The organism is Vogesella facilis, assembly GCF_042648525.1.
Classification (GTDB): domain Bacteria; phylum Pseudomonadota; class Gammaproteobacteria; order Burkholderiales; family Chromobacteriaceae; genus Vogesella; species Vogesella facilis.
Genome location: NZ_JBHRXN010000030.1, coordinates 184,926 through 231,880 on the forward strand (window position 1 = coordinate 184,926; position 46,955 = coordinate 231,880).

Consider the following 46,955-nt stretch of genomic DNA (forward strand, 5'->3'; position numbering starts at 1 on the left):
CCGCTTTTCTCGATGATCAGCTTGCTGTTCACCATCCAGTCTTTCAGCACGAAGGCACCGTTGCCGACGAACTTGCCCGGCTTGGTCCAGTCCTTGCCGAACTTGTCGATCGCCTGCTTCGGCGCCGGGCCCAGCTGGGTGTTGGACACCAGTTCCGGCATGAAGGCTACCGGGTACGGGGTCTTGATTTCCAGGGTGTACTTGTCGACCGCTTTCACGCCCACGTCGATCAGCGGTTTCTTGCCTTCGGCGGCTTCCTGGCCGTTAACCAGGAAAATGCCGTAGGTGGTGGCATAAGGAGAGGCAGTTTTCGGATCCAGGAAGCGGCGGATACCGTAAACGAAGTCATCAGCGGTCACATTGCTGCCGTCGGACCATTTGGCGTTCTTGCGCAGCTTGAATACCCAGGTGGTCGGGTCGGTCTGTTTCCAGGACTCGGCCACGCCCGGTACGACCTTGCCGTCGGCGTCGGTCGCGGTCAGACCTTCGAACAGGTCGCGGGCAATGTTGTTGGCACCAACGGACTCGGCCAGCGCCGGGTCGAGGGATTCGGCTTCGGAACCGTTGTTACGGGTCAGTTCCTGCTTGGCGGCCAGTTGGACACCAGCCGGCACCTTGGCGGCCAGGGCGCTCGGGGCGGCCAGGGCCAGGGCAACGGAAGCGGCTACTACGCTGATAGTCATCGCTTTTTTCATATTCTCCTGCTCTCCTTGAACAAGAAACGACCTGCGGCGTGCAGGTCGTTCTGAAAAACAAACTGTGTGGATACAGTACGCAAAGGCGAGGCCATTATGCACAGCAGACATAGCTGCTACAAGAGTGAAAAACCGCTTTCCGCGCTAAACCCCCATCTAGGCGTAGCATTTCTTTCATAGAAATGTTGTAGAAACACTAATTTCATGCCAAGCCATGAGTCAGGCTCATGGCAGGCATCGCCAGTGCACATGCTCGCCGGCGCGCAGCGGTACCAGTTCCTCTTCACCATAGGTGAGCGCGCTCGGAACCTGCCAGCTTTCTTTCAGCAAAGTGATGGTATCGGCATTGCGTGGCAGGCCATAAAATGCCGGGCCGTTGAAACTGGCGAAGGCCTCCAGCTTGTCCAGCGCGCCGGCCTGTTCGAAGGCTTCGGCATACAGCTCGATGGCAGCATTGGCGGTGTACATGCCGGCACAGCCGCAGGCGGCTTCCTTGGCGTGGCGCGCGTGCGGTGCACTGTCGGTACCGAGGAAGAACTTGGCGCTGCCGCTGGTGGCGGCCTTGACCAGCGCTTCGCGGTGCAGTTCGCGCTTCAGCACCGGCAGACAGTAGTGATGCGGGCGGATGCCGCCGGTGAACAGCGCATTGCGGTTCATCAGCAAATGGTGGGCGGTGATGGTGGCCGCCACGTTGGCCGGGGCGGCGGCAACATACTCGGCGGCCTGGCGGGTGGTGATGTGCTCGAACACCACGCGCAGCTGCGGCAGGCGCTGCATCAGCGGCTCGAACACGGTGTCGATGAACACCGCCTCGCGGTCGAACACGTCCACATTCGGATCGGTCACCTCGCCGTGCACCAGCAGCGGCATGCCCACTTCCGCCATCGCTTCCAGCGCCGTCATGGCATTGGCCACGTCGCGCACGCCGGCGTCGGAGTTGGTGGTGGCGCCGGCCGGGTACAGCTTGATGCCGTGCACGAAACCGCTGGCCTTGGCCTTGCGCACTTCCTCGGCGCTGGTGGTTTCGGTCAGGTACAGCGTCATCAGCGGCTCGAACTGGCTGCCGGTCGGACGCGCCGCCAGAATGCGCTCGCGGTAGGCGGCGGCGGCCTCGACGGTGGTCACCGGCGGCTTGAGGTTGGGCATCACGATGGCGCGGCCCATCTGGCGGCAGGTATCCGGCAGCACCGCCTGCATGGCGACGCCGTCGCGCAGGTGCAGGTGCCAGTCGTCCGGGCGGGTAAGGGTGAGTTTCATGTCGGGCCTTTCAGTTTCTAATGGGCGAATCCGGTAATACGTTGGCCGCAAGCCTTACTTGCGGCGGACAACCAGCAGGAACTTGCCTTCTGCTGTGACCGACGATTCCAGCAGCTGGTTGCCGGTCTGGCGGCAGAACGCTTCGAAGTCCTTGGGTGCTCCCGGGTCGGTGGCCAGCACCGACAGCACCTGGCCGCTGTCCATGGTGGCCAGCGCTTTTTTCGAGCGCAAAATCGGTAATGGGCAATTCAGACCGGAGAGGTCCAGCTGTTGATCTGGCTGCATAGTCGCTCCCTGCACGCTTAGTCGCTACAATAAACCGGTCATTTTAAATGAGCTTGCCCGCAAAGCCCCAACCATGTGCGTGATTGCCCTGGCTTACAAGACACCGGCCCTTGGCCCGCTGGTGCTGCTCGCCAATCGTGACGAGTACTATCGCCGTCCCAGCGCCGCGCTGGAGTTCTGGCAGGATGCACCGCAGACGCTGGGCGGGCGCGACCTGCAGGCCGGCGGCAGCTGGCTGGCGATCGATACCCGCGGCAGGTTGGCCGCGGTTACCCATATCCGCGATGGCCGCCCGCCAGGCGGCACGCGCTCGCGTGGCGAACTGGTACAGCGCTTTGTCACCGGCGACGAGGAGCCGCTGGCGTTTGCCGCCTGGCTGCGCGAACATCGCCACGAGTTCGGCGCCTTCAACCTGCTGTTCGGCCCCAGCAACGACCTGCTGCACTTCAACAGCCGCAGCGGCATGCTCAACCGCGTCAGCCCCGGCATCCACGTGCTGGCCAATGCTGACATGGACACGCCGTGGTTCAAGAGCCAACGCCTGCGCGCGCAGCTGGCCACGCTGCGCCGCCCGCCGCAGGAAGCGGAGGTACTGCCCTGGCTCAGCGACGCCACTGCGGCCAACGTGGCGGAACTGCCGAATACCGGCGTCGGTCTGGCGCTGGAAAAAATGCTGTCCCCTGTTTTCATCGTAGGCCGTGACTACGGTACGCGAGCCTCTTCCCTGCTGACCGTCAACGCCCGTGGCGACGTCGGCTTTTCCGAGATCAGCTGGGGCATGGGCGGCCGAGAAACAGGCCGCCGCCGTTACCAGCTGCGCATTGGACAACCCAGGACCTTATCTTGAACAAATTCTCGCAACAGCTGCCCCTCGCCCTTGCCCTGCTGCTGGCAGCCAACCTGGCGCATGCCGACCTGTCGGGCAAGAACCGCCCGCGTCAAATACCGCTGAATCCTTATGTGGAAGATTTTGTCTGGCAGGAAAAACCGCAGGCCGTCCCGGCGTACGCCAGCACGCCGCAATGGCTGGAGCTGCCGATGCCGGCCAGCGTGCGCCCCAAGGTATTTGTCGACATATCGGATATGCAGCTGGGCGAGGACGAAGTGATTCGTTACACCCTGCGCCAGCTCAGCAGCAGCGGTATCGAGAACATCAGCCGCGAAGGACTCTACTGCATCAAGCGCCAGCTGCGCAGCTACGCCTATGGCGATACGGTCAACAAGCGCTGGATCGAGGCGCAGAACAACAGCTGGCGCGGCGTAGCCGCCAATGACTGGGTGCGCCGCGAACTGATCGACGCCATGTGCCCGAAGGGCTGGGCGCCGCCGACGCTGGAGGAAATCCACAGTAACCTGAACAAGGCCGCGCATCTCGACCGCACGCCGCAGCTGGAAAAAGAACGCAAGCTGTAACAACCTCCACCCAGCAAAAAAGCCGCGAACTGCTTCGCGGCTTTTTTGTTGCGGCCAACCTTGTTTACAGCACTTCCGGCAGGCGGTGGAAGCTGGACGGCACCTCTTCCGGCTGCGAGAAGGACACGAACTCCCAGGCCTCCGGCGTATCCAGCAGCACGCGCAGCAGCTTGTTGTTCAGCGCGTGACCGGACTTGAAGCCGCTGAAGGCGGCGATCAGCGGATGGCCGACGATGTACAGGTCGCCGATGGCGTCTAGGATCTTGTGGCGCACGAACTCGTCCGGAAAGCGCAGCCCCTCCGGGTTGAGCACGTATTCGTCGTCGATCACGATGGCGTTGTTGAGGTTGCCGCCGCGGCCCAGGCCGTGCTGGCGCATGTATTCCACTTCGTGCATAAAGCCGAAGGTGCGCGCGCGGCTGATCTCGTCGATATACGAGCGCGAGGCGAAGTCGATGTGCACCGTCTGCGGTGCGCGGTTGAACGCCGGGTGGTTGAATTCGATCGACAGCTCCACGCTGAAACCGTCGTGCGGGGTGAGCTTCACCCACTTGTCGCCTTCCACCACTTCCACCGGCTGTTTCACCCGGATGAATTTCTTCGGTCTGGCCTGTTCCTCGATGCCAGCCGTCTGCAACAGAAAGATGAACGGTGCGGCAGAGCCATCCATGATGGGAATCTCTGCCGCCGTTACATCCACAACCACGTTATCGATGCCCAGCCCTGCAAAAGCCGACATCAAATGCTCGATCGTGCCGACACGCACGCCGGTGTCTGTCACCAGCGTCGAGGAGAGGCGCGTGTCGTTCACGAGCGACGGTTGTGCCGCCACCTCGACCGGCGCGGGCAGGTCGGTGCGGCGAAAGACGATGCCGGTGTCGGGCGCGGCCGGGTGCAGGGTGAGTTTCACCCGCTCGCCGGAGTGCAAACCAACGCCGGTTGCGCTGATCGTCTGTTTCAGCGTGCGCTGCAGGATCATGAATACATCCCTGACTTGATTGATGGCGGCAATGTTATCACAGGCCATTTTCGGCCCTGATTGATTCATCCACCGCGCTCAATAAGCCGGGACTATCAGTCCGCCTGTTTGCGCAGGAAGGCCGGAATGTCGTAGGACTCGCTTACTTCCGGATCGGAGAAGTCCGCCGACATCGGTGCGCGACGGCCGCGGCCACCGCGAATCACCGCCGGGGTTTCCAGATCGGCAAAGTTCACTTCCATGGCGACATTGTCGGTACCGGTTTTCAGCACCTTGATGTAATCCGGGCGCTCGGTACGGCCGGACTGCGGCTTCTGCCCCAGGCCGGTGGCGATCAGCGTCACGCGGATGGTGTCTTCCGGCATGTCTTCCACTTCAGCGGTACCGAATTTCACCTGTGCATCGTCGTCGGCGTACTGACGGATGATGCTCATGATCTCGCGGTATTCGCTCATCTTCAGGCAGCCCGGCGCGGTGGAGATGTTCACCAGCACGCCACGCGCACCTTCCAGCGTGATGTTGTCCAGCAGCGGGCTGGCCACGGCCTGCTCGGCGGCCACGCGGGCGCGGTCGATGCCGGAAGCGTAGGCGGAACCCATCATTGCCAGACCCATTTCACCCATCACCGCGCGCACGTCGGCAAAGTCGACGTTGATCAGGCCCGGGCAGGTGATCACTTCCGAGATACCGGCCACCGCGCCCTTGAGCACGTCGTCGGCGGCGCGGAAGGCTTCGCGCATGGTGACGTCTTCACCCAGCACCGCCATCAGCTTCTCGTTGGGGATCACGATCAGCGAATCGACATGCTTTTTCAGCAGGTCGATACCGTCGCCGGCCACGCGCAGGCGGCGGCCTTCATGCTCGAACGGACGAGTCACCACTCCCACGGTGAGGATGCCCAGTTCCTTGGCCACCTCGGCCACCACCGGAGCGGCGCCGGTACCGGTACCACCACCCATCCCGGCGGTAACGAACACCATGTTGGCACCGCGCAGCATCTCGGCGATGCGCTCGCGGTCTTCCAGCGCGGCGCTGCGGCCAACCTCCGGGTTGGCACCGGCACCCAGACCACGGGTCAGGTTGTTGCCCAGTTGCAGTTTCAGGCCGGCCTTGTTGCGTTGCAGCGCCTGGGCATCGGTGTTGGCGCAGATGAATTCCACACCAGCCACTTTGCTGTCGATCATGTTGTCGATGGCGTTGCAGCCGCCACCACCAACACCGATCACCTTGATGACTGCCGCGTTGGCAGTCTCTTGCATTACTTCGAATACCATGCCGCTCATTTTTCCTCTCCTGTAAAAAGATGAGCTGTTGACGGACGAATCGCTTACCTGCTTAGAAGTTGCCGGCGAACCACGCCTTCATCTTCTGGAACATCTGCCCCACACCGGCGCCATCAGACTTGTGGCCGATACGAGGCTGCATCTGGTCCTTGCCGTACAGCAGCAAGCCCACGCCGGTCGAGAAGCGCGGGTTCTTCACCACTTCCGACAGGCCACCCACATACTTCGGAACGCCGATGCGCACCGGCATGTGGAACACTTCTTCGGCCAGTTCCACCATGCCCGGCATCAGGCTGGCACCACCGGTCAATACCATGCCCGAGGACAACACTTCCTCGAAGCCGCTGCGGCGCAGCTCCTGCTGCACCAGCTGGAACAATTCCTCCACCCGCGGCTCGATCACTTCGGCCAGGGTGGCGCGCGACATCTGGCGCGGGCCGCGTTCGCCCACCCCCGGCACCTCGATCATCTGCGACGGATCGGCCAGGCCGACCAGCGACACGCCGTGCTGGATCTTGATGTCCTCGGCTTCCTTGGTCGGGGTGCGCAGCGCCATGGCGATATCGTTGGTGATCTGGTCGCCGGCAATCGGAATCACCGCGGTATGGCGGATGGCGCCGTTGGCATACACCGCGATATCGGTGGTGCCACCGCCGATGTCGATCAGGCACACCCCCAATTCGCGCTCGTCTTCCGACAGCACCGCGTTAGCCGACGCCATCGGCTGCAGCACCAGGTCGGACACTTCCAGCCCGCAACGGCGCACGCACTTGGCCACGTTCTGCGCGGCGGACACCGCGCCGGTGACGATATGCACCTTGGCCTCCAGCCGCACGCCGCTCATGCCCAGCGGCTCGCGCACGCCTTCCTGGCCGTCGATGCTGTATTCCTGGGTCAGGATGTGCAGCACCTGGTGATCCGGCGGAATCGACACCGCGCGCGCGGTCTCGATCACGCGGTCGATATCCATCTGCGTCACTTCGCGGTCCTTGATCGCCACCATGCCGTGCGAGTTGACGCTCTTGATGTGGCTGCCGGCGATGCCGGTAAACACCTCGTTGATCTTGCAATCGGCCATCAGCTCGGCCTCTTCCAGCGCGCGCTGGATCGCCTGCACGGTGGATTCGATGTTCACCACCATGCCGCGTTTCAGGCCGCGCGAAGGCACCTGGCCCATGCCGACGATATTGATCTGGCCTTCTTCCAGCACCTCGGCAACGATCGCCACGATCTTCGAGGTGCCGATATCCAGGCCGACCAGCATGTTCTTGCTTTCCTTAGGTTTGCTCACCTGTCGCTCCAAGCTCAAAGCTTCTTTCCTGCCACCGCCGGCGCCTTGTAATCGGGCATCCGCACGGCGAATCCGTTGGGGTAACGCAAATCCACATACGTGATGTGGTAGGGCAGCGTGGCCAGGCTCTTCGGCCAGTGCAGCGCAAAGCGCGCCAGCCGCTCCAGCACCGCACCATGTCCCAGTTCCAGCGTGATCCCGTTATCCAGTTCCATCCGCCACGCCTCGCGCTCCGACAACCACAGTCGGGCCGGCTGCAGGCGCACCGGCATCAGCTGCTGCCTGGCGGCCTGCAGCATCTTCACCATTTCCTTCTCGCTCGCCGCCGGGCCGAACAGCACCGGCAGCGGCTGGTCGCTGGCGGCATCGAACCAGCGCGCCTCGGTACTGATCAGCCCCGAATCGCCCCAGCGCGCCAGCGCCACATGCTCGCTGACCGCGATGTCCAGCCGGTCCGGCCAGGTGCGGCGCACCTGCACTTCACGCACCCACGGCAGCTTCTCGAACGCGCCGCGGGTCTTGTCGATGTCCAGCGTGAAGAACGTGCCGGTCAGCTCGTTCTGCGCGATGTACTTCAACTGCACCGGCGTCACCTTGTTCACTTCTCCACTGATGTGGATCCGCTTCACCGGAAACAGCGGCGCATGTGTCAGCCAGAAGCCCCCGGCATACAGCAACATCAATAACGACGCGGTCAGCAGCAGGTTGGCCACCGCCCGCAGTACGGCATGGTTATCCCACATGAGCTGCCGCCAGCACCTTCACGCACAGGTCCTCGTACGACAAGCCTTCTGCCCGCGCCGCCATCGGCACTAGGCTGTGGCTGGTCATCCCCGGGTTGGTATTCACTTCCAGCAGGTAGATGCCGCCCTGCTCGTCCATCAGGAAATCCACCCGCGCCCAGCCACGGCAACCCAGTACGCGGAACGCCTGCAGCGCCAGCTCGCGCGCCCGCTGCTCCACCGCCGGCGCCAGCCCGGACGGACAGCGGTACACGGTGTCGTCGCGGAAATACTTGGCCTGGTAGTCGTAGAACTCGGTGGCCGGCTCGATCTTGATGGTCGGGTAGGCCTTGTCGTCGATCACCGCACAGGTGTACTCGCCGCCGCCGATGAACTGCTCGGCGATCACGATGCTGTCGTACTTACGTGCTTCCTCGTAGGCGGCCTGCAGCCCACCCGGATTCTTCACCTTGGTCACACCGATGCTGGAGCCCTCGGTGGACGGCTTGACGAAGATCGGCAGCCCCAGTTGCTGCTCGATGGCGGCGAAGTCGCTGTCGTCGTTCAGCAGCTCGAAAGCCGGAATCGGCAGGCCGGCGCCCTTCCACAGCAGCTTGGTGCGCCACTTGTCCATGCAGATCGCCGACGCCAGCACGCCGCAGCCGGTGTACGGCATGCCCATCGCTTCCAGCGCACCCTGCAGCGTGCCATCCTCGCCGAACGGGCCGTGCAGGATGTTGAACACGCGGGCAAAGCCCTCTGCCTGCAGCGCCGCCAACGGTTTTTCCGCCGGGTCGAAGGCATGCGCATCCACGCCTTTGCTCTGCAGCGCCGCCAGCACGCCGCCGCCGCTCATCAGCGACACTTCGCGCTCTGCCGAGCTGCCGCCCATCACTACTGCCACTTTGCCAAACTGCTTCATCTTGCTTCCTTGCTGCCGCATGTAGCGCATGCGGCCAACCTTGTGTCTGTGTCAGGCCTTGACGGCGGCCACCAGCTTGGCCGGGATGCCGCCGATGGAACCGGCGCCCATGGTGATCACCACGTCGCCGTCGCGCGCCATGTCGCTGATGGTCTGCTGCATGTCGGTAATCTGTTCGACGAACAGCGGCTCCACCTTGCCCCCCACCCGCACCGCCCGCGCCAGCGCGCGGCCGTCGGCGGCCACGATCGGCGCCTCGCCAGCGGCGTACACCTCGGCCAGCAGCAGCGCGTCGACGGTGGACAGCACCTTGACGAAATCCTCGAACAGGTCGCGGGTGCGGCTGTAACGGTGCGGCTGGAACGCCAGCACCAGGCGCTTTTCCGGGAAGGCACCACGCACCGCGGCCAGGGTGGCGGCCATTTCCACCGGGTGGTGGCCGTAATCGTCGATCAGGGTGTAGCTGCCGCCGTCCTTGGCCGGCACCTCGCCGTAGCGCTGGAAGCGACGACCGACACCGGCGAACTCGGCCAGGCCCTGCTGGATGGCGGCCACGTCGGCACCGCACTCCAGGCCGATGGCGGTGGCGGCCAGCGCGTTCAGCACGTTGTGGCGGCCCGGCATGTTCAGTGTCAGCGGGAAGCGCAGTCCCTCGCCTTTCACCACCACGTCGAAATGCATGCGGCCGGCATCGGCCACCACGTTCTCGGCGTAGATGTCGGCGCTGTCGTCCAGGCCGTAGGTGGTCACCGGCTTTTTCAGCGCCGGCACGATGCTGCGTACATGCTCGTCGTCCACGCACAGCACGGCGCGGCCGTAGAACGGCAGGCGGTGGATGAAGTCGATGAACGCCTGCTTCAGCTTGTCGAAGCTGTGGTCGTAGGTGTCCATGTGGTCGGCGTCGATATTGGTGATCACCGCCATTACCGGCTGCAGGTGCAGGAAGGAGGCGTCGGATTCGTCGGCCTCGGCCACCAGGTATTCGCCGCTGCCCAGGCGGGCATTGGTGCCGGCGGCGGTGAGCTTGCCGCCGATCACGAAAGTCGGGTCCAGCTTGGCCGCGCCCAGCACCGAGGCGGAGAGGCTGGTGGTGGTGGTCTTGCCGTGGGTGCCGGCGATGGCGATGCCCTGCTTGAAGCGCATCAGCTCGGCCAGCATCATCGCGCGCGGAATCACCGGGATATGGCGCGCCTGCGCTTCCATCACCTCCGGGTTGTCCGCCTTCACCGCGGTGGAGGTCACCACCACGTCGGCGCCCTGGATATAAGTGGCGTCATGGCCGAAGTGGATGCGCGCCCCCTGCTCGGTCAGGCGCTTGGTAGCGGCGTTGTCGGCCATGTCGGAACCGGACACGGTATAGCCCAGGTTCAGCAGCACCTCGGCGATGCCGCACATGCCGACGCCGCCGATGCCGACAAAGTGAATGTGTTTGACTCGATGTTTCATTGTGTCTTCTCTTGCTCGGGACCCGTCGGGGCCCTGTCCTATTCGCTATCCGCCAGTGCCTGGCACAAGTCGGCCACGCGGGCCGCCGCCGCCGGCTTGGCCAGCGCGCGGGCTTTTTCTGCCATCTGCTGCAACTGCGGCCGGCTGAGGTCTGCCAGCAAACCGGCCAGTTGCTGCGGGTTCATCTCCTGCTGCGGCAGATGGATGGCGGCGCCGCCGGCGGCCATCCATGCTGCGTTGTCGCGCTGGTGCGAAGTGGTGGACACCACCAGCGGCACCAGGATGCTGGGCACGCCGGCGGCACACAGTTCGCTGACAGTGATTGCACCGGCACGGCACAGGATCACGTCGCACTCGGCCAGCAGCGCGGCCATATTGTCGATGAAGGGCAGCAGCGTCACATCGCGGCCAACCTTCAGTCCGGCGGCGGCATATGCCTGCTCCACCGCCGTAAAATTCTTCTCGCCGGTCTGATGCGTCAGCAGCGGCCGCGCCGCCGCCGGCATCGCCGCCAGCGCCTGTGGCAGGGTGTCGTTCAGCACCTTGGCACCCAGGCTGCCGCCCACCACCAGCACGCGCAGCGGGCCAGTACGGCCAGCGAAGCGCTGCGCCGGTGCCGGCATGTCGGCGATCTCGGCGCGTACCGGGTTGCCGGTCACCACCGCCTTCTTCAACCGCGCGGCATCGCCGTCGAAACCGCAGGCCAGGTGATCGGCAAACGGCAGCAACGCCTTGTTGCTCAGCAGCAGGCCGGCATCGGCATTCACCATCACCAGCGGCTTCCACAGCAGCGCGGCGGCTAGGCCGGTGGGTAGGCAGACATAGCCGCCCATGCCCAGCACCACGTCCGGGCGGTGGCGGAACAGCAGCTGCAGGCTCTGCACGAAGGCCACGCCCAGTTGCAGCACGCCCTTCAGCGAGCCGAACAGCCCCTTGCCGCGCACGCCGTGGAACGGCAGCCGCACCAGCGGGAAGCCGGTGGGCGGCACTAGTTTGTTTTCCATGCCGCGCTCGGTGCCGATCCACAGCACGTCCCAGCCACGGCTTTGCAGCTCGCGCGCCACCGCGATGCCGGGGACGATGTGTCCGCCCGTGCCTGCTGCCATCACCATGACCGTACGCTTTGCCATCTTTGCTTTCTCTATCGTGGGCCTTGCCCGTTAATCCGTTTGCCTGCGGCCAACGTTGGCCGCGGGGTACTACGTTTACTGTTCACTGGTGGGCACGGCCTGCGGCCTTAACCCACCCTACAAATCGCGCATCAGCCGGCGGTTTTTCCTTCGCCGCTACGCGGCTCGGACAAATCAACGCCTGTCGCTTCGCTTCACTCGCCTTACGGCTCGTTCATGCGGGGTTTCAAACCTTGAAACCCCGCATGAGGCGTCGATTTTCATAATCCACTCGCAGCAGCACCGCCAGCGAGGCGAGGTTGCACAGCATGGCCGAGCCGCCGAACGACATCAGCGGCAGCGTCAGGCCCTTGGTCGGCAGCAGACCCATGTTCACGCCGACGTTGAAAAAGGTCTGGATGCCCAGCCAGATGCCGATGCCCTGCGCCACCAGCGCCGGGTAGTAACGCTCCAGCTTTTTCGCTTCCACACCGATGTGGAAGGCGCGGCGCACGATCCAGGCATACAGCCCCAGCACCGCGCAGATGCCGATGAAACCGAATTCTTCCGAGATCACCGCCATGATGAAGTCGGTATGCGCCTCCGGCAGGTAGAACAGCTTCTCCACGCTGCCGCCCAGCCCCACGCCCCACCACTCGCCGCGACCGATGGCGATCAGCGAGTGGCTGAGCTGGTAGCCCTTGCCGTACGGGTCATCCCACGGGTCGAGGAAGCCCAGCACCCGCTTCAGCCGGTACGGCGAGGTGATGATCAGCAGCGCGATCGCCACCACCGCCATCGCCGCCAGCCCGGCGAAGATGCGCAGGTTGATGCCGCCCAAAAACACGATGCCCATGGTGATGCTCATCACCACCATCAGCGCGCCGAAGTCCGGCTCCAGCAGCAGCAGCATGGCCACGAACACGATGGCCACCAGGATCGGCAAAAAGCCCTGGCGGAAGCTATGCAGCTTGGCCGCCTTGCGCACGGTGTAATCGGCGGCGTAGATCGCCGCGGCCAACTTCATCACTTCCGACGGCTGCAGGTTCAGTACCAGCAGGTTGATCCAGCGCCGCGAACCGTTCACCACCTTGCCGATGCCCGGAATCAGCACCAGCACCAGCAGGAAGCCGGCGAACAGGAAAAACTTGCCCGCATACTGCTGCCAGAAGGTCGTCGGCACCTGAAAGGTGATGTAGGCGCCTACCAGGCCAATGGTCATGAAGATCATGTGGCGGAACAGGTAGAAGTAGCGGTTGTTGGTAGCCGGATCGGCCTCGGCATAGGCAATCGACGCCGAGTACACCATCACCAGGCTGATCGACAGCAGCAGCGCAATCGCCCACATCAGCGCTTCGTCGAGCGCGGTGATGGCGGTTACGGTGCTGCGCTGGCCGAGGCTGACCATCAGCGTGGCTCCCCTGCCTGGATCGCTGCCACGGTGTCGATGAACACCTGGGCGCGATGCGCGTAGTTCTTGAACATGTCCAGGCTGGCGCAGGCCGGCGACAGCAGCACCACGTCGCCGGCTTGCGCCAGTTTGGCGGCGGCGCGGGTGGCGTCTTGCAGCGTGGCGCAGTCGGACAGCGGTACGCCGCTATCGGCCAGCGCGGCGCGGATGGCCGGCGCATCGCGGCCGATCAGCACCACGGCGCGGGCGATGCGCGCGCAGGCCGCTGCCAGCGGTGCGAAGTCCTGGCCCTTGCCGTCGCCGCCGGCGATCAGCACCACCTTGCGGGTCATGCCATTCAAGGCCGCCTCGGTGGCGCCGACATTGGTGCCCTTGGAGTCGTCAATGAACATCACGCCGCCGAACTCGGCGACGAATTCCACCCGGTGCGCCAGGCCACGGAAAGTTTTCAGCGCCGGCAGCAACTGCGCGCGGTCGATGCCGATGGCCTCGCACAGCGCCAGCGCCGCCAGTGCGTTGGCCGCATTGTGCAGGCCCTGCAGCTGCATCTCGACGCTGTCGAATACCGATTGGCCGGCGATGGTAAGCAGGTAGCGGCCGTCCGTCTGTTGCAATGCGTAATCGACGTCCTCGCGCAGCGAGAACCAGCGTACCTCGCGCCCGGCGCGCACCATGGCGCGGCAGAACACGTCGTCGCGGTTCAGCACCTGCACGCCGCTGCCGCTGAAGATCGCAGTCTTGCTGTGCGCGTAATCGAGCAGATCGTGGTAACGGTCGAGGTGATCCTCGGAAATGTTCAGCACCGTGGCGGCGTCGGCACGCAGGCTGCTGGTGGTGTCCAGCTGGAAGCTGGACAGCTCGATCACGTAGACGTCCGGCTGCTGGCCGGCGGCTTCGCGCTCGGCCAGTGCGCTCAGCACCGGCAGGCCGATATTGCCGCACACCACGGTGTCCAGCCCGGCGCTCTGGCACAGGTGGCCCACCAGGCTGGTAACGGTGCTCTTGCCGTTGGAACCGGTGATGGCGATGACCTTGCTGCCGTTGCCTGTAATGGCGCGGCAGAACAGCTCCACATCGCCCACCACTTCGCCGCCGCGGGCGGCGAAGGCGGCGATGGCCGGGGTGCGAATGCTCACCCCCGGACTGACCATCAGCATGTCGGCATCGGCGAAAGTGGCGTCGGCAAAGGCGCCCAGGCGCAGCGACACGCCCAGCTCGGCGGCAAGGTTGGCCGCATTGGCCGGGTTGTCGCGGCTGTCGGCAATGGTGACGCGCGCACCATGCGCCAGCAGCCAGCGCGCGGCGGAAACGCCGGTGTCGCCCAGGCCGATGACGATGATGTGGCGGTTGTCGAAGCGCATCACGGAGTCCTCAACGCAGTTTCAGGGTGGCGAGGCCGGCCAGCACCAGCATCATGGTGACGATCCAGAAGCGCACCACTACCTGGGTTTCCTTCCAGCCTTTCAGCTCGTAGTGGTGATGCAGCGGCGCCATGCGGAACACGCGCTTGCCGGTGAGCTTGAACGAGCCGACCTGGATCATCACCGACAGCGCTTCCATCACGAACAGGCCACCCATGATCAGCAGCACGATTTCCTGGCGCACGATCACCGCCACGGTGCCCAGTGCGGCGCCCAGCGCCAGCGCGCCGACGTCACCCATGAACACCTGCGCCGGGTAGGCGTTGAACCACAGAAAACCGAGGCAGGCGCCGCAGATGGCGGCACAGAACACCACCACCTCGTGTGCGCCCGGCACAAACGGCATGCCCAGGTATTTGGAGAACACCGCGTGGCCGGCCACGTAGGCAAAGATCGACAGACCGGCAGCCACCAGCACCACCGGCAGCGCCGCCAGGCCGTCCAGACCGTCGGTGAGGTTCACCGAGTTGGAGGTGCCGACGATGACGAAGTAGGTCAGCACGCAGAAGCCGATGCCGCCCAGCGGGTACACGATGTTCTTGAAGAACGGCACGATGAATTCGGTGGAGGCCGGCAGCTTGGCGCTGGTGAGCAGGAACACGCCGGCGGCAATGGCGATGGTGGATTGCCACGCCATCTTGAAGCGGGCAGACACGCCGTTCGGGTCCTTGTACACCACCTTGCGCCAGTCGTCGTAGAAGCCCAGCGCGCCGGTGCCCAGCGTCACCAGCAGCAGGATCCACACGTACAGGTTGGACAGGTCGGCCCACAGCAGGGTGGTCACCGTCATCGCCAGCAGGATCAGCGTGCCACCCATGGTCGGGGTGCCGGTTTTCACCAGGTGGGTCTGCGGACCGTCCTTGCGCACCGCCTGGCCCACCTTCAGCTCGGTGAGCTTGGCGATCACCCACGGCCCCAGCCACAGCGAGATGGCCAGCGAGGTCAGCGCCGCCATCACCGCGCGCAGGGTGACGTAGTTGAGTACATTGAAGGCGCGAATGTGTTCGCGCAGCAGATCGGCCAGCAGTAGCAGCACGTTTAATCCTTCCCGTGTTCTTGTTGTGTTTGCAGGTGGTCCACCACCCGCTCCATGCGCATGAAGCGCGACCCTTTTACCAGCACGGTGCTGCCGGCGGTGACTTGCTGATCCAGCGCGGCGAGCAGCGCCGGCAGATCGTCGAAATACTGTGCGCCGGCGCCGTAGGCATTGGCCGCATGCCGGCTCAGCTCGCCCAGGCACAGCAGCTGCTCGATGCCGCGGGCGCGGGCATGCGCGCCGACTTCGGCGTGCAGTGCCCGCGCGGTATCGCCCAGTTCGCCGATCTGCCCCATCACGAACACGCGCGGCGCCGGGTAGGCGGCCAGCACGTCGATGCCGGCCTTCATCGAATCCGGGTTGGCGTTGTAGCTGTCGTCGATCACGGTGGCACCGCAGACGGCGCGCTTGAGCTGCAGCCGGCCCTTGACGCCGCCAAAGGCGGCCAGGCCGGCGGCGATGGCGGCCAGCGGCACGTCCAGTGCCAACGCCACCGCGGCAGCAGCCAGCGCATTGCGCACGTTGTGCTTGCCGGCGGCCGGCAATTCGATGGCCTGCTCGCCTTGCGGGCAAAGCAGGGTGAAACGGTTGCCGGTCGCGCTGGCGATGATGTCGCGGGCACTAACGTTGGCCGCAGCATCCAAGCCGAAGCGCAGCTGGCGATGCGCGCCAGCGGCGGCGGCAAAGACCGGCAGCTGCGCGTCGTCGGCATTGATGATGGCGACGCCGTCGGCGCTAAGGCCTTCGAAAATCTCGCTCTTGGCGCGGGCGATGTCGGCGGTGCTGTCGAAGCCACCGCCCAGATGCGCGCGCATGGCGTTGTTGACCAGCGCCACCTGCGGCCGGGTGAGGCCGCTGAGGTAGCGGATCTCGCCGAAATGGTTCATGCCCATTTCGATCACCGCGTAGCGATGCGCCGGGGTCAGCGCCAGCAGCGTCAGCGGCAGGCCGATGTCGTTGTTGAAGTTGCCGGCGGTGGCATGCACCGCGGCGTCGCCGGCGTGGGCGCGCAGGATGGCGGCCACCATTTCCTTGACCGTGGTCTTGCCGTTGGAGCCGGTGATGCCGATGCGTTGCACGCTCAGGCGCGCGCACCAGTCTGCGGCCAACGTGCCCAGCGCCAGGCGCGGGTCGTCGACGCGGATCACGCTGCCGCCAGCCGGCGCAAAGTCGCGGCGCACCAGTGCAAACGCACCCTTGGCCAGCACCTCCGGCACGAAGTCATGGGCGTCGAAGTTGTCGCCCTTCAGCGCCACGAACAGGTCGCCGGCCTGCGCCGCGCGGCTATCGGTGACCACGCGCTGGAAGCGGGCGTCGCTGCCGAGCAGTTCGCCGGACAGGATGCCGGCGGCCTCAGTCAGCGTCAGCATGTGCGGCCCCCCAGGCGGTCAGCGCGTCTTCGGCAACGCGGAAATCGGAGAACGGGTGCTTCACCCCGGCGATGTCCTGGTATTCCTCGTGGCCCTTGCCGGCGATCAGCACCACGTCGCCGACGCGCGCCTGCAGCACCGCCCAGTGAATGGCGGCGGCGCGGTCGATCTCGACCTGGCCCGGCGCCTGCATGCCGGTCACGATGTCGTCGATGATGGCCTGCGGGTCTTCGCTGCGCGGGTTGTCGCTGGTCACCACCGCCACGTCGGCGATGCGCTCGGCGATACCGCCCATGAGCGGACGCTTGCCCTTGTCGCGGTCGCCGCCGCAGCCGAACACGCAGTACAGCTTGCTGCCGGCCGGGCGGATATCCGCCAGCGTGGCCAGCGCCTTGTCCAGCGCGTCCGGGGTGTGGGCGTAGTCCACCACCACCAGCGGCTCCAGGCTGCTGCCGATGCGCTGCATGCGGCCGCGCGCCGGCTGGATCTTGCCCAGCACGCGGGCGGCGTCGTCCAGCGCCACGCCGTTGGCGCACAACACCGCCAGGCAGGCCAGCATATTGGCCGCATTGAAACGGCCCAACAGCGGGCTCTTGATGTCGGCATCGCCCCACGGCGTGGTAACGGTGAGCTGCAGGCCGTCCAGGTTGGCCGCCAGGCTCAGCGGGCGCACGTCGCCCTGCTCCAGGCCGTAAGTGATGACGCGGGTACGGCTGGCGTCGATGCCGGCGGCCAGGGTGCGGCCGAAGGCGTCGTCGGCGTTGATTACCGCGTGCTGCAGGCCCTGCCAGTGGAACAGCTTGGCCTTGGAGGCACCGTACTGTTCCATGCTGCCGTGGTAGTCGAGGTGATCGCGGGTCAGGTTGGTGAACACCGCGCTGCGGAACGCCACGCCATTGACGCGGAACTGGTCCAGGCCATGGCTGGACACTTCCATGCTCACCACGCTAGCGCCCTGGCGGCGGTATTCGGCCAGTTTCTGCTGCACGGTGATCGGGTCCGGCGTGGTGTGAGTGGTCTGCGTCAGTTCGCCGTAGAAGCCGTTGCCCACGGTGCCGATCAGCGCCGCCTTCTCGCCCAGCAACGCATAGGCCTGTGCCAGCCAGTGCGAGATCGAGGTCTTGCCATTGGTGCCGGTGATGCCGACTACCGCCATGTCGCGGCTGGGATGGCCATAGACATGGGCGGCGACGATGCCGGCATTGGCGCGCAGATTGGCTACCGGCAGGTTGGGCACCTGCCAGGCCGGGTTCCAGGCAAAACCGTCGGCGTCGTCCCACAGCACCGCGGCGGCACCCTTTTCCAGCGCGGCGGCGATGAAGTCGCGGCCGTCGCTGTATTCGCCGCGACAGGCCAGGAACAGGTCACCCGGCAGCACGCGGCGGCTGTCGGTTTCGACGCGGCTCACGGCAACGCCAAGACCCTGCAGTACCGCAGGGTCCCAGTCCGGCAAGTTGATCAGGCTGCTTTTCATGTTTCTTCCCGCACTTCCGAAATCTGTTGTTCCGGAATCAGTGTGTTATTGGAGGGAGCGTCGGGCTCTACCCCCAGGATGCGCAGGCTACCGGCCATGATGTTGGAGAAGGCCGGGCCGGATACGGTGCCACCGTAGTAGCCGCCGATGGAGGGTTCGTCGATCATCACCGCCACGATCAGCCGCGGGTTGGTGGCCGGGGCGAAGCCGACGAACAGGCCGATGTGCTTGTCCGAGGCGTAACGGCCGCCCACCAGCTTGCGGGCGGTGCCGGACTTGCCGGCCACGTGGTAGCCCAGCACCTGTGCGCGCACCGCGGTGCCGCCTTCTTCGGTCACAGCGATCATCATCTGGCGCATCTTGCGCGCGGTGTCTTCCTTCACCACCTGGCGCCCCGGATTGGGTACTGCCAGCTTGGTGAACGACAGCGGCAGCAGCGCGCCGGCGTGGGTGAAGATGGTGTAGGCGCGTGCCAGCTGCAGCAGGCTGACGGTGACACCGTAGCCGAACGACATGGTGGCCTGCTCGATCGGGCGCCAGCCCTGCCAGTCGCGCAGGCGACCGGAGCTTTCACCGGGGAAGCCGGACTGCGGGCTGATGCCGAAACCACTCTGACGGTAGAAAGTCCACATCTGTTCCGGGCTGAACATCGCCGCGATCTTGGAAGAGCCGACGTTGGACGATTTCTGGATGATGCCGGACACGGTCAGCGACGGGTTGGGGTGCGAATCGCGCACCGTGGCCGGGCCGATCATGTAGGGACGGGTATCGAACCAGGTATCCGGCGTGATGCGGCCGGCATCGATGCCCATCGCCACGGTGAACGGCTTCATGGTGGAGCCGGGTTCGAACATGTCCACCACCGCGCGGTTGCGGCGCATTTCCGGCTCCAGCACCGCACGGTTGTTCGGGTTGTACGACGGGGTGTTGGCCAGTGCCAGCACTTCGCCAGTCTGCGCGTCCAGCACCACCACGCCGCCGGCCTTGGCCTTGAACGCCTCGGTGGCGGCCGACAGCTCGCGGAACGCCAGGTACTGGATGCGCTTGTCGATGGACAGCGCCAGCGTCTGGCCGTCGCGCGGCGGCTCGATGGCGGCGACATCTTCAATGATGTGACCGCGACGGTCCTTCAGCACGGTACGGCTGCCGGCCTTGCCGGCCAGCATCTTCTCGCGGGTCAGCTCCAGCCCTTCCTGGCCCTTGCCGTCCACGCCGGTAAAGCCGATCACGTGCGACAGCATCTCGCCGGCCGGGTAGTAGCGGCGGTATTCCTGCTGTTTGGCAATGCCGGGAATGCCCAGCGCCATTACCTGCTGTGCCAGCTGCGGACTGATCTGGCGCTTGAGATAGACGAATTCGCGCTTCTTGTCGGCGAATTTCTGCTGCAGTTCGGCCTGCGGCAGCTCCAGCAGCCGCGACAATGCGGCCAACTTGGCGGTCGGCACCGGGTTCATGTCCACCGGGCTGGCCCAGATCGACTGCACCGGGGTGCTGATCGCCAGCGGCTCGCCGTTGCGGTCGGTAATCACGCCGCGGTTGGCTTCCAGCACCAGCGCGCGGCGGAAACGCGCCTCGCCCTGGTTTAGCAGGAAGTCCTGTTGCACCACCTGCAGGTAGATCGCCCGCGACAGCAGCGCCAGCAGCAGCAGACCCAGCAATACCTGCACCACCGCCACGCGGCCCGGTGCCAGCCGCATATGCGGCTTGACGGTGTTGCGGATCGGCGGCGAGTAGACGCGGCTCATCGCACCCCCTCCGGCGTAATCACGTACACCTGGCGCTGGCTGGGCGTCAGCATGCCCAGGCGGCTGGAGGCGGATTTCTCGATCAGCGCGTGCGCGCCCCAGGTGCTTTGTTCCAGCAACAGCTGGCCGTACTCGACATCCAGCTGGCGCGACAGCTTCTGCTGTTTCTCCAGCTCGTTGTACAGGCGGCGCGACAAGTGCTGCGAGGTCACCACCGACATCGCGCACCCGATCACAGCCACCAACAAGGCGGCATTGAGCTTGTTAATGCTCACGCCGTCCCCTTCCATTCACCGGCGGTGCGCTCGGCCACGCGCATGATGGCGCTGCGCGCGCGCGGGTTGGCCGCGATCTCTTCCTCGCTGCCGCGAATGGCCTTGCCCACCGGTTTGATCGCCGCCTCGGCGATGTCGGCGGCGCGCACCGGCACCCACGACGGCAGGGTGTCGGTGGTGCTGGCGTCGCGGATGAAGTTCTTGACGATGCGGTCTTCCAGCGAGTGGAAGCTGATCACCGCCAGACGCCCGCCCTGTGCCAGATGTGACACCACCTGCGGTAGCACCGCCTTGAGTTCATCCAGCTCGCGGTTGATGAAAATCCTTATCGCCTGGAAGGTTCGCGTCGCGGGGTCCTGACCTGGTTCCCGAGTGCGGACGTTCTTCCCAACGAGCAAGGCGAGCTCACGCGTCGTTTCGAGGGGACGCTCAGCCCTTTGCGCAACAATGGCTGCTGCGATCTTGCGAGCAAACCGCTCTTCACCATAAGTCTTGATTACCTCTGCAATGTCGGCCTCGTCGGCAGTGGCCAGCCAGTCGGCTGCGGTCATGCCGCGAGTGGTGTCCATGCGCATGTCCAGCGGCGCATCGAAACGGAAACTGAAGCCGCGGCGACCATCGTCGATCTGCGGCGAGGAAATGCCCAGGTCCATCAGCACGCCGTCCACCTGCGCCACGCCCAATGCGGCCAACTCGCTGGCGAAGGTTTCGAAACCGTTGTGCACGATGCTGAAGCGCGGATCTTCCGCCGCCAGCGCGGTGGCGACGGCGATGGCTTCCAGGTCTTTGTCGAAGGCGATCAGGCGACCCTGCGGCCCCAGCTGGGACAGGATCAACCGGCTGTGGCCGCCGCGCCCGAAGGTGCAATCGACGTAAACGCCATCCGGACGAATGGCGAGGGCCGCAACGGCCTCATCGAGTAGCACCGTGCGGTGAACAAAAACGGCGTCGGTCAAAGCGTGAAATCTCCAAGGTGCTGCGCAAGGTCAGCGGGGTCAATGTCGAGTGCCACGCTGGTCTGGTTGTCCCAGCCGGCGGCATCCCACAGTTCAAAGCGGTTGCCCATCCCCACCAGCGCCACATCCTTGTCCAGCTGGGTCAACTCGCGCAGGCGGGCGGGCAGCAGGATGCGACCGGCAGCGTCCATTTCCAGCGTCTCGGCGTGTCCAAGCACCAGGCGCTGATAGCTTTTGAGCGTGGGGTTGCCGCTGGGCAAGGCCAGCAAACGCTGCTCGACGGGCTTCCAGTTGGGTTCGGGGTAGATCAGCAGGTGATCGGAGGATTCGAGGGTAACAACCAGCTTGTGGCCGAAAGCGGACAGCAGTGTCTCGCGGTGCCTAGCCGGAATGGCCAGACGCCCCTTGGCATCAAGAGAGACAAGACTTACGCCGCCGATCATTTGCTTTGGACAGTTCGCCGAAAAGTTAGGGGCCGTCGCCCCACAATTACCCACTTCACCCCACTTTTCGCCACTATAGGGAAACGATTTTACCCGGTCAACATCGAAAATTGGCAATTAGCCTTTGGCGACAATGACTTACCAGATTGTTTCAAATGAGAAATCGAGGCAAATCAGCGGCTTACGAAAACAACCCGAGAACGGGTGTCAAATCATGCCGTTGACAAGACTGGCCACAGCCAAAAAACGCAGCGGCGCACCCCTGGGTGCGCCGCCGGATGGCACTGCAGAACCGCGTCAGGCCAGTTTCTGCTTCAGGATCTCCTGCACCTGCGCCGGGTTGGCCTTGCCCTTGGACGCCTTCATCACCTGGCCGGCCAGCGCGTTGAGCGCCTTTTCCTTGCCGGCACGGAACTCCTCCACCGCCTTGGGGTTGGCCGCAATCGCCTCTTCCACCATCTTTTCGATGGCGCCGGCATCGGACACCTGCTTCAGGCCGTCGCGCTCGATGATGGCGTCGGCGGACAGCTCGCTGTCCCACAAGGCATCAAACACCTGCTTGGCCAGCTTGTTGGACAGCGTGCCATCGGCCACGCGCAGCACCAACCCAGCCAGACGCTCGGCCGAGATCGGGCAGGCACTGATGTCCAACCCGTCGCGGTTCAAGCGCGCCGCCACTTCGCCGCCCAGCCAGTTGGCCGCCAGCTTGCCCTGACCGGTGGCGGTAGCTACCGCCTCGAAGTACTGCGCCTGCGCCAAGCTGGAGGTCAGCAGCGCGGCATCGTAGGCCGACACGCCGTATTGCTCGGCGAAGCGTGCCTTCATCTGCCCCGGCAGTTCCGGCATCTCGCCGCGGATGCGGGCGATCTGTTCGTCGGCGATGCGCACCGGCAGCAGGTCCGGGTCCGGGAAATAGCGGTAGTCGTGCGCGTCTTCCTTGCTGCGCATCATGCGGGTCTCGCCGCTGTCCGGGTCGAACAGCACGGTGGCCTGCTGGATCTTGCCGCCGTCTTCGATGGTGTCGATCTGCCACTGGATCTCGTACTTGATCGCCTGCTCCAGAAAGCGGAAGGAGTTCAGGTTCTTGATCTCGCGGCGGGTGCCGAACTCGGCCTGGCCGAACGGGCGCACCGACACGTTGGCATCCACGCGGAAGCTGCCTTCCTGCATATTGCCGTCGCAGATGCCCAGCCAGGTCACCAGCGTGTGCAGCGTCTTGGCATAGGCCACCGCTTCTTCCGGCGAGCGCATGTCCGGCTCGGACACCACCTCCAGCAGCGGGGTGCCGGCACGGTTCAGGTCGATGCCGGTCATGCCGTGGAAGTCTTCGTGCAGGCTCTTGCCGGCATCTTCTTCCATATGCGCACGGGTAACGCGGATCACCTTTTCCTCGTCGCCAACCTGGATCGTCAGCTTGCCGTGCTCGACGATCGGCAGCTCCATCTGACTGATCTGATAGCCCTTGGGCAGATCCGGATAGAAGTAGTTTTTGCGCGCGAACACGTTCTTCTGGTTAATGCCGGCGTCCAGCGCCAGCCCCAGGCGGATGGCCTTGTCCACCACCGCCTTATTCATCACCGGCAGCACGCCCGGCAGCGCCAGCTCCACCAGCGAGGCCTGGGTGTTCGGCTCGGCACCAAAGGCGGTGCTGGCACCGGAGAAAATCTTGGAAGCGGTGTTGAGCTGCACGTGCACCTCAAGACCGATAACGACTTCCCATTTCATGATTGGAAAATCCTTTTTCTGTTCAGAAGGTTGGCCGCATGCGGCCAACCTTGATAATTGCAATTACAGCGCCGGGGCGCGGGTATGCCAGTCGGTAGCCTGCTGGAACTGGTGTGCCACGTTCAGCATGCGCGCCTCGCCGAAGTAGTTGCCGATGATCTGCAGCCCCACCGGGCGACCGTTGTCGCTGAAGCCGGCCGGTACGCTCATCGCCGGCAGGCCGGCCAAATTCACCGACAGCGTGTAGATGTCCGACAGGTACATCTGTACCGGGTCGCCGGATTTCTCGCCCAGGTTGAAGGCGGCGGTCGGCGCCACCGGCCCCAGGATCACGTCGCAGCCGGCGAAGGCGGCCTTGAAGTCGTCGGCGATCAGGCGGCGGATCTTCTGCGCCTTGATGTAGTACGCATCGTAGTAGCCGTGGCTGAGCACATAGGTGCCCACCATGATGCGGCGCTTCACCTCGCTGCCGAAACCTTCGGCGCGGGTCTTCTCGTACATGTCGACCAGGTCCTTGTACTCGCTGGCGCGATGACCGTAGCGCACGCCGTCGAAGCGCGACAGGTTGGCGGAGGCTTCCGCCGGGGCGATCACGTAGTAGGCCGGGATCGACAGCTGGGTGTTGGGCAGGCTCACTTCCACCACCTCGGCGCCCAGCTTCTTCAGCTCGCTCACCGCGTTGTCGATGATGCGGCCAACGTCAGCAGCCAGACCGGCGGCAAAGTATTCGCGCGGCAGGCCGACGCGCAGGCCGGCCAGCGGCTGCGCCAGGTCACGGCTGTAGTCCTCCTTGACACGCTCCAGACTGGTGGAGTCGCGCTCGTCGAAGCCGGCGATCACGTTCAGCATCAGCGCGCAGTCCTCGGCGGTCTGCGCCATCACCCCGCCCTGGTCCAGCGAACTGGCGTAGGCCACCATGCCGAAGCGCGACACCACGCCGTAGGTGGGCTTGATGCCGGTCACGCCGCAGTGGCTGGCCGGCTGGCGGATGGAACCGCCGGTATCGGTGGCAGTGGCCACCGGCGCCAGGCGCGCGGCCACCGCCGCGGCGGAACCGCCGGAGGAGCCACCGGGAATGGCCAGCGCATCCCACGGGTTTTTCACCGCGCCGTAGAAGCTGTTCTCGTTGGAGGAGCCCATGGCGAACTCGTCCATATTGGCGCGGCCCAGCGTCACCAGGCCGGCGGCCTGGCACTGCTCGATCACGTGCGCGCTGTACGGCGCGATGAAGTTGTCCAACATCTTCGAGCCGCAGCTGGTCTTCCAGCCCTGCTGGCAGAAAATATCCTTGTGCGCGATCGGCACGCCGGTCAGCGCGCCGGCAGTGCCGGCGGCGCGGCGCGCATCGGCGGCGGCGGCCTCGGCCAGCGTTTTGGCGCGGTCGACGGTGATGAAGGCGTTCAGTTGCGGGTTCAGCGCGTCGATGCGGTCGAGATAGGCGGTAGCCAGCTCGACGGCGCTCAGCTGGCCGGCGGCCAGTTGCGCGGAAAGCTGTTTCAGCGTGGCGTTAATCATTGCGTGTTGATTTCCGTCCGGAATGACATAAGCGCATGGCTGGCGCCATGCGGAACGGCCAGGGTTGGCCGCATTACTCGATGACCTTGGGCACCAGGAACAGGCCCTTTTCCACCTGCGGCGCCACCGCCTGGCAGGCGTCGCGGCGATCCGGCTCGGTGACCGCGTCTTCGCGCAGGCGCAGGCTGACATCCTGCGGATGCGCCATCGGCTCGATGCCGTCGGTGTTGACGGCCTGCATCTGTTCGATCAGGCCCAGAATATTGTTCAGCTGCTTGCCGACAGCCTCGATTTCGGCGTCGGTTACGGCGATGCGGGACAGGCGCGCGATTCGCGCAACATCCTCATGAGTCAGCGACATGACACCCTCGTCAAAACCTTTAATAATTCAAGCGTTGTAGGGTATCATAACTGGTTTGATTCACCCAAGAACACATGGTCATTGCGCAGGCCTGCCGCGCGGATTTCCCGGCTGTCACACCGGTTGAACCTTTCGCCTGCAACATGACCAAACCGCCACCGGTCTGCCTGGCGCCAGTTGTGCCGGCACCCACCCAAATTCACCCAGGATCGCCACATGTTTCGTTCGCTCACCGGCTACTTTTCCAATGATCTGGCCATCGACCTCGGCACGGCCAACACCCTGATCTACATGCGCGGCAAAGGCATCGTGCTCGACGAGCCGTCGGTAGTGGCCATCCACAGCGATGCGCCCACCAACAAGAAATCCATCCTGGCCGTGGGCCTGGAAGCCAAGAAGATGCTGGGCCGTACCCCGGGCAGCATCCAGGCCATCCGCCCGATGAAGGACGGCGTGATCGCCGACTTCACCGTGACCGAACAGATGCTCAAGCAGTTCATCAAGAAGGTCACCCCGAACCGCTTCTTCGCCGCCAGCCCGCGCATCGTGATCTGCGTACCGTGCGGCTCCACCCAGGTGGAACGCCGCGCGATCAAGGACTCCGCGCTGGCCGCCGGCGCACGCCGTGTCGAGCTGATCGAAGAACCGATGGCAGCCGCCATCGGCGCCGGCCTGCCGGTGGAAGACCCGACCGGCTCCATGGTGGTGGACATCGGTGGCGGCACCACCGAAGTGGGTGTGATCTCGCTGGGCGGCGTGGTGTATTCCAATTCGGTGCGCGTGGGTGGCGACAAGTTTGATGAAGCCATCATCAACTACATTCGTCGCAACTACGGCATGCTTATCGGCGAAACCACCGCCGAGGAAATCAAGAAGACCATCGGCTCCGCCTTCCCGGGTACCGAGGTGAAGGAAATGGAAGTCAAGGGCCGCAACCTGGCCGAAGGCATCCCGCGCGCCTTCACCGTGTCCAGCAACGAGATTCTGGAAGCACTGACCGAACCCTTGAACCAGATCGTGTCCGCGGTGAAGATCGCACTGGAACAGACCCCACCGGAACTGGGCGCCGACATCGCCGACAAGGGCATGGTACTGACCGGCGGCGGCGCGTTGCTGAAAGACATCGACCGCTTGCTGGCCGAAGAGACCGGCCTGCCGGTATTTGTGGCCGAAGAACCGCTGACCTGCGTGGTGCGCGGCTCCGGCAAGGCGCTGGACAAGATGGACAAGGTTGGCACCATCTTCACCAACGTTCCCTAACCGCTACTCCTGAGGCACCGCCCGGTCACGGGCGGTGCGCGGTCGCATGAACTTCGCCAATTCCCCGAGCTTCGCCAACCAGGGCCTGAGTCCCGGCGCGCGCCTGATCCTGTGCGTGCTCGCCTCGCTGGCCCTGCTAGTGGGCGACAGCCATTTCGGCCTGATGGATCGCGCCCGCGATGCCATCTCGGTGTTGCTGTACCCGGTGCAGCGTGCCGTTAACCTGCCGCTTAGCGCCGGCCGCCATATCGGCGACTTTTTCGTGACCCAGGCCGAACTGAAGGCGGAGAACGACCGCCTGCGCAGCCTGGAGCTGGCGCAGTCCGGCCGCCTGATGCGGCTGCAGACGCTGGAACGCGAACTGACGCAGCTGAAGGCGCTGAACCAGCTGAAAGCCGGCCGCAGCGACGGCGGCCAACTGGCCGAGGTGCTGTACACCGCGCGCGACCCGTTCAGCTACAAGATCATCATCGACAAGGGCCTCGATGCCGGCGTCAAGGCCGGGCTGCCGGTGATCGACGAGCAGGGACTGATCGGCCAGATCACCCGCGTGCAGCCGCTGACCTCCGAGATCACGCTGATCATCAACAAGAACCAGATGGTGCCGGTGGTGAACCTGCGTACCGGCCAGCGCACGCTGCTGTACGGCTACGGCGGCGGCGTGGAAGTGCGCTACCTGTCGTCCGGCTCCGACATCCGCCCCGGCGACCAGCTGGTCACCTCCGGCATCGACGGCCTGTACCAGGACGGCATCCCGGTGGCGCGTGTCACCCATGTCGACCGCCCGGCCGGCGCCGCCTTCGCCCGCGTGCTGTGCCAGAGCGTGGCCGGCGTGCAGTCCAGCCGCTATGTGCTGGTGCTGCCGGCACGCTCGGCGGTGCCGCCGGCTCCGGCGCCAGAAGCGGAACCAGCCGTCAAAAAGAAAAAAACCACCGACGAGGATGCTGGCTAGACCATGAGCTACGAACGCCCGCAGGAACTGCTCAAGCCGGTACGCCGCCGCTTCATCACCCTGACCTTCACCATCGCCCTGCTGCTGGAACTGCTGCCGCTGCCGGTGGGCTCCACCCGCTGGCTGCCGGACGTGGTGGCCATCCTGATCCTGCACTGGGCGATCAACCAGCCGCGCCGCATCGGCGTCGGCATGGCGTTCCTGATCGGCCTGATCACCGACGTGGCCACCGCCGGCCTGTTCGGCCAGCACGCGCTGGCCTACAGCATCACCGCCTACCTGGTGCAGCTGCGCCAGCGCCAGCTGGTGATGTTCAACCTCGGGCAGCAGGCGCTGGTGATTCTGGCGCTGCTGCAGGCCAACCAAGTGATCATGGTGCTGGTGCGTCTTGCCAGCGGTGCCGCCTTTATCGGCTGGGGCTATTTCCTGCCGCCGCTGGTGGGCGCGCTGCTGTGGCCGCTGCTCAACAAGCTGCTGCTGTTGCCCTATCGCCACCACAGCGTGTAAGCCGCAATGTCACGTCATGCCCGTCTGAAAGACCCGCAAACCGAAGAAAGCCAGTTCCAGCTGCGGCTGCTGATCGCCTTCGGCTTCATGGTGCTGATGTTGCTGCTGTTGGCCGTCCGCTTCGTCTGGCTACAGGTGCTGCAGTACGACCACTTTTCCACGCTGGCCCAGAACAACAGCATCTCGCTGGTGCCGGTGCAGCCCAACCGCGGCCTGATCCTCGACCGCAACGGCATCGTGCTGGCGCAGAACCATGCCGCCTACACGCTGGAACTGATCCCGGACAAGATCGCCGACCTCGACGCCACGGTGAAGGCGCTGGGCGCGCTGGTGGAAATCACCCCGCGCGACGAGCGCCGCTTCCGCAAGTTTCTCGCCGAGAGCAAGGAATTCGAGCCGGTACCGCTCAAGCTCAAGCTGAAGGAAGAGGAAGCCGCGCGGCTGGCGGCCAACATCTGGCGCTACCCCGGCGTGGAAGTGCGCGCCTGGCTGTTCCGCGACTACCCGTACAAGGAACTGACCAGCCATGTGCTGGGCTACATCGGCCGCATCAACCAGCGCGACCAGCAGCAGATGGAAGAGAACGGCACGCTGGCCAACTACCGCGGCGCCACCCACATCGGCAAGCTGGGGCTGGAAGCCACCTACGAGAAAGAGCTGCACGGCCAGAACGGCTTTGAAGAGGTGGAAACCGATGCCGGCGGCCGCGCGGTGCGCAGCCTGCGCCGCACCCCGCCGGTACACGGCAACAACCTGCAGTTGGCGCTGGACATCCGCCTGCAGGAAATCGCCGACAAGCTGTTCGGCATGCGCCGCGGCGCGCTGGTAGCCATCAACCCGCAGACCGGCGGCGTGCTCGCCTTCGTCTCCAAGCCCGGCTTCGACCCCAACCTGTTCATCGACGGCATCGACGCCGCCACCTGGAAGGGCCTGAACGAGGACTGGCAGAAGCCGCTGGTGAACCGCGCGCTGCGCGGGCTGTACCCGCCGGGCTCCACTTTCAAGCCGTTCTTCGCCATGGCCGGGCTGGAAGCCGGCGCGCTCAACCCGAACGAGCTGCGCCCGGCACCCGGCTACTTCACCCTGCCCGGCTCCAGCCACCAGTTCCGCGACTCGGTGCCCAGCGGCCACGGCATGGTGAACCTGGCCAAGGCCATCGCCGTGTCGTCCGATACCTATTTCTACCGCCTGGCGTGGGAGATGGGCATCGACCGCATCCACCCGCTGGTGGCGCAGTTCGGCCTCGGCAGCAAGACCGGCATCGACCTGGACAACGAATCCACCGGCGTGCTGCCGAGCAAGGAATGGAAGGCCAAGCGCTTTGCCAAGGCGCGGCCGGAGGTTGGCCGCTGGTATCCGGCCGACGTGGTCAGCGTCGGCATCGGCCAGGGCTTCAATGCCTACACCCCGCTGCAGATGGCCAATGCCACCGCCATCCTCGCCAACGACGGCCAGGTGTTCCGGCCGCACCTGGTGCAGAAGATCGTCGACGCGCGCAGCAACCTGGAAAAGCCGATCGACCCGCAGCCGCTGCGCGCGCTGGCGTTCAAGCCGCAGCATTTCGCCACCGTGAAGGAAGGCATGCGCCAGGTGCTGCAGCCGGGCGGCACAGCCTTCCGCATCAGCGGCGGGCTGACCTACAGCATGGCCGGCAAGACCGGTACCGCGCAGGTGGTGCAGATCAAGCAGGGCGCCAAGTACAACGCAGGCGCGCTGGCCGAGCAGTACCGCGACCACTCCTGGTTCATCTCCTTCGCGCCGGTGGAAAAGCCCACCATCGCCATCGCGGTGATCGTGGAAAACGCCGGCTTCGGCGCCACCAGCGCCGCGCCGATCGCCCGCGCGGTGACCGACTTCGCGCTCACCGGCAAGGTGCCGGCCGAGCTGGAAGGCCAGTTGCTGACCATGCCCGCCACCAAGAAACCGGACCAAGGAGCCCGCGATGCATCAGCCGCTCGCTAAGCGCATCTGGGATGCCATCGCCGAGCCGTTCGACGGCTGGCTGATGGCGTTTCTGGGCGGCGTGTTCATGCTCAGCCTGCTGGTGCTGTACTCCGCCTCCAACCAGAGCTGGTACAAGATCGACAACAAGCTGGTCTACACCCTGCTGTCGCTGGTGGTGATGTGGGTGCTGGCCAAGGCGCGGCCGCAGGCGGTGATGAACTTCGCACCGCCGCTGTACGCGGTGGGGGTACTGCTGCTGATCGGCGTGGAGCTGTTCGGGGTGATCGTCAACGGCTCGCAGCGCTGGCTGAGCCTGGGCATCGTGCGCATCCAGCCGTCGGAAATCATGAAGATCGCACTGCCGATGATGCTGGCGTGGTACTTCCAGAAATACGAGACCACCCTCAACTGGCGGCACTACATCGTGGCGGCGGCGCTGATCGCCGTGCCCGGCGTGCTGGTGCTGAAGCAGCCGGACCTGGGCACCGCGGTGCTGATCATGGGCGCCGGCTTCTTCGTGCTGTTCTTCGCCGGACTGTCGTGGAAGGTGATCATCGGCGGCCTGGTGGCGTTTGCCGCCAGCCTGCCGGTGGTGTGGAACATGATGCACGACTACCAGCGCCGCCGGGTGCTGACGCTGCTGGACCCGATGCAGGACCCGCTGGGCGACGGCTACCACATCATCCAGTCGATGATCGCCATCGGCTCCGGCGGGCCGTGGGGCAAGGGCTGGCTCAACGGCAGCCAGACCCACCTCGATTACATCCCCGAGCGCACCACCGACTTCATCTTCGCGGTGTACTCCGAGGAGTTCGGCCTGCTCGGCAACCTGACGCTGCTGGTGCTGTACCTGTGCATCATCAGCCGCGGCATGCTGATCACCGCCCGTGCGCAGACGCTGTACGGCCGCTTGCTGGCCGGCGCCATCACGCTGTCGTTCTTCGTGTACGCCTTCGTCAACATGGGCATGGTGGCCGGCATCCTGCCGGTGGTGGGTGTGCCGTTGCCGTTCATGTCCTACGGCGGCACCGCCACCGTGTCGCTGGCGGTGGCGCTGGGCATGCTGATGAGCATCGGCAACCGCAAGCGCTGAGCCACGCGGTTCCCCTGCCTACGGCCAACCTTACACGTTGGCCGCATCGCCGTTCGGCCTAGTCCACCCGGCCAATAGGCCGGCGCGCGCGCTGGCGCTAGGCTTGCCCGCATGAAGCCCGATCCCGCCCTGCCCCTGGTCTACTCCTGCTCCGGCTGCTCCAGCGCCGCGCAGCTGGCCAACCACTTTGCGCTGCGCCTGACCCGCGCCGGCCTGGCCGAGATGTCCTGCATCGCCGGCGTCGGCGGCCAGGTGCCGGCGCTGCTGCGCGCCGCGCGCAGCGGGCGCCGCATCCTGGCGCTGGACGGCTGTCCGCTGGCCTGCGTGCAGGGCTGCCTGCGCCAGGCCGGCCTGCACCCCGACCGCAGCATCGAGCTATCCAGCCACGGCGTGAAAAAACGCAAGCACGCCGACTTCGACCCGGCCGACGCCGAGCGGCTGTGGCCGCTGCTCAGCGCCGCCGCCACCGCGCTGCATCAGTAGCGCTTCTGTACCGGCGCCGCGATCTCCTCCACCTGCCAGCCCTCGTTGCGCGCCATGAAGAACTGGATGATGGAATCCACCGACACGGTGCGGATGCGGTCGCTGTAGCGCAGCTCGTTCGGGTGGTCGTCGAAGGCGACATTGGCCTTGAACATGCGGCCGCCGAGGCGGGTCAGCGCCCCCAGCTGCAGCTCGGTGGGCTGGTAGCCGTTTTTCTGCAGCCACTGCTGGCTCTGCTCGCGGCTGTACAGGCGGTTGCCGCTGCTGGCCGCGGCCAACGTTTCCAGCACCCAGGCATTGGAATTCTGGTAGCGGGTGGCAAACGGGTAGGCAGTCAGGCTGTAGCGGGCGGAAAACATGGTGCGCAGCAGCGGGCCGTCCTGCAGCCGCTCGCCCAGGCTCTTGGCCACCGCCGGCGGCGGCAGCAGCAGCACGGTGTCGAAGGCGAACATATCGTCGAGGAAGAAAGTGCCCAGCCCGTCGTGCCACAGCTCGGCGCGATCGCTGCCGCATTCGTTCAGCAGTTCCGTTACCCGCCAGCGCCCGTCGCCGGCACGGTAGACGATGCCGGCATGGGTGTAGCGTAAACCGTACTTGCTGAGGTCCTGCCCCACCCGGCCGATGATGGCCACCGGCACCGCCAGCGCCTCCAGCCGCTGCTGCGTCTGCTGCGCGGTAGCCAGCGCCAGGCGGAAGGTGTCCGGCGACAGCGCTTTCTCCTCGCAGGAGCGCCCGGCCTGCGCCGGTGCCGCCAGGCAGGCCAGCAGCAGCGCGGCGGCGGCGGCGGCGGCCAGCGGCTTACGACGGTACATGGCCATGCTCCAGCAGCGCCTCGCCCAGCGTGTTGGGAATGAAGGCCAGCACCTTGCCGGATGCCACCAGCAGCGTGCCGCTGGCAGTGGCCGAGGCCTGCACCGTGGCGCCGATGGCGGTGCCGGAGGCCTGGAACGCCGCCTTAGACATGTCCAGCGCCAGCTTGCTGCCATCCTTGGCGCCATCGAGCAGCAGGCGCACGCTGTCGCCGCTGGCCTCCACCACGCCTTGCACCACGAACACCGTACCCACCACCGGCAGCATCAGCCCGGTAAGCGGCTTGCCTTGCACGCTGCCCATCACCAGCCCGGCCGGGGTGGCAATGATGGACAGCATCCCGAGCGCCACTTTCTCCGACGGATTGAAATCCAGCGAGCCGGCCCAGCCCTGCACGCTGGCCAGCAGCAACGCCGCGGCACACCATTTTCTTGCGTTCATCGTCACCTCCATGAAAACGGCATGATACGACAACAGCATTGGCAATGTGAAAATCAAACGCTTGTTGCAATGCTGGCGATCGCACCGCAGTATAGAGCCAGAACTCTAAACAAGACCGCGCCACGCCGTGCGGCCAACACGAGGAGATGGGCATGCAAGTGGAGTTGCTGCTGCTGGCGCTGGCGCCGGTGTTTCTGGCCTGCGTGGCCGGGGAGATGCTGTACTGGCGCCGCCGCGGCCGCGCCGAGGTCTACAGCTGGCCGGACACGCTGTGCAATGCCGGCCTGGCGCTGCTGCACCAGGGCGCCGACAAGCTGGCCTGGCTGCTGGTGATCCCGCTGTACCAGTATGCCTACCAGCACTACCGGCTGTGGCAACCGCCCGGCGGCTGGGGCGGCACGCTGCTGCTGTTCCTGGCGCAGGACTTCCTCTACTACTGGTTCCACCGTGCCAGCCACCGCGTGCGCTGGCTGTGGGCGGCGCACAGCGTGCACCACAGCTCCACGCGCCTGAACCTGTCCACCGCCTTCCGCCAGAGCCTGCTGTACCCGCTGGCCGGCATGTGGGCGTTCTGGTTGCCGCTGGCCTGGCTGGGCTTCACCCCGCAGCAGGTGGTGGCGGTGGTGCTGCTCAACCTCGCCTTCCAGTTCTTTGTGCACACCCAGGCCGTGCCGCGGCTGGGCTGGCTGGAATACCTGTTCAACACCCCGTCCATCCACCGCAGCCACCACGCGCTGAACCCGCGCTACATCGACCACAACTACGCCGGGGTGCTGGTGCTCTGGGACCGGCTGTTCGGCAGCTACGTGGTGGAAAGCGCCGACGAGCCATGCCGCTACGGCACGGTGAAGCCGGTAAACAGCGTCAACCCGCTGTGGGTGAACGTGGTGGAGTGGCGCGACATGCTGCGCGAAACGTTGGCCGCACGCGGCTGGCGCGCCCGGCTGACGCTGCTGTTCGGTGCACCGGAGGCGGCCGAGCGCGTTGCCACGCAGCAGGCTGCCGACAAGCTTACCGCGGCCGCGAAAAACCCAGGTTGCCAAGCGAGCTAAGCCGCGGCGAGACCAGGCGCGCACGCACAATTCCGCCACCGTATAGCGTTGCGATGTCAGGCGGGATTGTTCGTACGCAACGCAGTCGCGCAACGCCAGCCGGCGTTTTTCGAACGACCCTTACATCAGCCAGCGCCACAGCCCGTACACCACGAAGCCGCCGATGATGGCCAGCAGCGTGCGGCGGGTGAAGAACGCCAGCGCGCCGGCGGCCAGCGTACCCGGCAGGTAGGCGTTGCCCAGCGTCAATGCGATGTCGCCCTGCGGCGCCAGCGCCATCGGCACGATCAGCGCGGTGAGCACCGCAGCCGGCACGTAGCGCAGGCTGCGCTCCAGCCAGTGCGGAAACGCCAGCCGGTGGCCGAACACCAGGAAGCTCAGGCGGATGCCGTAGGTCACCACCACCATGCCGGCAATGGCCAGCAGCAATTGCTGTGTCGTCATGTTCATGCTTGTTCCTCCTGCGGCGCGCCGGCGGCCAACCTTTCCGCCAGCAGGCCGCCGGCTACACCGGCCAGCGCCGCCAGCATCAGCCCCAGCTTGTATGGCAGGTGGCGCGCCAGCAGCGCCACCGTGCCGGCCAGCAGGGCGGCGATCAACACCGGGCGCTTTTTCAATTGCGGCGCCACGATGGCGGCGAAGGTGGCCACCATGGCGAAATCCAGCCCCAGCTCGGCGAGGCCGGGCACGCTCTTGCCCAGCAGCACGCCGGCGGTGGTCCACAGCAGCCAGTTCAGATACATCGCCAGCGACGAGCCCAGCCAGTACCAGGCGCCGGCCATGTCGTCGCCGTGCGCGCGCAGGCGGTGCTCCACCACGGCGAAGGTTTCGTCGGTGAGCCAGAACGCCAGCGGCCAGCGCCAGCGCGCCGGCAGATGGCGCGCGTGCGGCAGCAAGGTAGCGCTGTACAGCGCATGGCGCAGGTTGACCACGAAGGTGGTCAGCCACAGCACCGGCAGCGCCACGCCGCCGCCGATCAGCCCGACGGCGACGAATTGCGACGAGCCGGCGAACACCAGCGCCGACAGCGCCAGCGTGGCCCACACCGGAATGCCGCTGGCAATGGCCAGGGTGCCGAAGATCACGCCGAACGGCGCGGCGCCCACCAGCATGGGAATGGTGTCGCGGCTGCCGGCCAGCAGCGCGGTAATACGGTCGGTCATGGAAAATCTCCTAAACGTTGGCCGCAGCCTACCCGGCGGCAGCCAAGCTTGTCTTGCACCAGCTTGCGCCTCAGCCGCGGCAAGCATCCGGCGCCGCCTGCCAGGCGGCCAGCAGCGCGGCGAAGTCGTCCGGGTTGCCCGGCAAGCCCGGCACATCCACCGGCAACGGCAGCCAGGGCTGGGCACTGTCGGTCCAGATGTGCGCCGCCGGTCGCAGCCAGGAGGTGTCGTCCAGCGAGCCGGGCTTGATGCTGAGGAACTGCGGCGTGGCGCGGTTGTGGTGGAACAGCCGGCTGCCGCACTGCGGGCAGAAGTGGCAGTCGGTCACCTTGCCGCCGGGGGTATGCCGCGCCCACTGCGCGCTGCGGCCCTGCAGCAGCGTCAGCTGGTAATCGCGCAGCCACAGCGCCATGCCGAAGGCGCTGGCGCTGTGCCGCTGGCAATCGCGGCAATGGCAGGCGAACAACGCCGCCACGCGCCCGCTCACCCGGTAACGCAGCTGGCCACACTGGCAACCGCCATCCAATACCTGCATCCGCGCGCTCCGGCTGGCAAAAGCGCAATTCTGGCATAGCCGCCGCCGGCGCCGAACAAACACACTGTTCCGCCGCCAGCAGCGCGCCAGCCATCGGTGCGCACCAGCCTCGCCTGCGACATTTTGTCACTACTCCGCACCGGCGAGGCGTGATAGCGTGGTGGCCAAATGACCGACTCACCTGCTGTCCAAGGATTGTCCATGCGTACCCTGCTTGCCATCGCCGTTGCCGGCCTGATCGCCCTGCCCGCCGCCGCCCACGAATACACTCTGGGCGCGCTGAAAATCGGCCACCCGTACAGCCGCGCCATGCCGCCGGCCGCGCCGAGCAGCGCCGCCTTCCTGTCGATCAGCAATGGCGGCAAGACCGCCGACAAACTGCTGGGCGCCAGCAGCCCACTGGCGGACGCGGTCGAGCTGCACAGCCACCAGAACGACAACGGCGTGATGCGCATGCGCGCATTGGCCGCCGGCGTCGGCGTGGCGCCGGGCGAAACCCTGCAGCTGGCGCCGGGCAGCCTGCACCTGATGCTGCTGGGGGTGAAACAGCAGCCACATGCCGGCGACAAGTTCCCGCTGACGCTGAAGTTCGAGAAAGCCGGCGATATCCGCGTCGAGGTCCGGGTGGAGGACGGCGGCGCCATGCCGATGCCACACTGACCCCGGCAGCACACCGCCAGGCCACCCGCGGTAGCCTTTTTTCTGGCGCGAGCACCTGGCCGCGGCGGCAGAATTTCCGCTTCCCGCGACAACCGACGGCCCGGCAGCGCCAAATACCATGCCACGATGTCGGGTTCGTTACAAAGCACGCCGGGGCAGCGCGCGGTGCTGCTATGCTTATGGCCTTATCGAACCTGCCGCGATGCCGACGCCTCTGCATGCTGAACAAACGCTTTCGCCCACTGCTGTTGCTGTTGCTGCTGTTGCTGCTTGGCCTGGCCGGCATCTGGCAGATTGCGCGCAGTGCCGCCCGCGAGCTGGACAGTGCCACCCACAACCTGGTGCAGCAGGGTCTGGAGCAGGAGCTGCTGCGCCAGCGCCGCCAGCTGGCCACCAACCTGGCCGACTACGCGCTGTGGAACGACATGGCCATCCATGTCAACGCGCTGCAGCCGGACCTGGCCTGGCTGAACGACAACCTCACGCCGTCCATCTACCACAACCTGGGCGTGCAGCTGGCCCTGCTGATCGACAAGGAGCGCGGCGTGCTGCTGGGGCGCCAGCATGGCGTGCTGGCCGGCGATCCCGGCCGGCTGCTGCCGCTGTCGCCGGCGCAATGGCAACTGCTGCTGCGCAATGCCGACCGCTACGCCGCTGCCAACCAGTACGGCCAACCTTTCAGCCAGCTGCTGCAATACAACGCGCTCAACCCGCAAAGCGGCCAGCCGGAAACGCGGCTGCTGATGCTGTCGCTGCAGCGCATCTCGCCGGAAGACCCGCAGCAGCTGCCGGGGCCGGTGCCGCGCTACCTGCTGTTTGCCCGCCACCTGGACAGCAACCTGCTGCAACAGATCGCCACCTCCTACGGCCTGCCCAGCCTGACGCTCAATTTCGGCGCCAGCAACCCGGCGGTGGAAGAGGTGCTGCCGCTGAAAAACAACAGCGGCCAGAACCTGGCCTACCTGAGCTGGCCGACCCAGAGCCCGGGGCAGGCGCTGCTGCAGCGCGTGCTGCCGCAAAGCCTGATCCTGCTCAGCACCGTGCTGCTGCTGGGGCTGCTGGTGCTGCGCACCGCCCGCCGCCTGCAGCAGCGCCAGCAGCAGCAGGCGGAACGGCAGCGGCAGCAGGGCCAGGTGCTGCAGCAGCTGGTAAGCCTGCGGCACGACGACCAGCAGGAGCTGGACGACTACCTGGCCGAGATGCTACCGCTGCTGGCGCAGACACTGGCCATCTCGCGCGTCAGCGTGTGGCAGTTCAGCAATGACCGCAAGGAACTGCAGTGCCTGGCCGGCATCAACACCCTGACCGGCGAGCGCCTCGGCGGCGAGGTGCTGGACGAAAGCCAGCATGGCGACTATCTGCAGGCGCTGCAGGCCGACCGCTACCTGGCCAGCAGCCAGACCCAGGACGACCCGCGCCTGCTGTCGCTGCGACACTACCTGTACAGCCGCGGCGTCACCGCGCTGCTCGACGCCAGCATCATGGTGGGCGGCATGCACCAGGGCGTGCTGTGCGCCGAATCGCAGACGCCGCGTCGCGAATGGCAGCCGGACGAGATCGACTTCATGTGCGCTGCGGCCAACGTTATCGCGCTGGTGATGGAATCGCGCGCGCGGCTGCACGCCGAGGGCGAGCTGTACCGCCAGTTCTACTACGACCGCTTCACCGGCCTGCCCAACCGCACCCGCCTGCAGATGCAGCTGGACGAGCTGGTGCAGCAGCGCCAGCACAGCGGCCAGCGCGAGGCGCAGCCGGTGGGCTGCATGATGCTGGCGGTGGAAGGGCTGGCCAACATCAACGAGCTGTTCGGCCGCGACAATGGCGACCTGGTGATCCGCGAACTGGGGCGCCGGCTGGAAGGCAGCATCGGCAACGGCGAAATGGTGGCGCGCAGCGCCGACAACCGCTTTGCGCTGCAGCTGCTGGGACAGGACGAAGAGCAGCTGTCGCGGCGGGTGGACGACATCACCACCCTGCTGGCCAAGCCGCTGGAAGTGCAGGGCCAGCCGCTGTTTCTGCGCCTCAGCGTCGGGCTGGCGATCTACCCGCACGATTGCGACGAGGCGGAGGCGATCCTAGAAAACGCCGAGGCGGCGCTGCTGCTGTCGCGCGAAAGCCCGGGCAGCTGGGTGCGCTTCCACCCGGACATCAACAGCAACTGGCGCCGTCGCAACCGGCTGCAGGCCGACCTGCGCCAGGCGGTGGCCCGCGGCGAACTGCTGCTGAACTACCAGCCCTATGTGTCGCTGAAGAGCGGCAAGGTGGCCGGCGCCGAGGCGCTGGTGCGCTGGCTACACCCGGAACTGGGGCTGATCTCGCCGGTGGACTTCATCCCGCTGGCGGAAGAAAGCGGCGTGATCCATGCGCTGGGCGAATGGGTGCTGCAGGAAGGCATCCGCCATGCCGCGCAGTGGCGCCAGCAATACCTGAGCAGCTTCGTCATCTCCATCAACGTGTCGCTGCTGCAGCTGGAGGACGCGCGCTTCGCCGAAGTGGTGGCCGCCATCCTCGCCACCCACCACCTGCCGGGCGAAGCGCTGGAACTGGAAGTGACCGAAGGCCTGGCGCTGCGCAACACCCCGGCCATCGACAGCAACCTGCAATTGCTGCGCGCGCTGGGCATCGCCATCGCCATTGACGACTTCGGCACCGGCTACGCCTCGTTCAGCTACCTGCGCCGCTTCCCGGTGGAAAAGCTCAAGATCGACAAGCAGTTCCTCGACCACGTGCCGGAAAACGACAGCAGCAGCAACCTGGTGCGCATGATCGTGGCCATGGGCCACACCCTGGGCGCCTCGGTCACCGGCGAGGGCATCGAAAACATCCAGCAGGCGCGCTTCCTGGCGCAGCACGGCTGCGACTACGCGCAGGGCTATCTGATCAGCAAACCGCTGCCGGCCAATGCACTGGAACAGTTCCTGGCCGCGGCAAGACCGTTGCAGCTGCAGCCCTGAGCGCGGCATTTCCCCATAGTTGCTTGTAAAAAATGCAACGAATTGTTGCAACGATGTCACATCGTGCAGCGCAACATTGTCCGACACTTGGCGCTTGTGCTTCCCCGCTGCGCCAACATGATGCACACTGCCCCTCACGTTGCACCGCCGCCTCCAGCACTGCGCCAGGTTTACCAAAGACCGGGTGATGGAGGAGAGACAAGCTCAGCATGGGCCACAACAGACACAATACAGACATCAAGCGGAACAAGGCGACGGTGCAACGTCCCTCCGCGGGGTTCTCCCCCAAGCAGCCTTACCCCCGTTAGCACATCACGGTTTTCACTGCCGCCCCGGCCCAGTACCATCAGGTTTTTCCTGCGGCCAAGCTGTCATGACTGATCTCGCCCCCACTGCCCTGCCCCGTATCGCCATTCGCTATTGCACCGGCTGCCGCTGGCTGCTGCGCGCCGCCTGGATGGCGCAGGAGCTGCTTACCACCTTCGAAAAAGACCTCGACGAAGTGGCGCTGCAACCCGGCAGCGGCGGCGTGTTCCAGATCAGCATCGACGGCGAACTGGTCTGGGACCGCGCCCGCGACGGCGGCTTTCCCGACATCAAGGAGCTGAAGCAGCGCGTGCGCGACCGCGTGGCGCCGGACAAGGCGCTGGGCCACAGCGACAAGCCCGCCGGCTAACGCCCACGTTGGCCGCAACATGTCCGCGCAACGCAAGATCATCCACATCGACTGCGACTGCTTCTTCGCCGCGGTGGAGATGCGCGACAATCCGGCCTGGCGCGACATCCCGCTGGCGGTGGGCGGCCAGCCCGGCCAGCGCGGGGTGATTTCCACCTGCAACTACCTGGCGCGCCGCTTCGGCGTGAAAAGCGCCATGCCGTCGTCGCTGGCGCTGCGGCTATGCCCGCAGCTGTTGATCGTGCCGTCCGACTTTGCCCGCTACCGCGCCGCCAGCCAGGCGGTGCATACCGTCTTCCAGCGCTACACCAGCCTGATCGAACCGCTGTCGCTGGACGAAGCCTACCTGGACGTCAGCGGCCAGCCGCACTGCCAGGGCAGCGCCAGCCTGATGGCGGCCGAGATCCGCGCCGCCATCCGCAACGAGGTCGGCATCACCGCCTCCGCCGGCATCGCCCCCAACAAGTTCCTGGCCAAGATCGCCAGCGACTGGCACAAGCCGGACGGCCAGTTCCTGGTGCGGCCGCAGGACGTGGCCGATTTCGTGCGCGTGCTGCCGGTGGAAAAAATCTGGGGCGTGGGCGAAGTCACCGCCGGCAAGCTCAAGCTGCAGGGTTTCCACACCTGTGGCGATCTGCAGCGGCTGGAGCTGCTGGAGATGCTGCGCCGCTTCGGCAAGTTCGGCAAAAACCTGTACGAGCTGGCGCGCGGCATCGACCACCGCGCGGTGCATAACGACCACGAGCGCAAATCGGTGAGCGTGGAAGAAACCTACAACCGTGACCTGCCGAATCTCGCCGCCTGCCGCGCCGAGCTGCCGGAGCTGATCACGCGGCTGCGGGACAGGCTGCGCCGCGCCGGCGACCCGCCGTTCCGCGGCGTGAACATCAAGATCAAGTTCGCCGACTTCAGCCAGACCACGGTGGAAACCGTGGCGCAGCTACTGGACGAGAACGTGATCGACAGCCTGCTGGCCACCGGCTTTGCCCGCGGCAACCGCCCGGTGCGGCTGCTGGGGGTGGGGGTGCGGCTGCAGGAAGCACAGCGCGTGCCGCAGCAGCTGCAGCTGTTCGATATCTCCGCACATGACAACGCCGCCGGCTAAGCGGCGGCGTTCGGCGGTGTAACGCAGGATCAGGGGATTTGTGCGTGCCGCTCAGCGGCTGGCCAGCTGCGCGCGCTGCTGCCAGGCCGCCACGATGCGGCGGATCACCGGCAGCGCCTCGCGGCCAACCTTTTCGCCTTCGCGTATCGCGCGGCGACGCTGGTCGAAGTCGGCGGCACCCAGGCTCAGCACCCGCGGCCGCAGGATCACGTCCGCCTGCTTCAATTCCAGCGCCAGCGCCGCCTGGTTCATGATCGCCAGGCTCTGGTCGAGGTTGCCGAACAGCCCGCTCTTGCGCTGCACCGGCTTGGCGGAGATGTCCACCGCGATCACGATGTCGGCCCCCAGTTCGCGCGCGGCCAGCACCGGCACCGGGCTCACCAGGCCGCCGTCCACGTAGCGGCGGCCCTTGATGCTCACCGGCTGGAACACATTGGGAATCGCCGCCGAGGCGCGCACCGCCTGCCCGGTGTTGCCGCTCTTGAACACCGCGCGCTCGCCGCTATCGAAATTGGTGGCCACCGCGGCGAACTTGCGCGGCAAGGCTTCGATGGCCTTGCGGCCAACCTGCTGGTTGACAAAGGCCTGCAGCTTGTCGCCTTTCAGGAAACCGTTGCCGGACAGGGTGAAATCCTTCAGTTCGTCCTCGTCCAGCGTCAGCGCGCGGCGGTACAGCTTCTCGCCGCTGATGCCGGAGGCGTAGATGGCGCCCACCACGCTGCCGGCACTGGTGCCGGCGATGATCTCCGGGCGGATGCCGGCCTGCTCCAGCACGCGGATCACGCCGACGTGGGCGAAGCCCTTGGCGGCGCCGCCGCCGAGCGCCAGCGCGATGCGTGGCGCGCGCGGCAGACGCGGTGCGGCCGGTTTCACCGCTAGCGGGTTGGCCGCAAGCGGCTTGCCGGGCGCCGCCGGCAGCGCGGAAGGCGCTTCGGCGGCCGCTGCGCTGGCCGGCAGGGCCGGCGTAGCGGCCACGGTTGCCGGCGACTGCGGGCTGGCGCAAGCAGCCAACAGCAAGACGCCCAACAGCGCGAGCAGGCGCTTAGCCATGCTGTTGCTGCCAGCGGGCAATCGCCGCCTTCAGCTGCGGCAGCGCGGCCCGCGCCGCTTTCTCGCCTTCCAGGATGGCGTTGCCGCGCTCGTCGAAATCGGCGGCGCCAATGTTCAGCACATTGGGGCGGATCACCACGTCGGCCTGCTTCAGTTCCTGCGCCAGCGCCGCCATGTTCATGATGCTCAGGCTGCGGTCCAGCAGGCTGAAGAAGCCTGCCGCCGCCTTGCCCACCGGCTTGGCGGAGATGTCCACCGCCACCACGATGTCGGCGCCCATCTCGCGCGCCGCGCTCACCGGCACCGGGCTGACCAGCCCGCCGTCCACGTAGCGCTTGCCGGCGATGGTCACCGGCTGGAACACGTTGGGAATCGCCGCCGAGGCGCGCACCGCGGTGCCGGTGTCGCCACTGCGGAACACGATGCGCGTGCCGCTATCCAGATTGGTGGCCACCACGCCGAACTTGCGCGGCATCTGCTCGATCTTCTTGCCATCCACCTGCTGGTTCACCAATGCGGCCAACTTCTCGCCCTTCAGAAAGCCGCTGGTGGACAGCGTGAAGTCGCGCAGCTCGCTCTCGTCGATGCGCATGGCGCGGTAGCGCAGCGCGTCGCCATCCACGCCGGAGGCATAGATGGCGCCGACCACGCTGCCGGCGCTGGTGCCGGTGACGATGTCGGCCTTGATGCCGTTCTGCTCCAGCACGCGAATCACGCCGACGTGGGCGAAACCCTTGGCGGCGCCGCCGCCGAGGGCGAAGGCGATCTTGGGTTTGGCCGGGATTTTCGCCACCGGCGCGGTGGGGGTGCTACAGGCGGCCAGCCCGGCAAGCAGGGTGATGGCCAACAGACGGCGGATCAGGGTCATACGGGTATCAGCAACTCATGGCTTGGGCGGGTTACGGGTAAATTCGATCACCTGCCGCCCGTCGGGCAGGATGGTCGGTTTTTTCTTCGGCACGCCCTTCCAGGCGTGGCCATACAGCACTTCATAGGTGGCCGGCAGCTGGCCGTCGCGGCGGTAGCCGTCGTAGGCCTCGCACACCCGCTGCCAGGCATGCTTGCCCAGCAGGCCGCGGCCGCGGCCGGCGGTGACGTTGTGCGCGCCGATGGATTTGAGATCCTGCATCACCTCGCGCGCGCTGGCGTAGGTCATCACGATCTTCTCCATGTCCATCACCGGCTCGGACAGGCCGCTGGCCAGCATGGCATCGCCCAGGTCGTGCATGTCGATGAACTGGTTGACGTGGTTGGCGCCGTCGGCGTGGCTGAACGCCGCGCGCAGTTCGAACAGCGTGTCCGGCCCCAGGGTGGCGAACAGCACCATGCCGCCCGGCTTGAGCACGCGCTGGAATTCGGCGAATACCGCGTCCGGCAGGTTCAGCCACTGGATGGTGAGGCTGGACCAGATCATGTCCACGCTGTTGTCGGCCAGCGGCAGGCGCTCCACGTCGGCGCACAGCTGCCACGGCTGCTGCGGCTTGAACAGCCGCGACAGCATGCCCTGGCCGGCGCGCTGCTTTTCGCGCGAGGCGCACAACATGGCGTGCGCCAGGTCCAGCTCCAGCACGCGGGCGTCCGGGTAGCGGCGGCGCAGCGCGGCGCTGCCGTAGCCGGTGCCGCTGCCGGCATCGAGGATCACCTCCGGCTGCAGCTTGATGTAGTCCAGCCGTTCGGCCATGCGGTCCGACACTTCGCGCTGCAGCACGGCGGCGGCATCGTAGCTGCCCGCCGCGCGCTCGAACGAGGCGCGCACGCGGGTCTTGTCGGTGTAAAACGCTTCAGTCATGCGTGTTGTTCCAGGTGGTGGCGCAGGTGCTGCAGAAACTCGCTCTCGTGCGAGAGGAAGGGCGCATGCGAAGCCTGGGCAAATTCGTACAGGGTGGCGTCCGGCAGCGCTGCGGCCAGCCAGCGACCCGCCCCGATCGGGGTGATGGCATCGCGGGCACCGTAGAACAGCCCTACAGGACAGCTAATCAGCGGCGCAAGTTCCCGCGCGTCGGCAGCCAGCAGGCAGTCCAGCGCCGGCAGCAGGCCCTGCGGCCGGCCGTGGGCGAATAGCTGCTCCTTCAGCGCCGCCAGCGTCTGCCGTGCCGCCGGCGCGCCCAAGAGCTGCAGCGCGAGGAAGCGCTCCAGCGTCTGCTCGAAGGCGCTGTCCAGGCTGGCGCCGACACCTTCGATGGCGGCGCGCTGCTGCGCATGCGGCCAACTGTCGTCGCGCACGAAGCGCGGGCTGGTGGCGATCAGCGCCAGGCTCTTCACCTGCGCCGGATGGCGGGCGGCCCAGTGCTGGGCGATCAGCCCGCCCAGCGACCAGCCCACCACCTGCACCGGTAGCGGGAAGTGCGCGGCCAGCTGCGCGGCGATGGTGTCCGGGTTGAAGCTGGCGCTGGCGGCGCTGCCGCCGTGGCCGGGCAGATCCACCAGATGCACGCAGAAATCGGCGGCAAGGTTGGCCGCAATGCGGTCAAACACGCCGCCGTGCAGGCCCCAGCCGTGCAGCAGCACCACGTCGGCGCCGCGGCCGTGACTCTCGATAAAAAGGCTCATGAAACAACAAGGTGAGGCAAAAGCGCATTTTCGCAATACTGCCGGCGGAAAGATACCCGCCGGCGGGCCGGCAGTGAAAAACGCCGCCCGGTCATGACAACGGGGCGACGTGTTACAGCGAATGCTGACACTGGTCTGCGCCGCTCAGGCGCTAAGCGCGGCGACTGCCGGCACGCTGCCGTTGAGGCGCGCCCAATCCAGTGCGGCGGCCGGTACCGGACGGGCGAAGTAGTAGCCCTGCAGCCGGGTACAGCCCAGCTCGCGCAGCGCCTGTACCTGCGCCGGGGTTTCCACCCCTTCGGCCACCACTTCCAGCCCCAGCGCCGCCGCCAGCGCCAGGATGGCGCGCACGATGGCGGCGGATTCGTCCTGGCAGTGCACTTCGCGCACGAAGGCCTGGTCGATCTTCAGCACGTCGAACTGGAAGCGGTGCAGGTAGGACAGCGCCGAGTAGCCGGTGCCGAAATCGTCCAGCGCCAGGCACACGCCCTGCGTCTTCAGCTCCTGCATCACGCGGATGGCCAGGTCGGGCACGTCGATCAGCGCGCTCTCGGTCACCTCCAGGTGCAGGGTGCCGGCCGGCAGGCCGTACTGGCGCACCAGCGGCAACAGCCAGTCCAGCAGCGTGCGGTCGTGGAAATGGGTGGACGACAGGTTGATGTGCAGGCACACCTCGTTGCTGAGCTGGCCGTCGGCATACCATGCGGCCAACTGCGCACAGGCGCGCTCGATCATGTAGCGGTCCAGCTTGAGGATCAGGCCGCTTTCTTCCGCCATCGGCATGAACACGCTGGGCGGGATCATGCCGCGCTGCGGATGGTGCCAGCGCACCAGCGTTTCGAAGCCGGCCAGGCGCCCGGTCTGGCTGTCGACGATGGCCTGGTAGTACGGCACCAGTTCGTAGTCGTTGGTCAGCGCATGGCGCAGCTCGGCCTCCAGCGCCAGCTGGTCGGCCTGGTCGCGGCGCAGCTCCTGGTTGAACAGGGTGTAGCCGTGGCGGCCGCGCTGCTTGCTGCGGTACATGGCGTGGTCGGCGTCGCGCAGCATGTCCTCGGCGCGGCTGTAGTGGCTCTTGTCGGCCAGCACCACCCCCAGGCTGACAGTGGTGAACAGCTCGCGGCCGGACAGCACGATGGGGCGCTCGAACGACGCCACCAGCTGGCGGGCGATGTCCTCGCACTCGTCCATGGTGTCGACGCAGGACAGCAGCACGGCGAATTCATCGCCGCCGAGGCGGGCGAGGAAGTCGGCGAAGCGCAGCGTGCCCTGGATGCGCTGCGCCGCTTCGATCAGCAGCAGGTCGCCGGCCAGGTGGCCCAGCGAGTCGTTCACCAGCTTGAAGCGGTCCAGGTCGATGAACAGCACGGCAAAGCGCTGCTCCGGGTCGAGCTGGAAGGCGTCCCAGCTGCGCTTGAGCACGCGGCCGAAGTAGTTGCGGTTGGGCAGCTTGGTCAGCGGATCGTGCAGGCTGTCGTGCTGCAGCTGGGCGTTCACCGCGTCCAGCTGGGTGGTGCGCTCGCGCACGCGCTGCTCCAGGTCGGCATAGGCGCGCTGCAGGTCGTCCAGCGCCTGCACCCGCGCCAGCGCGCTGCCGATGTGGTTGGCAACGAATTCCAGGATCTCCTGCTCGCGCCAGCTGTAGCGGGTGTCCGGGCTGTAGCTCTGCACCGACAGCACGCCGCGCAGCAGCGTGCCGCTGTACAGCGGTACCCCAAGCCAGCTGCAGGGCGGCGCTTCCAGTGCGTCGTCGTCCTGCGCGCAGCGCGTCTCGGCCAGCAGCAGCGGCCGGCCGCTGTGCAGCACCTGCTCCACCGGCCCGCGCCCCGGCGCGCGCGGCGCCAGCTCCGCCTGGTACAGGTCGGCGCAGTAGGGAAAGCTCAGCTCGTCGCGTTCCTGGTCGTACAGCGCCACCTGGCAGTTGCCGGCGTCGATCAGCTCGGCCAGCAGGCGGTGCAGGCCGGCGAAGAATGCTTCCATCGACAGGCTGGTATTGGACAGTTCGGCGATGCGGAACAGCATGGTCTGCAGCTGCTCGGTGCGCTGGCGCTCGGCCACCTCGGCGCGCAACCGCGCGTTGATGGTTTCCAGCTCGCTGGTGCGGCGCCACACCTGCTGTTCCAGGTCGGCGCGGTACAGCAGCCGGTCCAGCGCCGCGGAAATATGGTGGCCGACATATAAGAAGGCGGCCTCGGCCTGGTGGTCCGGTCGCGCCTGGCCGTGGTAGCCCTGCACCACCATGGCGCCCATCACCTTGCCGCTGCCGTTGCTGAGCGGCATGCCCATCCACCAGTCGCAAGCGGCGCCGTGCTGCGGGATGCCTTCACGCCGGCACAGGGTGATCAGGTCGTCGCCGCCGAGCGTCAGGCACTGGTTCTCGCGGATCAGCCAGGCGGTCAGCGAGGCATCCGGGCCGCGCGCCGGAAAGGTCTGTTCCGGCTGTGGTTTTAATGCATCACTCTGGTCAACGAAGTAGGGAAAACGCAACACTCCGGCGTTGTCGTCGTGCAGCGCGATGTAGAAATTGTCGGCCGGCATCAGGAAGCGCACCGCCTGGTGCAGCTGCGGCAGCACGGTATCCAGGTCGTC

At 66.1% G+C, this 46,955-nt stretch carries 45 protein-coding genes (1 of these 45 only partly in view); 13 read left to right on the forward strand and 32 right to left on the reverse strand.

Annotated elements, in window-relative coordinates; all coding sequences use genetic code 11:
- The 3 genes from ACFOLG_RS10660 to ACFOLG_RS10670 form a co-directional block, all read right to left on the reverse strand.
- Positions 1-683, reverse strand: partial view of a peptide ABC transporter substrate-binding protein gene (locus tag ACFOLG_RS10660; RefSeq protein WP_386091554.1) — the start only. The gene continues 922 nt to the left of window position 1, outside the view; only the first 683 of its 1,605 coding nucleotides appear in the window; the start codon lies at positions 681-683; the stop codon falls past the left edge of the window.
- Between the two features lie 237 nt (positions 684-920).
- The gene (gene pyrC, locus ACFOLG_RS10665) at positions 921-1,952 is read right to left on the reverse strand and encodes a dihydroorotase (protein ID WP_386091556.1); all 1,032 of its coding nucleotides are present in this window, start codon (positions 1,950-1,952) and stop codon (positions 921-923) included.
- Positions 1,953-2,006: 54 nt separating this feature from the next.
- Complete coding sequence (locus ACFOLG_RS10670; protein WP_386091558.1) at positions 2,007-2,237, reverse strand: sulfurtransferase TusA family protein; 231 nt, start codon at positions 2,235-2,237, stop codon at positions 2,007-2,009.
- A gap of 73 nt (positions 2,238-2,310) precedes the next feature.
- On the opposite strand from ACFOLG_RS10670, the gene ACFOLG_RS10675 reads away from it, so the two are divergent.
- Together ACFOLG_RS10675 and ACFOLG_RS10680 are read left to right on the forward strand one after the other, a co-directional pair.
- A complete protein-coding gene (locus ACFOLG_RS10675) occupies positions 2,311-3,084 on the forward strand; it encodes an NRDE family protein (protein WP_386091560.1) in 774 nt (257 codons plus the stop codon).
- A complete protein-coding gene (locus ACFOLG_RS10680) occupies positions 3,081-3,650 on the forward strand; it encodes a CNP1-like family protein (RefSeq protein ID WP_386091561.1) in 570 nt (189 codons plus the stop codon). Before ACFOLG_RS10675 ends, ACFOLG_RS10680 begins: the two co-directional genes overlap by 4 nt.
- A 64-nt stretch (positions 3,651-3,714) precedes the next feature.
- Here ACFOLG_RS10680 and lpxC read toward each other — a convergent pair whose 3' ends face one another.
- The 19 genes from lpxC to gatC form a co-directional block, all read right to left on the reverse strand.
- The gene (lpxC, locus tag ACFOLG_RS10685; RefSeq protein WP_386091755.1) at positions 3,715-4,626 is read right to left on the reverse strand and encodes a UDP-3-O-acyl-N-acetylglucosamine deacetylase; all 912 of its coding nucleotides are present in this window, start codon (positions 4,624-4,626) and stop codon (positions 3,715-3,717) included.
- A gap of 98 nt (positions 4,627-4,724) precedes the next feature.
- On the reverse strand, positions 4,725-5,912 hold the full coding sequence (gene ftsZ / locus ACFOLG_RS10690) for a cell division protein FtsZ (RefSeq protein WP_386091563.1): 1,188 nt from the start codon (positions 5,910-5,912) through the stop codon (positions 4,725-4,727).
- Positions 5,913-5,964: 52 nt separating this feature from the next.
- The gene (ftsA, locus tag ACFOLG_RS10695; protein WP_449369285.1) at positions 5,965-7,203 is read right to left on the reverse strand and encodes a cell division protein FtsA; all 1,239 of its coding nucleotides are present in this window, start codon (positions 7,201-7,203) and stop codon (positions 5,965-5,967) included.
- 14 nt (positions 7,204-7,217) lie between these two features.
- Entirely contained in the window at positions 7,218-7,916 is a 699-nt protein-coding gene (locus tag ACFOLG_RS10700; RefSeq protein WP_386091565.1) for a cell division protein FtsQ/DivIB, read from the reverse strand.
- Between the two features lie 19 nt (positions 7,917-7,935).
- The gene (locus tag ACFOLG_RS10705) at positions 7,936-8,847 is read right to left on the reverse strand and encodes a D-alanine--D-alanine ligase (RefSeq protein WP_386091567.1); all 912 of its coding nucleotides are present in this window, start codon (positions 8,845-8,847) and stop codon (positions 7,936-7,938) included.
- Positions 8,848-8,898: 51 nt separating this feature from the next.
- Entirely contained in the window at positions 8,899-10,293 is a 1,395-nt protein-coding gene (gene murC / locus ACFOLG_RS10710) for a UDP-N-acetylmuramate--L-alanine ligase (RefSeq protein ID WP_386091569.1), read from the reverse strand.
- 38 nt (positions 10,294-10,331) lie between these two features.
- Positions 10,332-11,423 carry an undecaprenyldiphospho-muramoylpentapeptide beta-N-acetylglucosaminyltransferase gene (gene murG, locus ACFOLG_RS10715; RefSeq protein WP_386091571.1) on the reverse strand — a complete coding sequence of 364 codons (1,092 nt, stop codon included), beginning with the start codon at positions 11,421-11,423 and terminating at the stop codon, positions 10,332-10,334.
- A 226-nt stretch (positions 11,424-11,649) separates the two neighbouring features.
- A complete protein-coding gene (gene ftsW / locus ACFOLG_RS10720; protein WP_386091572.1) occupies positions 11,650-12,810 on the reverse strand; it encodes a putative lipid II flippase FtsW in 1,161 nt (386 codons plus the stop codon).
- Positions 12,810-14,174 carry a UDP-N-acetylmuramoyl-L-alanine--D-glutamate ligase gene (gene murD, locus ACFOLG_RS10725; protein ID WP_386091574.1) on the reverse strand — a complete coding sequence of 455 codons (1,365 nt, stop codon included), beginning with the start codon at positions 14,172-14,174 and terminating at the stop codon, positions 12,810-12,812. The genes ftsW and murD overlap by 1 nt, the downstream gene beginning before the upstream one ends.
- A gap of 10 nt (positions 14,175-14,184) precedes the next feature.
- Entirely contained in the window at positions 14,185-15,267 is a 1,083-nt protein-coding gene (mraY, locus tag ACFOLG_RS10730) for a phospho-N-acetylmuramoyl-pentapeptide-transferase (protein WP_386091757.1), read from the reverse strand.
- 5 nt (positions 15,268-15,272) lie between these two features.
- Positions 15,273-16,640, reverse strand: a complete 1,368-nt coding sequence (locus tag ACFOLG_RS10735; protein WP_386091576.1) for a UDP-N-acetylmuramoyl-tripeptide--D-alanyl-D-alanine ligase — start codon at positions 16,638-16,640, stop codon at positions 15,273-15,275.
- Positions 16,624-18,114, reverse strand: a complete 1,491-nt coding sequence (locus ACFOLG_RS10740; protein WP_386091578.1) for a UDP-N-acetylmuramoyl-L-alanyl-D-glutamate--2,6-diaminopimelate ligase — start codon at positions 18,112-18,114, stop codon at positions 16,624-16,626. The genes ACFOLG_RS10735 and ACFOLG_RS10740 overlap by 17 nt, the downstream gene beginning before the upstream one ends.
- Entirely contained in the window at positions 18,111-19,859 is a 1,749-nt protein-coding gene (locus ACFOLG_RS10745) for a peptidoglycan D,D-transpeptidase FtsI family protein (RefSeq protein ID WP_386091580.1), read from the reverse strand. The genes ACFOLG_RS10740 and ACFOLG_RS10745 overlap by 4 nt, the downstream gene beginning before the upstream one ends.
- A complete protein-coding gene (gene ftsL / locus ACFOLG_RS10750; RefSeq protein WP_386091581.1) occupies positions 19,856-20,134 on the reverse strand; it encodes a cell division protein FtsL in 279 nt (92 codons plus the stop codon). The genes ACFOLG_RS10745 and ftsL overlap by 4 nt, the downstream gene beginning before the upstream one ends.
- Positions 20,131-21,090: a 16S rRNA (cytosine(1402)-N(4))-methyltransferase RsmH gene (gene rsmH / locus ACFOLG_RS10755; protein WP_386091583.1), complete on the reverse strand. Its 960-nt coding sequence runs from the start codon at positions 21,088-21,090 to the stop codon at positions 20,131-20,133. Before rsmH ends, ftsL begins: the two co-directional genes overlap by 4 nt.
- Positions 21,087-21,533 (reverse strand): division/cell wall cluster transcriptional repressor MraZ, encoded by a 447-nt coding sequence (mraZ, locus tag ACFOLG_RS10760; RefSeq protein ID WP_386091585.1) that lies wholly within the window; start codon positions 21,531-21,533, stop codon positions 21,087-21,089. The genes rsmH and mraZ overlap by 4 nt, the downstream gene beginning before the upstream one ends.
- A 297-nt stretch (positions 21,534-21,830) precedes the next feature.
- The gene (gene gatB / locus ACFOLG_RS10765) at positions 21,831-23,258 is read right to left on the reverse strand and encodes an Asp-tRNA(Asn)/Glu-tRNA(Gln) amidotransferase subunit GatB (protein ID WP_386091587.1); all 1,428 of its coding nucleotides are present in this window, start codon (positions 23,256-23,258) and stop codon (positions 21,831-21,833) included.
- Between the two features lie 63 nt (positions 23,259-23,321).
- Positions 23,322-24,773, reverse strand: coding sequence for an Asp-tRNA(Asn)/Glu-tRNA(Gln) amidotransferase subunit GatA (gene gatA, locus ACFOLG_RS10770; RefSeq protein ID WP_386091589.1), 1,452 nt, complete (start codon positions 24,771-24,773; stop codon positions 23,322-23,324).
- A gap of 73 nt (positions 24,774-24,846) precedes the next feature.
- Complete coding sequence (gene gatC, locus ACFOLG_RS10775; protein WP_386091591.1) at positions 24,847-25,134, reverse strand: Asp-tRNA(Asn)/Glu-tRNA(Gln) amidotransferase subunit GatC; 288 nt, start codon at positions 25,132-25,134, stop codon at positions 24,847-24,849.
- Positions 25,135-25,350: 216 nt separating this feature from the next.
- Here gatC and ACFOLG_RS10780 point away from each other — a divergent pair, with 216 nt between their 5' ends.
- The 6 genes from ACFOLG_RS10780 to ACFOLG_RS10805 all read left to right on the forward strand — a co-directional run bounded on the left by ACFOLG_RS10780 (position 25,351) and on the right by ACFOLG_RS10805 (position 31,373).
- Positions 25,351-26,394, forward strand: a complete 1,044-nt coding sequence (locus tag ACFOLG_RS10780) for a rod shape-determining protein (protein ID WP_349587610.1) — start codon at positions 25,351-25,353, stop codon at positions 26,392-26,394.
- Between the two features lie 46 nt (positions 26,395-26,440).
- The gene (mreC, locus tag ACFOLG_RS10785; protein WP_386091593.1) at positions 26,441-27,346 is read left to right on the forward strand and encodes a rod shape-determining protein MreC; all 906 of its coding nucleotides are present in this window, start codon (positions 26,441-26,443) and stop codon (positions 27,344-27,346) included.
- Positions 27,347-27,349: 3 nt separating this feature from the next.
- Entirely contained in the window at positions 27,350-27,853 is a 504-nt protein-coding gene (gene mreD, locus ACFOLG_RS10790) for a rod shape-determining protein MreD (protein ID WP_386091595.1), read from the forward strand.
- 6 nt (positions 27,854-27,859) lie between these two features.
- Complete coding sequence (mrdA, locus tag ACFOLG_RS10795) at positions 27,860-29,815, forward strand: penicillin-binding protein 2 (protein ID WP_386091597.1); 1,956 nt, start codon at positions 27,860-27,862, stop codon at positions 29,813-29,815.
- Positions 29,796-30,890 carry a rod shape-determining protein RodA gene (gene rodA / locus ACFOLG_RS10800; RefSeq protein ID WP_386091599.1) on the forward strand — a complete coding sequence of 365 codons (1,095 nt, stop codon included), beginning with the start codon at positions 29,796-29,798 and terminating at the stop codon, positions 30,888-30,890. The genes mrdA and rodA overlap by 20 nt, the downstream gene beginning before the upstream one ends.
- A gap of 111 nt (positions 30,891-31,001) precedes the next feature.
- On the forward strand, positions 31,002-31,373 hold the full coding sequence (locus tag ACFOLG_RS10805; RefSeq protein WP_386091600.1) for a putative zinc-binding protein: 372 nt from the start codon (positions 31,002-31,004) through the stop codon (positions 31,371-31,373).
- Here the strand turns inward: ACFOLG_RS10805 and ACFOLG_RS10810 are convergent.
- Complete coding sequence (locus ACFOLG_RS10810; RefSeq protein ID WP_386091602.1) at positions 31,367-32,185, reverse strand: DUF2145 domain-containing protein; 819 nt, start codon at positions 32,183-32,185, stop codon at positions 31,367-31,369. The two genes, ACFOLG_RS10805 and ACFOLG_RS10810, sit on opposite strands and share 7 nt — an antisense overlap.
- Positions 32,172-32,624: a hypothetical protein gene (locus ACFOLG_RS10815; protein ID WP_386091604.1), complete on the reverse strand. Its 453-nt coding sequence runs from the start codon at positions 32,622-32,624 to the stop codon at positions 32,172-32,174. Before ACFOLG_RS10815 ends, ACFOLG_RS10810 begins: the two co-directional genes overlap by 14 nt.
- A gap of 152 nt (positions 32,625-32,776) precedes the next feature.
- Here ACFOLG_RS10815 and ACFOLG_RS10820 point away from each other — a divergent pair, with 152 nt between their 5' ends.
- Complete coding sequence (locus ACFOLG_RS10820) at positions 32,777-33,676, forward strand: sterol desaturase family protein (RefSeq protein WP_386091605.1); 900 nt, start codon at positions 32,777-32,779, stop codon at positions 33,674-33,676.
- 120 nt (positions 33,677-33,796) lie between these two features.
- On the opposite strand, the gene ACFOLG_RS10825 is transcribed toward ACFOLG_RS10820, so the two are convergent.
- The 3 genes from ACFOLG_RS10825 to ACFOLG_RS10835 all read right to left on the reverse strand — a co-directional run bounded on the left by ACFOLG_RS10825 (position 33,797) and on the right by ACFOLG_RS10835 (position 35,374).
- Positions 33,797-34,126 carry an AzlD domain-containing protein gene (locus tag ACFOLG_RS10825; RefSeq protein WP_386091607.1) on the reverse strand — a complete coding sequence of 110 codons (330 nt, stop codon included), beginning with the start codon at positions 34,124-34,126 and terminating at the stop codon, positions 33,797-33,799.
- A complete protein-coding gene (locus ACFOLG_RS10830; protein WP_386091609.1) occupies positions 34,123-34,839 on the reverse strand; it encodes an AzlC family ABC transporter permease in 717 nt (238 codons plus the stop codon). Before ACFOLG_RS10830 ends, ACFOLG_RS10825 begins: the two co-directional genes overlap by 4 nt.
- A 70-nt stretch (positions 34,840-34,909) precedes the next feature.
- Positions 34,910-35,374, reverse strand: coding sequence for a GFA family protein (locus tag ACFOLG_RS10835; protein ID WP_386091611.1), 465 nt, complete (start codon positions 35,372-35,374; stop codon positions 34,910-34,912).
- Positions 35,375-35,575: 201 nt separating this feature from the next.
- Here ACFOLG_RS10835 and ACFOLG_RS10840 point away from each other — a divergent pair, with 201 nt between their 5' ends.
- From ACFOLG_RS10840 to dinB, 4 genes are all read left to right on the forward strand, one after another.
- Positions 35,576-36,034, forward strand: coding sequence for a copper chaperone PCu(A)C (locus ACFOLG_RS10840; protein ID WP_386091613.1), 459 nt, complete (start codon positions 35,576-35,578; stop codon positions 36,032-36,034).
- Between the two features lie 218 nt (positions 36,035-36,252).
- The gene (locus ACFOLG_RS10845; protein ID WP_386091615.1) at positions 36,253-38,988 is read left to right on the forward strand and encodes a bifunctional diguanylate cyclase/phosphodiesterase; all 2,736 of its coding nucleotides are present in this window, start codon (positions 36,253-36,255) and stop codon (positions 38,986-38,988) included.
- A gap of 373 nt (positions 38,989-39,361) precedes the next feature.
- Positions 39,362-39,664: a SelT/SelW/SelH family protein gene (locus ACFOLG_RS10850; RefSeq protein WP_386091617.1), complete on the forward strand. Its 303-nt coding sequence runs from the start codon at positions 39,362-39,364 to the stop codon at positions 39,662-39,664.
- Positions 39,665-39,683: 19 nt separating this feature from the next.
- Complete coding sequence (gene dinB, locus ACFOLG_RS10855) at positions 39,684-40,769, forward strand: DNA polymerase IV (protein ID WP_386091618.1); 1,086 nt, start codon at positions 39,684-39,686, stop codon at positions 40,767-40,769.
- Positions 40,770-40,820: 51 nt separating this feature from the next.
- Here the strand turns inward: dinB and ACFOLG_RS10860 are convergent, their stop codons facing one another.
- From ACFOLG_RS10860 to ACFOLG_RS10880, 5 genes are all read right to left on the reverse strand, one after another.
- Entirely contained in the window at positions 40,821-41,819 is a 999-nt protein-coding gene (locus tag ACFOLG_RS10860) for a patatin-like phospholipase family protein (protein ID WP_386091620.1), read from the reverse strand.
- The gene (locus tag ACFOLG_RS10865; protein ID WP_386091622.1) at positions 41,812-42,687 is read right to left on the reverse strand and encodes a patatin-like phospholipase family protein; all 876 of its coding nucleotides are present in this window, start codon (positions 42,685-42,687) and stop codon (positions 41,812-41,814) included. The genes ACFOLG_RS10860 and ACFOLG_RS10865 overlap by 8 nt, the downstream gene beginning before the upstream one ends.
- A 15-nt stretch (positions 42,688-42,702) precedes the next feature.
- On the reverse strand, positions 42,703-43,608 hold the full coding sequence (gene bioC, locus ACFOLG_RS10870) for a malonyl-ACP O-methyltransferase BioC (protein WP_386091623.1): 906 nt from the start codon (positions 43,606-43,608) through the stop codon (positions 42,703-42,705).
- Complete coding sequence (gene bioH / locus ACFOLG_RS10875) at positions 43,605-44,369, reverse strand: pimeloyl-ACP methyl ester esterase BioH (protein WP_386091625.1); 765 nt, start codon at positions 44,367-44,369, stop codon at positions 43,605-43,607. Before bioH ends, bioC begins: the two co-directional genes overlap by 4 nt.
- 144 nt (positions 44,370-44,513) lie before the next feature.
- Positions 44,514-46,955 (reverse strand): putative bifunctional diguanylate cyclase/phosphodiesterase (locus tag ACFOLG_RS10880; RefSeq protein ID WP_386091627.1); only part of this gene is annotated, 2,442 nt, incomplete at its 5' end.

Excerpts from the sequence above, each read along its gene's own strand:
- pyrC (WP_386091556.1), bottom strand. The coding sequence starts at position 1,952 with ATGAAACTCACCCTTACCCGCCCGGACGACTGGCACCTGCACCTGCGC.
- ACFOLG_RS10670 (WP_386091558.1), bottom strand. The coding sequence starts at position 2,237 with ATGCAGCCAGATCAACAGCTGGACCTCTCCGGTCTGAATTGCCCATTA.
- ACFOLG_RS10675 (WP_386091560.1), top strand. The coding sequence starts at position 2,311 with ATGTGCGTGATTGCCCTGGCTTACAAGACACCGGCCCTTGGCCCGCTG.
- ftsZ (WP_386091563.1), bottom strand. The coding sequence starts at position 5,912 with ATGAGCGGCATGGTATTCGAAGTAATGCAAGAGACTGCCAACGCGGCA.
- ACFOLG_RS10705 (WP_386091567.1), bottom strand. The coding sequence starts at position 8,847 with ATGAAGCAGTTTGGCAAAGTGGCAGTAGTGATGGGCGGCAGCTCGGCA.
- murC (WP_386091569.1), bottom strand. The coding sequence starts at position 10,293 with ATGAAACATCGAGTCAAACACATTCACTTTGTCGGCATCGGCGGCGTC.
- murG (WP_386091571.1), bottom strand. The coding sequence starts at position 11,423 with ATGGCAAAGCGTACGGTCATGGTGATGGCAGCAGGCACGGGCGGACAC.
- ftsW (WP_386091572.1), bottom strand. The coding sequence starts at position 12,810 with ATGGTCAGCCTCGGCCAGCGCAGCACCGTAACCGCCATCACCGCGCTC.
- murD (WP_386091574.1), bottom strand. The coding sequence starts at position 14,174 with ATGCGCTTCGACAACCGCCACATCATCGTCATCGGCCTGGGCGACACC.
- ACFOLG_RS10735 (WP_386091576.1), bottom strand. The coding sequence starts at position 16,640 with ATGCTGACGCTGACTGAGGCCGCCGGCATCCTGTCCGGCGAACTGCTC.
- ACFOLG_RS10740 (WP_386091578.1), bottom strand. The coding sequence starts at position 18,114 with ATGAAAAGCAGCCTGATCAACTTGCCGGACTGGGACCCTGCGGTACTG.
- ACFOLG_RS10745 (WP_386091580.1), bottom strand. The coding sequence starts at position 19,859 with ATGAGCCGCGTCTACTCGCCGCCGATCCGCAACACCGTCAAGCCGCAT.
- mraZ (WP_386091585.1), bottom strand. The coding sequence starts at position 21,533 with ATGATCGGCGGCGTAAGTCTTGTCTCTCTTGATGCCAAGGGGCGTCTG.
- gatB (WP_386091587.1), bottom strand. The coding sequence starts at position 23,258 with ATGAAATGGGAAGTCGTTATCGGTCTTGAGGTGCACGTGCAGCTCAAC.
- gatA (WP_386091589.1), bottom strand. The coding sequence starts at position 24,773 with ATGATTAACGCCACGCTGAAACAGCTTTCCGCGCAACTGGCCGCCGGC.
- gatC (WP_386091591.1), bottom strand. The coding sequence starts at position 25,134 with ATGTCGCTGACTCATGAGGATGTTGCGCGAATCGCGCGCCTGTCCCGC.
- ACFOLG_RS10780 (WP_349587610.1), top strand. The coding sequence starts at position 25,351 with ATGTTTCGTTCGCTCACCGGCTACTTTTCCAATGATCTGGCCATCGAC.
- mreC (WP_386091593.1), top strand. The coding sequence starts at position 26,441 with ATGAACTTCGCCAATTCCCCGAGCTTCGCCAACCAGGGCCTGAGTCCC.
- mreD (WP_386091595.1), top strand. The coding sequence starts at position 27,350 with ATGAGCTACGAACGCCCGCAGGAACTGCTCAAGCCGGTACGCCGCCGC.
- mrdA (WP_386091597.1), top strand. The coding sequence starts at position 27,860 with ATGTCACGTCATGCCCGTCTGAAAGACCCGCAAACCGAAGAAAGCCAG.
- rodA (WP_386091599.1), top strand. The coding sequence starts at position 29,796 with ATGCATCAGCCGCTCGCTAAGCGCATCTGGGATGCCATCGCCGAGCCG.
- ACFOLG_RS10805 (WP_386091600.1), top strand. The coding sequence starts at position 31,002 with ATGAAGCCCGATCCCGCCCTGCCCCTGGTCTACTCCTGCTCCGGCTGC.
- ACFOLG_RS10810 (WP_386091602.1), bottom strand. The coding sequence starts at position 32,185 with ATGTACCGTCGTAAGCCGCTGGCCGCCGCCGCCGCCGCCGCGCTGCTG.
- ACFOLG_RS10815 (WP_386091604.1), bottom strand. The coding sequence starts at position 32,624 with ATGAACGCAAGAAAATGGTGTGCCGCGGCGTTGCTGCTGGCCAGCGTG.
- ACFOLG_RS10820 (WP_386091605.1), top strand. The coding sequence starts at position 32,777 with ATGCAAGTGGAGTTGCTGCTGCTGGCGCTGGCGCCGGTGTTTCTGGCC.
- ACFOLG_RS10825 (WP_386091607.1), bottom strand. The coding sequence starts at position 34,126 with ATGAACATGACGACACAGCAATTGCTGCTGGCCATTGCCGGCATGGTG.
- ACFOLG_RS10830 (WP_386091609.1), bottom strand. The coding sequence starts at position 34,839 with ATGACCGACCGTATTACCGCGCTGCTGGCCGGCAGCCGCGACACCATT.
- ACFOLG_RS10835 (WP_386091611.1), bottom strand. The coding sequence starts at position 35,374 with ATGCAGGTATTGGATGGCGGTTGCCAGTGTGGCCAGCTGCGTTACCGG.
- ACFOLG_RS10840 (WP_386091613.1), top strand. The coding sequence starts at position 35,576 with ATGCGTACCCTGCTTGCCATCGCCGTTGCCGGCCTGATCGCCCTGCCC.
- ACFOLG_RS10845 (WP_386091615.1), top strand. The coding sequence starts at position 36,253 with ATGCTGAACAAACGCTTTCGCCCACTGCTGTTGCTGTTGCTGCTGTTG.
- ACFOLG_RS10850 (WP_386091617.1), top strand. The coding sequence starts at position 39,362 with ATGACTGATCTCGCCCCCACTGCCCTGCCCCGTATCGCCATTCGCTAT.
- dinB (WP_386091618.1), top strand. The coding sequence starts at position 39,684 with ATGTCCGCGCAACGCAAGATCATCCACATCGACTGCGACTGCTTCTTC.
- ACFOLG_RS10860 (WP_386091620.1), bottom strand. The coding sequence starts at position 41,819 with ATGGCTAAGCGCCTGCTCGCGCTGTTGGGCGTCTTGCTGTTGGCTGCT.
- ACFOLG_RS10865 (WP_386091622.1), bottom strand. The coding sequence starts at position 42,687 with ATGACCCTGATCCGCCGTCTGTTGGCCATCACCCTGCTTGCCGGGCTG.
- bioC (WP_386091623.1), bottom strand. The coding sequence starts at position 43,608 with ATGACTGAAGCGTTTTACACCGACAAGACCCGCGTGCGCGCCTCGTTC.
- bioH (WP_386091625.1), bottom strand. The coding sequence starts at position 44,369 with ATGAGCCTTTTTATCGAGAGTCACGGCCGCGGCGCCGACGTGGTGCTG.